A 57,671-nucleotide genomic window follows, 5' to 3' on the forward strand; every position below is an offset into this window, starting at 1 on the left:
GTGCCGGGGAGGGGGGCGGTGAGTCTCGGGCGACCGCCTCCCGATGCGCCAAAGCCCGCGTACAGCGGGCCTTGGCGCGTTGTTACCTTAGGGGGCGGGGCGTTTCAGCGCAGCCGGGTCAGGTCGTGGCGGCGTTCGGTGGATTCCGGCGCCAGCGACAGGCCGTGCAGCTTGGCGAGCAGCCTGGCCAGGTTGGCCCCCAGTTCTTCCACGGCGTGTTGTTGCTTGGGGTTGGCCATGGCGCCGTCGGCGCCGAACGCCTCGTGCGCGACCCCGACCGCCAGTTGCTCCGGCATCACGATCACCCCGATGTTGCCCAGGATGGCGCGCACGTGCACCAGGCCGCGCAGGCCGCCGAAGCCGCCCGGCGAGGCGGCGAGCAGCGCCGCCACCTTGCCGGTGTAGGGGGCGAGGCCGGGGCTGCCGTCGACCTGGCGCGTGGTCCAGTCGATGGCGTTCTTCAGCAGCGGGGAAATCGAGCCGTTGTATTCCGGTGAGGCGAGCAGCAGGCCCTGGTGGCTCAGCATCAGTTCGCGCAGCCGCAGGGCGTTGTCCGGTATGCCGTTCTCGCTCTCCTCGTCGCCATCGTAGAGCGGCATGGGAAAGTCGCGCAGGTCGATCAGGGTGACGTCGGCGCCGGCGGCGCGGGCGCCGTGTGAGGCGATGTGCACCAGCTTCTTGTTCCAGGAATCTTTGCGGGCGCTGCCGGCAAACGCCAGGATTTTGGGTGCATCGTTCACGCTGTTCTCCTCGGGGGGGTCTTCACGGCGACGTGCCGGAAACGACCGTTCCAGTGTAGGCAAGGATGGAGGCTGGCTCGCGACAATTTGTTCCTCTGTCCATAAGAGCCGGAGCCCTGAGAACCGGTTCACGATCTGTCGCGAGCAGCCCTCAGCGGGGTGAAGAGCCGCACAGAAACCGGAATGTACTGGAGTACATGAGGATCATGGCTGAGCGAATCTCCACAGGAGATTCGCACGCACAGAGCAGCACATGAGCCCCGATCAGGGATGCGCAGCAAGATCGTGAACTGGTTCTGAGCCGCAAGGCTCAGAGCATGCCCTGGTAGCGCTTGCGGTCGGTGATCGGGGAGATTTCGAACTGCGCCTTGTACTTGGTGGCGAAGTGGGTGGTGGAGACGAAGCCGGTGTTGGCGCACACCTCCTCGAGCGGCTTGGCGGTGCGGTAGAGCAGCTGGCGCGCGCGCAGCAGGCGGATTTCCATGTAGGCCTGGGCCGGGGTCTTGTTGAGCCGTTCGTGGAACCAGCGTTCCAGCTGGCGCACCGAGACCGTGAGGTAGGCGGCGATCTCGGCGATCGACAGCGTCTCTTCGATATTGCTCTCCATCAGTTGCAGCGCCTCTTCCAGCTTGGGCAGCTCCGTGCCCTGGTATTGCCGCAGCGAGGCGCGCTGGCGCTGTTCGTGGCTGCGCTTTTCCGCCACCAGCAGTTCCAGCACGCGCGCGCCCAGGTTGCGGGTGCCGGGCGGCTGGCTGATCAGCTGCACCATCATGTCGAGCGGGGCGACGCCGCCGCTGCAGGTGTAGCGCTTGTTGTCCACCTCGTAGAGGCGGTTGGAGACGATCAGCTTGGGGAAGCGTTCCACCAGCAGGTCCTGGTCTTCCCAGTGGATGGTGCAGCGGTAGCCGTCGAGCAGGCCGGCGCGCGCCAGGTAGTAGCTGCCGGTATCGATGCCGCCGAGCGCCGCGCCCTTGCCGTCCTGGTAGCGCAGCCAGCGCGTGATGCCGAGGTTGCGCGGCTGCGGGATGGGGTTGGGGCCGACCACGAACACGGTGTCGAATACCTCGTTGTCGGCGATGGTGCCTTCGGTGAACACCCGGATGCCGTCGCTGGAGGTGACCGAGTCGCCGTCCACCGAGAGCAGCTTGAAGGTGTAGACCTTGCGGCCCACCACCATGTTGGCGATGCGCAGCGGGTCCACCGCGGTGCTGAGCGCGATCAGGGAAAAGTCCTTGATCAGCAGGAAGCCGAAGGTGCTGACCCGCAGGTCGTGGATGCCGTCCGGCATCGGGGTGGCGGCGTGGTTCATGATGTTATCGAGGCGGTGGCCGAGTGGTGTTCGGGTGTGAGGGAACAGGCGATGGTGCCCGATTCGCGGCGCCGCGGCCAGACGTTCGTCACGCCTGCTTGAAGGTGACCGAGGGGCGGCGGCGCGACGGGCCGTGGCGGTCTGCTTTTAACGTATACGGAAAGTATTTTGTCGTAAACAGGAATTTCAATTTGTTCCAGAACCCTACTATCTACCTCACCAGCCGTGACAACACATCACAAGAGGAGAGAGTAAATGGAACTGGAAAGTCTGATCAAAATCGAGAACGGTGAGAAAGCCAAGCACACCTTCTCCGACGCCGAGTACGCCAACCGCCAGCGCAAGCTGCGCGAGCTGATGGCCAGCCAGAACATCGACAGCGTGCTGTTCACCTCGTACCACAACATCAACTACTACGCCGATTTCCTGTACTGCTCGTTCGGCCGCAAGTACGGCCTGGTGGTGACCGGCGATAAGGTGGTGTCGATTTCGGCCAACATCGACGGCGGCCAGCCGTGGCGCCGTACCGTCGGCGACTACAACGTGGTCTACACCGACTGGCAGCGCGACAACTTCTACCGCGCCGTGCAGCAGGAAATCCCCAACAAGGGCCGCGTCGGCCTCGAGTACGACCAGCTGCCGGTCGAGGCGCTGAACAAGCTGCGCGCCGCGCTGCCGTCGGTGGAGTTCGTCGACATCAGCGCCGCCACCATGCGCATGCGCATGATCAAGTCGGACGAGGAAATCGCCCTGATCAAGCACGGCGCGCAGGTGTGCGACGTGGGTGGCGCGGCACTGGCCGCCGCGGTGCACGAAGGCGTGCCGGAACACGAGGTGGCGCTGGCCTCGACCCAGGCGATGGTGCGCGAGATCGCCCGCCGCTTCCCGGATTCCGAGCTGATGGACACCTGGACCTGGTTCCAGTCCGGCATCAACACCGACGGCGCCCACAACCCGGTCACCACGCGCAAGGTACAGAAGGGCGACATCCTCAGCCTCAACTGCTTCTCGATGATTTCCGGCTACTACACCGCGCTGGAACGCACCATGTTCTTCGACCACTGCCCGGACGCGCATCTGCGCCTGTGGCAGATCAACGTCGAGGTGCACGAGGCCGGTCTCGAGCTGATCAAGCCGGGCGCGCGCTGCGGTGACATCGCCAAGGAACTCAACAAGATCTACGAGAAGTACGACCTGCTCAAGTACCGCACCTTCGGCTACGGCCACTCCTTCGGCGTGCTGAGCCACTACTACGGCCGTGAAGCCGGGCTGGAACTGCGCGAGGACATCGACACCGTGCTCGAACCGAACATGGTGGTGTCGATGGAGCCGATGATCATGCTGCCGGAAGGCCTGCCGGGTGCCGGCGGCTACCGCGAGCACGACATCCTGGTGGTGCACGAGAACGGCGCCGAGAACATCACCGGCTTCAAGTACGGCCCTGAGCACAACATCATCAAGGCCTGATTCAGGAACCTGTTCACGCTCTGTCGCGAGCGGCCCTCAGCGGGGTGAAGAGCAGCGCAGAAACCGGAATGTACTGGAGTACATGAGGATTTCGAGCCGCACATGAGCCCCGATCAGGGACGCGCAGCAAGAGCGTGGCAGGTTCCCGGCAGTAACTCCGGCGGCACTCGCTTGCCGCCGGAGACAAAGACAAGAAATACGAAGGAGATAGCAGGATGTTCTCGCAAGATCAGATCATTGCGGGGTTCGACGACGCCCTGTGGAACGCGCTGGAGGCGGAACGCCAGCGCCAGGAAGACCACATCGAGCTCATCGCCTCCGAAAACTACACCAGTCCGCGCGTGATGCAGGCACAGGGCTCGGTGCTCACCAACAAGTACGCCGAAGGCTACCCCGGCAAGCGCTACTACGGCGGCTGCGAACACGTCGACGTGGTCGAGCAGCTCGCTATCGACCGCGCCAAGGAACTGTTCGGCGCCGACTACGCCAACGTGCAGCCGCACTCCGGCTCGCAGGCCAACGCCGCGGTCTACATGGCGCTGCTGCAGCCGCACGACACCGTGCTCGGCATGAGCCTGGCGCACGGCGGCCATCTCACCCACGGCGCCAAGGTCAACTTCTCCGGCAAGCTCTACAACGCCGTGCAGTACGGCCTCAACCCGGACACCGGGCTGATCGACTACGACGAAGTGCAAAGGTTGGCCGAAGAACACCGCCCGAAAATGATCGTGGCCGGCTTCTCCGCCTACGCTCGCGTGCTGGATTTCGCCCGTTTCCGTGAAATCGCCGACTCGGTGGGAGCGTACCTGTTCGTCGATATGGCGCACGTCGCCGGTCTGGTCGCCGCCGGGCTCTACCCGAACCCGGTGCCGTTCGCCGACGTCGTCACCACCACCACCCACAAGACCCTGCGCGGCCCGCGCGGCGGCCTGATCCTGGCGAAGAGCAACCCGGAGCTGGAGAAGAAGTTCAGCTCGCTGGTGTTCCCCGGCATCCAGGGCGGCCCGCTGATGCACGTCATCGCCGCCAAGGCCGTGGCCTTCCTCGAGGCGCAGCAGCCGGAATTCAAGGCCTACCAGCAGCAGGTCATCGCCAACGCCCGCGCCATGGTCACGGTATTCCAGGAGCGCGGCTACGAAGTGGTGTCCGGCGGCACCGATGACCACCTGTTCCTGCTCAGCCTGATCAACAAGGGCATCACCGGCAAGGACGCCGACGCCGCACTGGGCCGGGCGCACATCACGGTGAATAAGAACGCCGTGCCGAACGACCCGCAAAGCCCGTTCGTCACCAGCGGCATCCGCATCGGCTCGCCGGCGATCACCACGCGCGGCTTCACCGAATACGAGTCGGCGCGCACCGCGACGCTGATCTGCGACGTGCTCGACCACCTCGGCAACGAGGAGGTCGTCGCCTCGGTGCGCGCCCAGGTGGGTGCGCTGTGCCGCGACTTCCCCGTCTACCAGCGACGCTGAGAGGCCGCCATGAACGTCAGCACATTCGACCTGTTCAAGATCGGTATCGGACCCTCCAGTTCGCACACCGTCGGCCCGATGATCGCCGCCCAGCACTTTGCCGAGCGCCTGCAGCAGTGCGGCGTGCTCCCCCAGGTGGCGGCGGTCGATGTCAGGCTGCACGGCGCGCTGGCCGCCACCGGCAAGGGGCATGGTACCGACAAGGCGGTACTGCTGGGCCTCGAGGGCAATGTGCCCGACAAGATCGACCCGGACTACGCCGAGGCCCGCCTGGCCGAAATCCGCGCCACGCAATGCCTCAAGGTGATGGGGACGCACCCGATCGTCTTCGCCGAAAAGGCGCGTCTGGTGTTCCTGCCGCGCGAGAACCTGCCGGCGCACACCAACGGTCTGCGCCTGATCGCCAGCGACGCCGCCGGCACCCCGCTCCTGGAGGAGGTGTACTACTCGATCGGCGGCGGTTTCGTCATCGACGCGGCCGGGCGCCGTCTCAACGGCCTGATGCCGTCGCGCCCGGTGCCGCACCCGTTCACGTCCGGGCTCGACCTGCTGCGCCTCACTGGCGAGAGCGGCCTGAGCATCGCCCAGCTGATGTTCGAGAACGAGCAGGCCTGGCGCGAGCCGGACGAGATCCGCGCCGGCCTGATGGCGATCGCCGACACGATGGCCGGCGCGGTGCGGCGCGGCTGCAAGACCGACGGCGTGCTGCCGGGGCCGTTGAAGGTCAAGCGGCGCGCGCCCGAGCTCTACCAGACGCTCAAGGCGCAGTCGGAGGCCAGCCTGCGCGATCCACTGTCGATGATCGACTGGATCAACCTCTACGCCATGGCGGTGAACGAGGAGAACGCCGCCGGCGGCTGCATTGTCACGGCGCCGACCAACGGCGCGGCCGGCATCATCCCGGCGGTGCTGCACTACTACACCAAATTCGTGCCCGGCTCGACCCAGCAGGGGGTGATGGACTTCCTGCTCACCGCGGCGGCGATCGGCATCCTCTACAAGGAAAACGCCTCGATCTCCGGCGCCGAGGTGGGCTGCCAGGGCGAAGTCGGGGTGGCCTGCTCGATGGCGGCGGCGGCATTGACCGCCGTGCTGGGCGGCACCCCGGAACAGATCGAGAACGCCGCGGAAATCGGCATGGAACACAACCTCGGCATGACCTGCGACCCGGTCGGCGGCCAAGTGCAGATTCCCTGCATCGAGCGCAACGCCATGGGCGCGATCAAGGCGGTCAACGCCGCGCGCATGGCGCTCAAGGGCAACGGCAAGCATTACGTCTCGCTCGACAAGGTCATTAAGACCATGCGCGAGACCGGCGCCGACATGAAGGTCAAGTACAAGGAGACCTCCCGCGGGGGGTTGGCCGTCAACGTCATCGAGTGTTGAGGTGAGATTATGAAACGTTATTCCATTTTCAGCCTGGTGCGTAACGGGCTCTCGTACCACGAGAACTGGCAACGCGCCTGGCGCAGTCCCGAGCCCAAGCGCGAGTACGACGTGGTGATCATCGGCGGCGGCGGCCACGGCCTCGCCACCGCCTACTACCTGGCTAAGGTGCACGGCATCACCAACGTGGCGGTGATCGAGAAGGGCTACCTGGGCGGCGGCAACACCGCGCGCAATACCACCATCGTGCGCTCCAACTACCTGTGGGACGAAGCGGCGCAGCTCTACGAGCACGCGCTGAAGCTGTGGGAAGGGCTGGCGCAGGACCTCAACTACAACGTGATGTTCAGCCAGCGCGGCGTGATGAACCTCGGCCACTCCCTGCAGGACATGCGCGACATCGAGCGCCGCGTCGGGGCCAACCGCCTCAACGGCGTCGACGCCGAGGTGCTGACGCCGGAGCAGATCAAGGCGATCGTGCCCTGCATCAACCTCAACAGCCGCTACCCGGTGCTGGGCGCGTCGTTCCAGCCACGCGCCGGGGTGGCGCGTCACGACGCGGTGGCCTGGGGCTACGCCCGTGGCGCCGACCAGCGCGGCGTCGACATCATCCAGAACTGCGAGGTCACCGCCATCCGCCGCGAGAACGGCGCGGTGGTCGGGGTGGAAACCACGCGCGGCTTCATCAAGGCCAAGAAGGTGGGGGTGGTGGCGGCCGGCAACTCGAGCGTGCTGGCATCCATGGCCGACATCCGCCTGCCGCTGGAGAGCCATCCCTTGCAGGCGCTGGTATCCGAGCCGATCAAGCCCGTCATCAACACGGTGATCATGTCAAACGCGGTGCACGCCTACATCAGCCAGTCCGACAAGGGCGACCTGGTGATCGGCGCCGGCATCGACCAGTACACCGGCTACGGCCAGCGCGGCAGCTTCCACACCATCGAGGGCACGCTGCAGGCGATCGTCGAGATGTTCCCGGTGTTCAGCCGCGTGCGCATGAACCGCCAGTGGGGCGGCATCGTCGACGTCTCGCCGGACGCCTGCCCGATCATCAGCAAGACCCCGGTCAAGGGGCTCTACTTCAACTGCGGCTGGGGCACCGGCGGCTTCAAGGCCACGCCGGGCTCGGGGCACGTGTTCGCCCACACCATCGCCACCGACAACCCGCACCCGCTCAACGCCGCGTTCGCGCTGGACCGCTTCTATTCCGGCCATCTCATCGACGAGCACGGTGCGGCGGCGGTCGCCCACTGATCAGGAGAACCACCATGTTGCAGATTACTTGTCCCTGGTGCGGGCCGCGCGCCGAGAGCGAATTCAGCTGCGGCGGCGAAGCCGACATCGTGCGCCCGCTGGAGAGCGAGAAGCTGTCCGACGAAGCGTGGGGCGACTACGTGTTCATGCGCAAGAACACCAAGGGTGTTCACAAGGAGCAGTGGTTTCACGCCTCCGGCTGCCGCCGCTGGTTCAACGCCGAGCGCGACACCGTGACCTACCAATTCATCCGCACCTACCCCATCGGGGCCGGCGCGTCGGGAGACACTCATGGCGCAGACTAACCGCATTCCGCAAGGCGGCCGCATCAACCGCGCCGTCCCGCTGACGTTCCACTTCAACGGCAAGACCTACCAGGGCGTCGAAGGTGACACCCTTGCCTCGGCGCTGCTCGCCAACGACGTGCACTTCGTGGCGCGCAGCTGGAAATACCACCGCCCGCGCGGCATCATCACCGCCGGCGTCGAGGAGCCGAACGCGCTGGTGCAGCTCGAATCCGGCGCCTACGAGGTGCCCAACGCCCGCGCCACCGAGCTCGAACTGTACGACGGGCTGAGCGCGAAGAGCGTCAACGCCAAGCCGAGCCTGGAGAACGACCGCCTCGCGGTGAACCAGAAGATCGCCCGTTTCATCCCGGCCGGCTTCTACTACAAGACCTTCATGTGGCCGCAGAAGATGTGGCCGAAGTACGAGGAGTTCATCCGCGAGGCCGCCGGTCTGGGCGAAGCGCCGACCGTGCTCGACACCGACCGCTACGACAAGCGCTACGCCCACTGCGACGTGCTGGTGGTGGGCGGTGGCCCGGCCGGGCTCGCCGCCGCCTGGGTCGCCGGCCGCGCCGGTGCCCGCGTCATTCTCGCCGACAACCAGCCGGAGCTGGGCGGCAGCCTGCTGTCGAGCTCGGCCACGGTCGACGGCCAGCCGGCGCTCGCCTGGGTCGCGAAGATCGAGTCGGAACTGGCGGCGATGCCCGAGGTGCAGGTGTTGCGGCGCAGTACCGTGTTCGGCTACCAGGACCACAACCTGCTCACCATTTGCGAGCGCAAGACCGACCACCTGCCGCTGGCGCGGCGCCAGGGCGTGCGCGAACGGGTGTGGAAGGTGCGCGCCCAGCGCGTGATCCTCGCCACCGGCGCCCACGAGCGTCCGCTGGTGTTCGCCAACAACGACCGGCCGGGGGTGATGACCGCCTCCGCGGTGTCGACCTACCTGCGTCGTTTCGGCGTGCTGCCGGGCAAGCGCGCGGTGGTGTTCACCAACAACGACCAGGCCTACCAGACCGCGCTCGACCTGTACGAGGCCGGCGCCCGCGTCACCGTGGTCGATCCGCGCACCGCCAGTTACGGCGACCTGCCGCAGCAGGCGCGCCGGCGCGGCATCGAGGTGAGGTACGGCTCCGTGGTGAGCCATGCCAGCGGCGATCTGCGCGTCAGCCGCGTCACGCTCAGCCGCTACCAGGGCGGCCGCCTCGCCGGCGACGCCGGCAGCCTCGATTGCGACCTCTTGGCGATGTCGGGCGGCTTCAACCCGGTGCTGCACCTGTTCGCCCAGTCGGGCGGCAAGGCGCGCTGGGACGAGCAGAAAGCCTGCTTCGTGCCGGGCCAGTCGGTACAGGCCGAAATCAGCGCCGGCGCCTGCAACGGCGACTTCAGCCTGGCCCGGGTACTGAGCGGGGCGGTGCAGGCCGCCCGCCGCTCGCTCGAACTGGAGGGGTTCGCGCTGCCCAGGCTGCCGGCCTGGTCGGTGGAGGAGCAGGGCGAGGCGCCGCTGCTGCCGCTGTGGCTGGTCGGCGACCGCGACAAGGTTGGCCGAAGCGACAAGCAGTTCGTCGATTTCCAGAACGACGTCTCCGCTGCCGACATCTACCTGGCGGCGCGCGAAGGCTACCACTCGATCGAGCACGTCAAGCGCTATACCGCGATGGGCTTCGGCACCGACCAGGGCAAGCTCGGCAACATCAACGGCATGGCGATCCTGGCCGAGGTGCTGGGGCAGAGCATTCCCGAAACCGGCACCACCACGTTCCGCCCGAACTTCACGCCGGTCAGCTTCGGCGCCATCGCCGGGCGCGAACTGGGCGACTACCTCGACCCGATCCGCAAGACCTGCCTGCACGAATGGCACGTCGAACACGGCGCGCTGTTCGAGGACGTCGGGCAGTGGAAGCGCCCGTGGTATTTCCCGAGGAACGGGGAGGACCTGCATGCCGCCGTGGCGCGCGAATGCCTGGCGGTGCGCAACAGCGTCGGCATGCTCGATGCCTCCACGCTCGGCAAGATCGACATCCAGGGTCCGGACGCCGCCACCTTGCTCAACTGGCTCTACACCAACCCGTGGAGCAAGCTCGAAGTCGGCAAGTGCCGCTACGGCCTGATGCTGGACGAGAACGGCATGGTGTTCGACGACGGCGTCACCACGCGCCTCGCCGAGCACCACTTCCTGATGACCACCACCACCGGCGGCGCGGCGCGCGTGCTCAACTGGATGGAGCGCTGGCTGCAGACCGAGTGGCCGCACCTCAAGGTGCACCTGACCACCGTCACCGACCACTGGGCGACCTTCGCCGTGGCCGGCCCGAACAGCCGCCGCGTGCTGCAGAAGGTGTGCAGCGACATCGACTTCGCGCCGCAGGCCTTCCCGTTCATGAGCTACCGCAACGGCACCGTGGCCGGGGTGGCGGCGCGCGTGATGCGCATCAGCTTCTCGGGCGAGCTCGCCTACGAAGTCAACGTGCCGGCCAACCTCGGCCGCAAGGTGTGGGAGGCGCTGATGGCGGCCGGTGCCGAGTTCGGCATCACCCCCTACGGCACCGAGACCATGCACGTGCTGCGCGCCGAGAAGGGTTACATCATCGTGGGCCAGGATACCGACGGTTCGGTCAGCCCGATCGACCTCGGCATGGAGGGCATGGTGTCCAAAGCCAAGGACTTCCTCGGCAAGCGCTCGCTGTTCCGCTCCGACACGCGCCGTCACGACCGCAAGCAGCTGGTCGGCCTCAAGCCGCTCGACCCGACGTTCGTACTGCCGGAAGGCGGGCAGATCGTCGCCGCGCCGACCAGCGGCGGCATGACGCCGATGCTGGGGCACGTCACCTCCAGCTACTTCAGCCCGATCCTGGCGCGTTCCATCGCCATGGCGGTGATGAAGGGCGGGCAGTCGCGCCACGGCGAGCGAGTCTACGTGGCCTTGCGGGACGGGCGCAGCATCGAAGTCGAAGTGTGCAGCCCGGTGTTCTACGACGTCGAAGGAGGACGCCAACATGTCTGATCAGCTGATTCAGGAAGCCCCGCTGGTGGGCATCAAGTCGAAACTGGCCGCGGCCTTCGTCAAGGGGCCGAAAGACTTCGGCCTGGTCGAGCGCGCCTTCATGACCCACGTCACGCTGCGCGGCGACCCGGACTCGCCGTCCTTCCGCGGCGCAGTGGAGCGGGTGCTGCAGCTGGCCCTGCCCAGCGGGCAGGCCATGGCGGCCTCGGCCGGCGGTTGCAGCGCGGTATGGATGGGGCCGGACGAGTGGCTGATCCAGTCGGTCGAGGAGACCGGCCCCGAGCTGGAGCGGGCGCTGCGCCAGGCGATGGCCGGCGAGCACCACGCCGTGGTCGACGTCAGCAGCGGCTACACCGTGTTCGAACTCTCCGGCCGGCGCGTGCGCGAGGTGCTGGCCAAGGGCTGCCCGCTCGACCTGCACCCCAAGGTGTTCCCGGTCGGCTGCAGCACCCAGAGCCACTTCTTCAAGGCCGGCATCACCGTGCTGCACATCGCTGAGGACCTGTACCAGCTGGTGGTGCGGCGCAGCTTCGCCGAGTACGCCTGCCTGATGCTGCTCGACGCCGCCGACGAGTTCATCCGCTAGCCGGTCGAGGCAGGCCCGCGGCGCGGGCCTACCTCCCGATCAACCGTTTTTGTAGAAGGTTCCGACATGCAGCCTCAGAGCCACGCCGCCTCCCGCACCTGGGAGATCGTCATCGACGGGTTGGCGACCCAGACCGTGGTCGGCATCTACGACTACGAGCGCGCGCCGCAGCCGGTGGTGATCGACGCCGTGCTGCGCTACCGCCACCCCGGTCAGCCGGAGGATATCGCCGAGTGCCTGGATTACCACCGCTACTGCCAGGTGCTGTGCGCCTATCTGGAAAGCCAGCCCGGCACCGGCCTGGTGGAGCAGCTGGCGATCAACCTGCTGCAGTTGTCGTTCCGCCGCTTCCCGACCCTGGAACAGGTGGACCTGACGCTGTTCAAGCCGAACGCGGTGGAGGTGGCGCGCCGGGTGGGGGTGAAGGTGTCGTGGTCGCGCCAGGACTACCAGCACTGGCACGACACGCGCCGCGCCGACCAGGGGCAGCCCCGGGCAGTGGCCGAGCAGGCCTGACGGACCACGGAGAGAAACATGAAATCCAGCCATCCTTCCCACCCATTCAGCCTGACCCTGGATTGTCCCAGCGAAGCCGGCGAGGTGGCGTCCGCGGTCGAGTTCCTTGACCGGCGCGGCTGCTACATCGACGAGCTCGCGGTGTTCGACGACGAATGCCAGCAGCGCTTCTTCCTGCGCTGCATCTTCCACCATCGCGCCGGACAGGCGCTGGCGCTGGACGAACTGCGCCGCGATTTCGCCCCGGTGGCCGCGCGCTTCGGCATGCGCTGGGCGCTCCACGACCAGGCGGTGCGCCCCAAGGTGCTGATCATGGTGTCGAAGCTCGACCACTGCCTGGCCGACCTCTTGTTCCGCTGGCGCATGGACGAATTGAAGATGGACGTGGTCGCCATCGTCTCCAACCATGACACGCTGGCCCCGTTGGCCGAAGCCAACGGCATTCCCTTCCACCACCTGCCGCTTACCCCGGACAGCAAGCCCGAACAGGAGGCGCGCCTGCGCGCGCTGATCGCCGAGAGCGGCGCCGAACTGGTGGTGCTGGCGCGCTACATGCAGGTGCTGTCGGCGGCCTTCAGCGCCGACTTCGCCGGACGCGTGATCAACATCCACCACTCGTTTCTGCCCGGCTTCAAGGGCGCCAAGCCCTACCACCAGGCCTACGAGCGCGGCGTCAAGCTGATCGGCGCCACCGCCCACTTCGTCACCGACGAGCTGGATGAAGGGCCGATTATCGAACAAGTGGTCGAAAGAGTGGATCACAGTTATGATCCAGAGCGCCTGCTCGCCACCGGGCGTGACGTCGAATGCCTGGCACTGGCGCGCGCAGTCAAGGCCTTTATCGAGAGGAGGGTGTTCATCAACGGAAAACGGACGGTGGTGCTTTAAACCGCCAGTAAACCTGGGCAATGTTGTTATTGCCTTATCGCTGTAATTTGGACGTTAAGGAGAAAGTCACCCGACAAGATAATTAACGGTAATTGCAAAATGCTCGGAGTCGCCACAATTTCCACTAGCCATGGGTTGGCGGGCAGTTCAGTCTCATTGCAGTCGTGCCTTATTAAGGAGAAAGGCAGGGCAAAAATAATACTGAATTGATTTGTGGAGGATGACGAATGGTATGAAAGCTTTAGTGGTAAGTTAATCCCAACCTTAAACAAAATTAGAGGGATTAGCAGGGTAATACTGCACTACTACTATCAGTTTGGAGGAGAAACCAATGAGCAATCAGCATAATCAAGCCGCTGTGGCGGCAGACAAGGCATGGAGCATTGAGCAACATGCCCTTGAGCCCATCCCCGTGAAGGATAGGCATGGCTCCCCGAAAGATCTTTTCAAGATGTGGCTGGGGGCAAACATCAACTATGTGGTGGTGGTAACCGGAGCGATGGCCTACTCTCAGGGGCTCTCATTCTGGCAGGCCATTGCTGCAATATTGGCAGGAAACTTGCTCGGCTGTTTGGTCGTTGGATTTTCTACCATTATGGGACCAAAGACCGGGACGGCCGGGATTGTGGTTTCCCGCAGTTCTTTCGGGCAATTGGGTTCGTTTTTCCCCAAGGCGGTCAGCCTGATTTCCGCGCTCAGCTGGTTTTCGATCAACTCGGTGGTGGCGACCGAGGCCTTGGAAACCATCATGAAAATGGGCGGCTTCACCAGTTCGCTCGTGGTCTGGATCTCGCTGGCCATCATCCTGGCGGCCGAGATCATCCTGGCGATTTTCGGCCATGCGACCATCATCGCCGCCGAAAAGTGGATTGCCATGATTCTGGCGACACTGTTTGCCGGTCTGGTGTATTTCGTCTATCCGCATGCCGATCTGGCCCAGCACTTGCTGACCGACAGCCGTTCCGCCTCCATGAGCACCTGGCTGGTGGCGATGGGTGTGGTGTGCGCGTTCCCCATCGGTTGGGCAAACTTTGCCTCGGACTACAGCCGCTATTTCCCGTCTGAAACCAGCTGGAAGAAAATCGCGCTCTTCGCGGGTGGCGGTCAGTTTGTTGCCTTGACCGTTTGCGAAATTATCGGCGTGCTGTTTGCCATGGCGGTAGGGGGCAATCTCGGCTACGACCCGGTTGGCCAGCTCGACAAGTTCCTGCCGGCATGGTTCATGGTTCCGCTGTTGCTGGCCATCATTGTCGGCGGCATTGCGGCCAACGTCCCCAATGGCTATACCGCTGGCCTCGGTCTGTTGGCCCTGCGGATTCCCATCAGCCGAGTGGCCTCCCTCGGCATCATTGCCCTGTTCACGCTGGGCTTCCGGGTCATGACGGTTTTCTACGGATCCTTCTACAGCGTGTATGAAACCTTTCTCGGTTACATGGTTTTCTGGACCGGACCGTGGGCCGCGATCATTACCGTCGACTATTTCATGCGCAAGGGCCGGTACAACTCGGCCGACATGATGAAGTGGGGGCAGGGGGATTACTGGTATAACAAAGGCATTTTCTGGCCGGGCCTGATTGCTTGGCTGGCCGGTATCTCGGTTTCGGTACTTTTCTCCAACTCCCCGGTTTTTGCCAGCCCTCTGATGACTAAAGTCCTGGGCTGGGGCGATGTGGGCTTCGAATTCGGGCTGCTGGTGCCTGGTCTGCTGTACTACTTCCTGGCCAAGAATCAATACTCGTTTAAGGCTGGGTGCAGAGTTGAGGCGGCTGTGGCCGGGAGGTCGATCTAATCGATCCAACCTCGGTCGAGACCATAATCGCTGATCCTTGATCTTTTTCCTGGCTCCTACCCGAGCGGTAGGGGCCAGGGAATCGACTGTTTGATGTTTTTCTTTCCCAATATCCGGTGCAGGCTTTTCTCCTGCATATTATTTATCGCCGCTGCGAGGCTGAGATTCGGCTGGTCCGAAAAAAAGCAGCACGGACTGGCAAGAACAGAGTTTATCTTTTGCCAGCCTCTGGTGAGGAATTAACACCGTTTCAGATGTTGAACGGGTGCGTATACGCCGAGCCGCATCCCGGATTATTAACAAACCCTCAAAAGGAGCGTATTCACCGTAGCGATATGTAGAGGTCTGTAGAAAAGAGACGTTAGATCCAGTAAGACCCCCATGGATAGTCACTTTGCCACGAGAGAATGGCAGATCGGAACGGTGACTAACATGGCTTATCATGACAAAGGAGTGGAGAGATGGAGTATGGAACACAGCAAATCCCGCGTGATAAGCGGGAGTACGGCTTTTTAGATACCTTGTTCACGTGGTTCGGCTCGGGCGTCAATACGGGCTCGTGGTATTTCGGTGGCATGGCGGCAGCGCTGGGCATGACTTTCGTGTGGCAATACAGTTTCATCTATCTGCCCCTGATGATGATTCCTTGGGCGATGGTGGCTTGGATCGGCTACAAGCACGGAGCCTCAACCGTCGCCTCGACCATTCCCTCTCTTGGCGTGAAGGGCGCAAGGCTGATGGGGATTGGTGAGTTTGTTGGCCTGATCGGTTGGCCAAGCATCAATACCTATATTGCTGCCATTTCGCTTTCTTATGTGTTCAACGCGATGTTTGGCTGGCCGGTGCATAGTGCACCCGGCGGCACCTGGACGCTGCTGGCCGGCATTGTGACCACGGCGGTGCTGCAGGGGGTCACGGTCGTCTATGGCCAGGCGGCGATCAAGTACCTGGAGTGGATCGCCGTCGCGCTGCTGCTGGTGCTGGGGATCTGGGAAACCGTGGTGGTGCTCCAGCATTGGGATTACGCGAAGATCGCCAACTTCACCCTGCCACAGAGTCAGCAGAAGAACCCGCAGTTCTTCATCGACCTCGCCTTCGGCTTCTGCTGGGGTTGGGCGATGATCTGCGACTTCTCGCGCTTGGCGAAGAACGGTACCTCGGCCACGCTGGGTAGCTGGCTGGGCGTCAATATCGGCCAGGGTTGGTTCATGACGGTCGGCGCGATCGGCGTAATCGGTGTGGTGCTGGATACCGGCGTGTTCGACCCGAACAACTCCGATCCGAGCTCGATCATCGCTTCGCTGGGCATGGGGATCGTGGCCTTCCTCGTGGTGTTCTTCGCCACCATCAGTACCAACATCACGGTGCTGTACGGCTCGGCCATGGGTCTGGTCGGGGCCACTCGCAGCACCAATCCGCGCAAATTCCTGATCTTCATCGCTCTACTGCAGCTGGCGATGTGCTTCCTGCCGCTGATGTTCAAGCACTTTGTCGAGTATTTCGAGTTCGTGCTCGGCATCGTGGGGGGGATTTTCATCCCGTTGTGGACCTTGGTGGTGGTGGACTACTTCCTGATCCGCAAATGCCGTGTGCGTGACGAAGACATCTTCGCCAAGGAAGACAGCCGCGGGCGTACGCTCAGTGCATTCGGCGATTGGAACGCGAATGGCTGGATCGCCATGATGGTGGGCCTGGCGGTGTATTTCATCCTCGCCTACGGCATGAAGGATGTTGCCGCGCAGTACACGGCCTCGTTACCGTCGGCAGCGATAACGGCGGTGCTTTACATCGTCCTGTCGTGGGTGCGCGGTTTGGCCGGCCAGCGTACAGCGACGGAAAGCGCCTGAGATCGTTTGCCCCTTGCTCTGCTGATCCTCTCCCGGGCTTCGGGTGCTCAATAGGCCGGGAGAGGGTCGATGTGATGTTTTGGCTGCGTCGAAGTGATGTTTTGGCTGCGTCGAAGTGATGTTTTGGCTGCGTCGAAGTGATGGCAGCATTCTGGAGAAGTGAAATGAAGCATAGCCCGCATATTTCCGAACTGACCTGGCCGGTTTACGACGCCAAGGTCAAAGATGGTCAAACCGTCGTCATGATTCCCGTTGGCGCACTCGAGCAGCACGGCCATCATATGTCGCTCAATACCGACGTCTTGTTGCCGACGGCAATTGCCGAACGGGTGGCCCGAAACATTGACGCGCTCGTCGCACCGCCGATCTCCTACGGCTACAAGTCACAGCAGAAATGTGGCGGCGGGAATCATATGCCGGGGACGACGAGTCTCGACGGCCACACGCTGACTTGCACGATCCGTGATGTTTTGAAAGAACTGGCTCGTCATGGGGTTCGCAAGACGGTGCTGGTCAACGGCCATTACGAGAATTCGATGTTTATCGTCGAAGGCGTTGACCTCGCACAGCGTGAACTGCGCTGGGATGGGATTCGCGACTTCTCTACGGTGGTGCTTTCGTATTGGGATTTCGTCACCCCTGAGGCAATCGAGACAATCTATCAGGATGAATTCCCAGGCTGGGCGGTAGAGCATGGTGGTGTACTCGAAACCTCGCTGATGCTGCATCTCTATCCGAATCTGGTGGATATCGACAAAGTGGTCGACCATCCGCCGGCCACGTTCCCTCCTTACGATTTCTTCCCCGTCAAGCCGGAATGGACGCCGGCATCGGGCTGCCTTTCCTCGGCAAAGAAGGCCAGTGCCGAACACGGCGAATTATTGCTGAAAGTGTGTGTCGACGGGATCAGTACCGCCCTGTCGACGGCCTTCGACAACTAACTCCGGCTTTACACCAATCCAAATAGGCGCAACACCTCGTGCGAGGTGTTGCGCCAGACAAAACATTCCATCGTGGAGCGTATCCGAATGGAGTGGGCTTTCGTGCGTCTGGATATAGCCAAGACTTTGGTTTTTCATGCTCTCTGCGATTGGAGAGCTGTCGCCAAGCGCCGCTTGGGATGAAGTGTCTTGGCGAAAAAGGGGAGAAGTCTGTTATGAAAATACGCACGAAGCTGGTGTTTTGCTTCCTGCTTACCACGTTGTTGCCGGTATCGGTTATCGCCACGCTGTCGATACTGCAAGCCCGTTCGGAGGCGATGCAGCATTTCATCGAGGCCAGTGGCCGTGAGATCCGGCAAATCGATAAAGCGCTGAGCAGCACCTTCAAGGGGGTATTTGAAAATGCCGCTTTTTTCGCCTCCTTGCCGCAAATGGAGCAACTGGGTCCGCAGGTCAGCAATTTCACTTCTTTATCTGGCGAGCAGACCATTGCTTCGGGTCATAAGGGCGGTGTCGAAGAGGAGTTGTTCCGGCTGTTCCATCAGTTTGGCAGCACTCACCCTGAACTGGCTTATATCTATGTCGGCACGGAACAGGGGGGGCTAGTGCAGTGGCCGGAGGGGAAGGTGAATGCACCGTATGATCCCCGCAATCGCCCCTGGTACACCCTGGCCATGGCCAATCCCGGGCGCAGCGTGCTGACCGACGCCTATTACTGGGCGGGCGACGACACCACCCTGATCAGTTCTGCGCACTCGATCAAGCGTAATGGCCGCAAGCTGGGGGTGATGGTCATGGACATGTCGCTCAAGGGGTTGACCGATATGGTGCGGAAGATCCGCATCGGTGAGAGCGGCTTCCTGATGCTGGTGCAGGGCAACGGCACGGTGTTGGTCGACCCGCTCAAGCCCGAGCACAACTTCAAGAAGCTGGCCGAGATCGACGGCGGCGCCTACGCCGCGCTCGGCGCGCTCGACGCCGGCCAGGTCGCCGTGACGCTGGGCGGCGAGGCGTACCAGGCCAACGTGATCAAGTCGCCGCTGTTGGGCTGGAAGTTCATCGGCCTGGTCAAGCGCGCCGAGATCTACGCCCACGCCGAGCGCATGGCCTGGACCATCGCGGCGATCAGCCTCGGCCTGGTGCTGGTGCTGTCGCTGCTGGGGGGCTGGCTCGCCGGCTTGATCGCGCGCCCGGTGCAGCAGGTGGCAGAGGGGCTGCACGCCATCGCCGCCGGCGACGGCGAGCTGACGCGCCGGCTCACGGTGACGTCGCGCGACGAGACCGCGACGCTGGCGCAACGCTTCAACGGCATTCTCGACACTATCCTGCACCTGGTGCGGCAGACCAGCCTCAAGGCCGGCGAGGTGGGCGAATCCGCCGGACGCGTGGATCACGTCGCGCGCACCATGAGCCAGACGGCACAGGCCCAGCTCGCGGTGCTGGAGAACGCCGCGAGCGCGGTCAGCCGCATGGCGGACAGCGCGGAAACGGTGGCGCGCAATTGCGAGCAGGCCGCCACCGCGGCGCAGGACGGTCAGCAGTCGGTGCTGCAGGGCGAGCAGGTGGTGGACGAGACCGTGGCCAGCGTCGAAGCCCTGAGCGCCACGCTGCGCCAGGCCTCGGCGTCGCTGCAGGAGCTGGAGGCCGCCGGGCAGGACATCACCGCCATCCTCGAGGTGATCCGCGGCATCGCCGACCAGACCAACCTCTTGGCGCTCAACGCCGCGATCGAGGCGGCGCGCGCCGGCGAGCAGGGGCGCGGTTTTGCCGTGGTGGCGGACGAGGTGCGTTCGCTGGCGCAAAGCACGCAGCAGTCGACGCGCCAGATCCAGGCCTTGCTCGACAAGCTCGGCCAGGGCACGCGGCTGGTGGCCCGCGAAATGGCGAGCAGCCTGGCGCAGTCCGACGACACGGTGCTCAAGAGCGGCGCGGCACGCGAGGCGTTTGGCCGCATCTCGCAGTCGGTGCGGGTGATCCACGAGATGAACGCGCAGATCGCGCGCGCCAGCACCGATCAGCACCAGGCCACGGCGCGGCTCTCCAGCGACATCGAGCATGTCTGCGGCGCGGCGCACCAGGTGTCGCACCACGCCGACGAGGCGGCGAGCCACAGCGTGCAGCTGGTGGAGCTGGCGGGCGGGCTGGGCCAACTGGTGAGCCGCTTCAAGACCTGAGAACCGGTTTACGGTCTGCTGCGCTTTGGCGATACGGCGTTAAAAACGGCTTTGGAATGCTTGTTTACTGCTTGTAAACGCCGCTTCCTCAGCCGTTTTTGCCTTGTCCCGCGCTAGCTCGCGAGATCGTAAACAGGTTCTGAGCCTGGAGCCGGTGACCGCTGCTGGGGTCAGGGAGGAACAGGTTCAGCGAGCGGCTCGGTGTTTCCCCCGATCTGTCGGTGGTGCACGCGGCCGATCGGGTTCGTTTCCCTGCCGGCTAAGGTTGGCCGAAGACGGCGTGGGGCCGGCCATTGCCGCCACCTTGGATGTGGCGCGTCAGGCCGGCCGCTGCTGTTAGCCGCGGGCCGCGCTGCCGATCCTCACCGGTTCGCCCGAGCGGGCGCTGGCGTAGATTGCGTCGAGGATTTCCATCACGATCAGCCCTTCCTCGCCCGGTGCCGGGTGAGGATGCTCGTTCAGGATCGCCTCGGCGTAATCGTGCATCGCCGAGTGCGCCGGTGTCGCCGCTGGATTGAGCCGCATGTCGAACTGCGCGCCGTCCTGCTCCAGGAAGATGTGCGCGTCGAAGGTGTAGCCCTCTCCGACGTTGTGCTGCAGCAGGCCGGCCCGGGTGCCAAGGAGGCGCGTCTCCATCAGCTCGGCTTCGCGGATGTTGGCGGCCCAGGACGCTTCCAGCGCCAGCGTGGCGCCGTTGTCGAAACGGATCAGCGCGCAGGCCAGGTCCTCGACGTCGAAGTCCTTGCCGGATTGCGCCGCCAGCGGCCGCGCGATGTGGTCGTAGCTGCCACCCATCACCCAGGTCGGCTTGGGGTAGCCCATCAGCCACAGGGCCAGGTCGAGGCGGTGCACGCCGAGGTCGATCAAGGGGCCGCCGCCGGCCAGCGCCTTGGTGCCGAACCAGCCGCCGAAACCCGGCATGCCTCGCCGGCGGTGCCACACCGAGCGCCCGAAGTAGAAGTCGCCGAAGCGCCCGGCGTCCACCTGCGCCTTCAGCGCGCGCGACTGCGCCGAGAAGCGGTAGGAGAAGTTGATCATCAGGCGCTTGCCGGCACGGCGCGACGCTTCCAGCATCTCGCGCCCCTCGTCCGCGTTGAGCGCCATCGGCTTCTCGCACAACACGTGGCAGCCGGCCTCGAACGCCGCCAGCGTCAGCTCCTTGTGGTACTTGTTCGGGGTGCACACGCTCACCACGTCGAGCCGCTCCGCCGCCAGCATCGCGTCAGCGCTGTCGTAGCGCGCCGCGATGCCGAACTGCTCGCCGACCTTGGCCAGCCGCTCGAGGTCGGGGTCGCAAATCGCCGCCACCTCCACCTGCGGGTGCTGCAGCCAGCCCTCGATATGCAACCGGCCGATGCCGAGGCCGATCACGCCGACGCGCAGGCGGCGGCCGTCTTCGGCGCGCGGCGCGTCTTTCACTTCCACCTTGTAGTCGTCGTTCATTGGATATCTCCCTTGCCTTGCAGGATGCCGACTTTGCCGAAGCTCACGGTCTTTTCGCTCAGCTTTTCCAGCGGCGGCGACATCGGGCAGCGATCGACGATGTTGACGCGCGGGGTGGCCCACTGCACCGCGTTGGCCAGGACGCGCTGCACGTTGGCGTCGTGGTAGGTCGGGTAGGCCTCGTGACCGGGGCGGAAGTAGAAGATACGACCGTGGCCACGCTCCCAGCAGCAGCCGGAGCGGAACACCTCGCCGCCCTCGAACCACGAGATGAACACGGTGCTGTCCGGCTGCGGAATGTCGAAGCGCTCGCCGTACATCTCTTCGTTCGGCAGCTCGAAGTACTCGCCGAGACCGGCGGCGATCGGGTGCGACGGCTCGACCACCCACACGCGTTCCTTCTCGTCCGCCTCGCGCCACTTCAGCGAGCAGTTCGTCCCCAGCAGGCGGCGGAAGATCTTCGCGAAGTGGCCGGAGTGCAGCACGATCAGCCCCATGCCTTCCAGCACGCGGCGCTGCACGCGCTCCACCACGGCGTCGGACACTTGGTCGTGCGCCTTGTGGCCCCACCACAGCAGCACGTCGCAGCCGGCCAGGCGTTCTTCGGACAGGCCGTGCTCGGGCTCGTCGAGCGTGGCGGTGGCAATCTCCAGCGGCAGCGCGCCGGGGTTGAGCGCCGGCGTCTCGGCGAGCGCGGCGGCAATGGTGGTGTGCAGCCCGTCCGGGTAGATGGCGCGCACCGCCTCGCTCTCCCGCTCGTGGCGGAATTCGTTCCAGACAATGACAGAAATCTTGGTTTTTAGCACAATGCTTCTCCAGGGTGGTTTCAACGCTAGGCAATGACCGAGTTCCAGCCTGCTTGGTTGTGGGGCCGAATGGTGTGGTCCGACGTGAAAAAGAGTAGCCGTCCTCCGGGCCTTCCCTCAATCTGAAAGAGCGCGAAAAAACTGCGAAGAATGTCAAAAAACCTGGATTCATTGCCGCCGTCGCTCGAAGCGATCGTCCGGCAGCCGAGCCCGCGCCAGGCCGCGCCCGAACAGGCCCCCCGGATGCGCCGCGAGCTGGCGGCGTTTGTGCACGGCTTGGCGGACGGAACCCGGCCCTTGCGGCTGCCCGGCGCGGCGGGTGAGTGGGCGGCCGGCGGCGACGGGCACTTCCATCTGGCGCCCGAGCTGTTCCTGCAGGTGGCGGGGTGGACGCGCTTCCGCTTTCCGCACGGCGAGCTGCGGTTGGGGCCGGGCGAGGCGCTGGTGCTCCCTCCCAAGCTGCTGCACGCCGAGCGCGTCGGTGCGGCGGAGGACGGCACGCCGTTCTGCAATATCGTGGTGTACGCCGAGGGGGCGACGCTGATCTGCCACATCGCCCACGAGGAAGCGCCGGGGCAGCCGGGCATCCTGCACCTGGAGGCGCGCCAGCATGCCCAGGCGCACGGCATTCACGACTGGCTGGCCGATGCCGCGCGCCTGGGGCGCAGCTCCGGTGCGGCGACGGACACGGAGCCGGCCTGGGCCGCAGCCCAGGCGCGAGCGCTGGTGGTGGCGGCCACCGCCGGGGTGCTGCGCGCGCTCGACGACGCCAGCGCCGACACCCGGCAGGAGCCGCCGCTGGTGGCGCGGGTGCGCGTTCTGGTGCAGAACCAGCTGGGCGATCATCAGCTCAGCGTGCGGCGTCTCGCCGCGCAGTCGGGCTGCACCGCGGATTACCTGTCGCACCTGTTCAGCCAGACGACCGGCGAACACCTCGCCGCCTTCATCAACCGCCAGCGCATGGAGCGCGCCGCCCGTCTGCTGGGCGAGAGCGCGCGGGCCGGCAAGGAGGTGGCGTGGGCTTGCGGTTTTGCCACCCAGAGCTACTTCATCCGCACCTTCCGGGCGCATTTCGGCCTGACCCCCAAGGCCTGGCGGGCGGCTCGGGAGCAAGGGGCTGCGGAGCGCTGATAGCGATCGCTCGGGTGGGGGCGGGTCGCCGTGCGCCGTCACGGTGCGGCCATCACCGCGTGCCCGGCTCCAGGTCCTGGATCATCGCCCGGCACGCAGCGCCATGGGCTACAGTGAAGGGACGATACACCGGCTGATCGGCGTGCCGGCGGCGAGGGGGCAAGATGCAAAGCGGCAAGCGTGAAGTGGCCATTCCGGTGCAGGAGGCCTGGCTCGAGGGGCACCTGGAGATTCCCCTGGGGGCGGTCGGCGTCGTGCTGTTTGCCCACGGCAGCGGCAGCGGCCGCTTCAGTCCGCGCAACAACTACGTGGCCGAGGTGCTGCAGGAGGCCGGTATTGCCACGCTGTTGTTCGATTTGCTGACGCGCGAGGAAGACCAGGTCTACCAGACGCGCTTCGACATCGCCCTGCTCACCGAGCGGCTGGAGGCCGCCACCGCCTGGCTCAAGCGCCAGCCCGACACCGCCGCGCTGCCGGTGGGCTATTTCGGCGCCAGCACCGGTGCGGCCGCGGCGCTACGCGCGGCAGCGCATCAGGGCGCGGACATCGCCGCCGTGGTGTCGCGTGGCGGCCGCCCCGACCTGGCCGGCGCGGCGTCGCTGGCGCAGGTGCACAGCCCGACCCTGCTGCTGGTGGGCGAGCTCGACGTCGAGGTGATCCGCCTCAATCAGGAAGCGCAGGCCCACATGCACTGCCCGACCTCGCTCGTCATCATTCCCGGTGCCACCCATCTGTTCGAGGAACCGGGCACGCTCACCGAGGTCGCCAACCACGCCGCGCAGTGGCTGCGCACCCACCTGTCCCTTTAGAGCCTGTTTACGATCTCGTGAGCTAGAGCGAGACAAGGCAAAAACGGCTGAGGAAGCGGAGTTTACTCGTGGTAAATGAGCATTCCGAAGACGTTTTTAACGCCGTATCGCCGACGCGCAGCAGATCGTAAACAGGTTCTTAGCGCCGGCTCAGGGTCTTTCTTGCACCGGCAGTGCCCGGCCGCAGTCGAAATAAAAGACCTTGAACAGGCCCTTATGGCGCACCACCGGCGTCCCGACGCGCTGCCGGCATCTCTTTTTTCTCACCCTGATCCTGGCCCCGTCCGGTCGGCTGCAAATGGCCGGCGCAGGCCTTGTCGTTCCTGCCGCAGCCAGACAGCGGGTCTACAATAAAGTGAGAAATTGCTGCTTCGGGATGATTGCCATGTCCCCATCTGTCATCACACTGTCGCACGGTGACGCCCTTCTCGTGGTCGACGTGCAGAACGACTTCCTGCCCGGCGGGCGGTTGGCGGTAGGTAGCGGCGACGAGGTGGTGCCGGTGCTCAACCGTTATATCGATGTTTTCGTGGCTCAGCGCTTGCCGGTATATGCCACCCGGGATTGGCATCCTCCCGATCACTGTTCGTTCACCCCGCAGGGCGGGGCCTGGCCGGCGCATTGCATTGCCGGCAGCGAAGGGGCCCAGTTCGCGCCGAGGCTGCACCTGCCGCGCTCGACCGTCGTCGTCTCGAAGGCCATGCATACCAAGCGGGACGCCTATTCCGGCTTCGACGGCACACGGCTGGAACATGCCCTGCAGCGTAACGGGGTGGGGCGTCTGTTCGTCGGCGGGCTCGCCACCGACTACTGCGTGCTCAACACCGTGCGTGACGCCCTCAAGCAGGGCTTCACGGTGTGCCTGCTGGTGGATGCGATCCGTGCCGTCAACGTCGATCCCGACGACGGCATGCGTGCCGAGGGCGAGATGTGCCGGCTCGGCGCGCATCCGGTGGTGTTTCGGGATCTGGCGGCATGAGCGGCTCGTCCGGCAGCGTGCTCCTCACCGACTGGTACCAGCTCACCATGCTGCAGGCCTATTTCGACGAAGGCATGGCGGAGACCGCGGTATTCGAATGCTTCGTGCGCAGCCTGCCGCCGGGGCGCGATTTCCTGATCGCGGCGGGCCTGGAACAGCTCTTGCAGTATGTCGAGACGCTGCGCTTTGCCCCGCAGGAACTGGACTGGCTCGCCGGCCAGCACCGGTTCAAGCCGGCGTTTCTCGATTACCTGCGCGACTTCCGCTTCTGCGGCGACATCGACGCCATGCCCGAGGGCACGCTGTTCTACCCCAACGAGCCGATCCTGCGCGTCACGGCGCCGATCGCGCAGGCCCAGCTGATCGAGAGCCGACTCATCAACCTGGTGCATTTCCAGACCGTGGTGGCGTCGAAGGCGGTGCGCTGCGCGCTGGCCGCGCCGGGCAAGCGCCTGGTCGACTTCGGCTTTCGCCGCACCCACGGCGGCGAGGCCGGCCTGATGGCGGCGCGTGCCTGCTACCTGGCCGGGTACGACGGCACGGCGACGGTGCAGGCCGGGATGCGGTTCGGCATCCCGGTGTTCGGCACCATGGCGCATTCTTACGTCGAGGCGCACGCCACCGAGGTCGAGGCCTTCGAGCACTTTGCCCGGTCGCAGCCGGACAACGTGGTGCTCCTGATCGATACCTACGACACCGAGGCGGCGGCGCGCAAGGTGGCGGCGCTGGCGCCCCGGCTGGCGCAGCAGGGCATCCGCATCGGCTCGGTGCGGCTCGATAGCGGCGACCTCGCCGCGCACGCGCGCGCGGTGCGGGCCATCCTCGACGCGGCCGGCCAGCAAGGCATCGGCATCTTCTGCAGCGGCAACCTCGACGAGGACGAGCTGCGCTGCCTGCTCGCCGCGGGGGCGCCGATCGACGGCTTCGGCGTCGGCACGCGCGTCGACACCGCCTGCGACAGCCCCTACCTCGACTGCGTCTACAAGCTGCAGGAATACGCCGGCACGGCGCGGCGCAAGCGCTCCACGGGCAAGGCGACCTGGCCCGGCCGCAAGCAGGTGTATCGCTGCTACGCCGCGGACGGCCGCTTCGACCACGACGTGGTGGCCTTGCTGGACGAGCCGCCGCCGGCCGGCGAGCCCTTGCTGCAAGGCTGCATGCGCCAGGGGCAGCGCGTGGGCGAGGCGGTGACCCTGGCGCAAAGCCGCGATCACGTTGCCGCGCAGTTGCGCCGCTTGCCGGCCACGCGGCCATACCGCATCGAGATCAGCCCGGCGCTGCAGGACCTGGCGCAGCAGCTCGATCGGGAAGAGCACTAGTTTTCTTCATGTACGGGCGGTGGCGAGCCTAGGCCCCCGCATCTCCGCCATCCCCCGCCTCCCAGCGCAGCCGTTCGCCGGCTTCGAGCAAGTCGGTGCCGAATTCGGCCGAGAGCGCCTGCATGCGGCGGCACAGCGCGGAGCGCTCGGGCTCGGGCGCGCGCTGGACCCGCGCCAGCGTGAGCAGCGCCGGCACCAGCTCCAACCGCGTCAGTCGGCCGTGCTCGAACGTCACCAGAAACAGGAAGCTCCAGTCGTTGCGCCACCACGGGTCGACCGCGTAGTCGTCGAGGAAGTCGCCGGTGTCATACAGGATGGGCTTGCCGTGGTGAATCTCGACACCCTGGCACAGGTGGGCACTGTGGCCGTGGAACAGATCCACGCCGAGATCGACGGCGGCGCGGGCGAAAGCGCGGAAGTGCGCCGGCGGGCGCTCGACCATGTTCGGCCCCCAGTGGCAGGACAGCACCACCAGCGCCGCACCGGCTCCGCGCGCCGCCTGCACCTGCTGTTGCAGCGCCGGCAGGCTGGCCGGGTCGATCGGCAGGTAGCGCGTGCCGGGGCGTTCGCTGGTGGCGGCGAACGGCGATTCGTTGTCGGTGATGGCGATCAGCGCCACGCGGCAGCCGCCGGCCTCGATCAGCGCCGGCCGGCAGGCTTCGGCCAGGTCGTGGCCGGCGCCGGCGTGGGCGATGCCGGCGCGGTCGAGATGCTGCAGGGTGTCGAGCAGGCCGGCCTCGTTGTAATCGAGCACGTGGTTGTTGGCGAGCGCGACGGCGTCGATGCGCGCCGCGCGCAGCACCTCGACCACCCGTGGGTCGGCGCGGAAGTGGAACACCTTGTCGGTGCGCGTCCAACGCTGGCGGTGCCGGGTGATGGCGCATTCCAGGTTGACGAGGCGGGCGTCGGCGCCGTCCATGATCGGCAGCAGATCGCCCCAGGGCTGGGCCGGCGGGTTCTTGATCACGATATCGCTCACCAGCCGTCCCAGCATCACGTCGCCCGCCAGCGCCAGGGTGGTCATCGCGCTCTCCTTGCCGTTCGCTCCCACTTCATAGGCTAGCCCGCCGTGGCGCTGGCGGGGCGGAAAGCGACGGTTTTTCGACCGTGGCGGCCGGTGCGGGGGCGAGGCCGTCGCCCGGACGGCTTCATATAATGAAGGATTCACGATGCCCGCTCCCGGACGGGAGCGGGGCGGGAGGCGATGCCATGGCCCCACCCGATGTGCCGGCGACGATGACAACGCCGCGCTACGGCTATTTCGACCACGACGCCGATCTCGGCATCGAGGCCTGCGGGGCGACCCCCGAGGCGGCGATGGAGGCGGCGGCCGAGGCGATGTTCGCGGTGATGACCGATCTCGCCGCGCTGCGCCCGGAGCAGCAGCTGGAGCTGGATTTCGACGAGGCCGACCCGGAGCTGGCGCTGGTGACCTGGCTCAACCTGCTGCTGGCGGAGGCGCAGAGCCGGCGCCTGGTGTGGTGCCGCTTCCGGCTCCAGCGCGACGGCAGCCGCTGGCACGGCGTGGCGGCGGGGCAGCCGTGGACGGCGGCACTGGAGCGCGGCGTCGAGGTCAAGGGCGCCACCCTGACGCAGCTCTCGCTGACGCCGCAGGACAGCGGGTGGAGGGCGCGCTGTGTGGTGGACGTGTAAAAACCTGTCCATGATCCTGCTGCGCTGCCCTGATCGGGGCTCATGCACTGCTCGAAATCCTCATGGACTCCTTGTCCATTCCGGTTTCTGCGCTGTTCTTCACCTCGCTGAGGGCCGCTCGCGACGGCTCCTGAACAGGTTTTAGCGATGGTGGCCAGGAGGTGTAATGATGGATATCGCGCGCTTGCGGCAGGCTGGGCCGTACGAGTGGACGCTGGCGCCGTCCCGCGCCGAGGCGGGCGGCGAGGTGCGGCTGTTCGCCGACGCCGAGCTGTTGCGCGGCATGGACGACAAGGTGCTGGAGCAGATCCGCAACGTGGCGCGGCTGCCGGGGCTGGTGGGCGCGGCGATGACCATGCCCGACGCGCACTGGGGCTACGGCTTTCCGATCGGCGGCGTGGCCGCCTTCGACGCCGACGCCGGCGGGGTGGTGTCGGCGGGCGGCGTGGGCTTCGACATCTCGTGCGGCATCCGCTGCCTGCGCACCGACCTGAACTGGGAGCAGCTGGCGCCGCAACGGCACCACCTGGCCGACAGCCTGTTCCGCGAGATACCGGCCGGGGTCGGTGAAGAGGGGCGGTTGCGGCTGTCCGTCAGGGAACTCGAACAGGTGATGCGGCAGGGCGCGCACTGGGCGGTGGCGCAGGGTTTCGGCCCGGCCGACGATCTGCCCTACATCGAGGAGCAGGGCTGTGTCGGCGGCGCCGAGCCGGGCTGGGTGTCGGACCTGGCCAAGAAGCGCCAGCTGGGCGAGATGGGCACGCTGGGTTCCGGCAACCATTACCTGGAAGTGCAGGTGGTGGACCGCATCCACGACGAGGCCGCGGCGACGGCCTTCGGCCTCCGGGTGGGGCAGGTGCTGGTGTCGATCCACTGCGGCTCGCGCGGACTCGGGCACCAGATCGGCACCGATTACCTGTTGCTGCTGGCCAAGTCGGCGGCCAGCCTCGGCCTGACGCTGCCGGACCGCGAACTCGCCTGCGCGCCGATCCGCTCCGAGGCCGGACAGCACTACCTGGGCGCGATGAACAGCGCCATCAACTGCGCGCTGGCCAACCGCCAGATACTGGCCGCGCTGACGCGGGGCGTGCTGGCGCGCTATTGGCCAAGCGCCCGTCTCGACACGCTGTTCGACGTGTCACACAACACCTGCAAGGTGGAACGGCACCGCGTGGAGGGACGCGAACGCACGCTGTACGTGCACCGCAAGGGCGCGACGCGCGCCTTCGGTGCGGGCCACGCCGGCCTGCCCGACGCCTACCGCGCGGTCGGCCAGCCGGTGATCATCGGCGGCAGCATGGGCACCGGCTCCTACATCCTGGCCGGCAACCCGCCCGGGCAGAACCACGCCTTCGCCTCGGCCAGCCACGGCGCCGGGCGCGCCATGAGCCGCCACCAGGCGCTGAAGTTCTGGCATGGCCGGCAGCTGCTGGACGATCTGGCGGCGCAGGGCATCCTGATCCGCACCGGCTCGCTGCGCGGCGCGGCGGAAGAGGCGCCGGGGGCGTACAAGGACGTCGACCGCGTGGCGGACGTGACCGAGGCGGCCGGGCTGGCGCGGCGCGTGGCGTTTCTGAGACCGAAGATCTGCATCAAGGGATGAGCGCTTGTGAATAAATCTGCTGCGCATCCCTGATCGGGGCTCATGTGCTCTGCGTGCGAATCTTGCATTCGCTCTGCGATGTGGAATCCTCATGGACTCCAGTCCATTCCGGTTCCTGTGCTGCTCTTCACCCCGCTGAGGGACGCTCGCGACGATTTCTTTCACAAGCTTTGGGGCGGGGCTTCGGCCAACCTTCGAATAGCCCGAACCCCCCTCACGCCGCCTTCGCCGGCGGCAGCACCAGGTCGGGGTGTTCTTCCCGGATCAGCTCGAGAAAGATTTCCACCACCTCGGGGTCGAAGTGTTCGCCGGCGTGGTCGCGGATGTAGGCGACCGAATCCGGCAAGGGCCACGGTTCCTTGTAGGGGCGGCGGTAGAGCAGGGCGTCGAACACGTCCACCACCGCGACGATGCGCGCCGACAGCGGAATCGCGCTGCCGGCCACGCCGTTGGGATAGCCCTTGCCGTTGTAGTACTCGTGGTGGCCGGCGGCGATTTGCGCGCCGATTGACAGGTAGCTCTCGCCCTCCACCATGCTGGCGGACTTCTCCAGGATCTTGGCGCCGATGCTGGCGTGCTGCTTCATCACCTCCCATTCTTCCGGGTTGTGCTTGCTCGGGTTGTGCAGGATCAGGTCGGGGGTGCCGACCTTGCCGACGTCGTGCAGGATGCTCGCCATGCCCACCATTTCGAGAAAACTCGGTGTCAGGATGTCGGGGTGCAGTCCCTTGGCCGCCATGCGGTGGGCGATGGCGTCGGTCAGCCGCTGCACCCGCAGCACGTGGTCGCCGGTGGTGCTGTCGCGGTATTCAGCGAGGTCGGCCAGCGCCACCACGGTGGCCTCCTGGGCGTTCTTCATCTGGGTGTGGTAGTAGAGGTTGTCGAAGGCGGCGGCGATGCGGTTGCAGTACACCTTGAGCAGCTCCTGGTCCACCTCGGACAGGGGGCGCGGCGGGGTGAAGTAGATCACGAAGGTGCGCCGCGAGTGGGTATCGAAATACAGCACCGAGCCGGGGTGGTTGAAAATGCAGCTGTGCTTCTCGGCGGCCTGCTGCATGGCCTGGAAGATGGCGCTGCTGCTGTCGAGCTGCCCGCTCTGCTGCAGCTCGGCAAACAGGCCGGTGGCCGCGATCACCTGCAGCGTGCCGCCGGCGATGGTGGCGTCCTCGCAGACGCACAGCACGCCGTCGGTGCCGACGTCGAGGATGGCGCTGATCTGGCGCAGCACGCCCGAGGCGAACTCGCGCAGCGACTGGATCTGGTACAGGTTGGAGGTGGCGGCCAGGATGGCATCCAGTCCCTGGCGGCTGCGTTCGATGATGAACAGGCTCTCGTAGGCGCGCAGCGAGGCGATCACGGTGGTGAACAGCTTCTGCGCGGTGAGTTCGGTCTTGGCCTTGTAGTCGTTGATGTCGTAGGAGACGATCACCTCCTGTTCCGGCGCCTGGCCCGGCTGGCCGGTGCGCAGCACGATGCGCACCAGGCGGTTACCCAGTCCCTCGCGCACTTCGCGCACCATCTCCAGCCCGGCGTGGTCGCTCTCCATCACCACGTCGAGCAGCACCAGCGCGATGTCCGTTTCCGTGCGCAGGATATCCATGCCTTCCTTGGCGCTGTAGGCGCTCAGAAGCTCGACGGCGCGGTCCTTGTAGCTGACGCCCTGCAGCGTCAGGCGGGTCACCGCGTGCACGTCCGGCTCGTCGTCCACCACCAGCACGCGCCAGGGGCGCAACAGGGGAGGTGGCGGCGTGGTGCCCGCTTCGTCCTCGATCAGCCAGTCTTCCTGGCTCGTTACCGTTTCGGCGCTGTTCATCCCTTGCCCTCGCTGACCGCCGGCGCCACCGCCGGAAACTGCAGGGTGAAGCGCGTGCCCGCGTTGGGCCGGCTCTCCACCTGCAACCGTCCACCTAATTTACCGGTGACGATGTTATAGACAATGTGCAGCCCCAATCCGCTCCCGCCGGCGCTGCGCCGCGTGGTGAAAAACGGCGTGAACACGCGCGGCAGGTTCTCCGGCGCGATGCCCTTGCCGTTGTCGGCGAATTCCAGCGCGATCTCGCCGCCCAACTGTTGTGCCCGGATCGTGACCTCGCCCGGCTGCCCCTCGTCGAAGGCGTGGGTGAGCGAGTTGACCAGCAGATTGGTGATGATCTGGGCCAGCGCGCCGGGGTAGCTGTCGAGGCGGATGCCCTCGGCGCAGTCGATGCTGACGCGGATGGCGCTGTGCTTGAACTTGGGGCGCAGGCTGGCGATGACTTCGTGCAGGTAGCCGGCGAGATCGAACTCGCGGCGCTCCTCGCTCATCTGGTCCACCGCCACTTGCTTGAAGCTCTGCACCAGGTGCGCCGCGCGCTCGGCGTTGACCTGGATCAGCCCGACGCTTTCGCTCGCCGTCTGCACGTAGCCCTGCACGTCGGATTTTTTCAGCTGCCCCGCCTCGAGCTGGCCGGCGAGCTGGCGCGTCTTGTCGCCGAGCAGGCTGGCGCAGGTGAGGGTGATGCCGACCGGGGTGTTGATCTCGTGGGCGATGCCGGCGACCAGCCCGCCCAGCGCCGCCAGCTTCTCGCTCTGCATCAGCGTGGCCTGGGCCTGCTTGAGGTTGTCGTAGGCCAAGCGGATTTCGGCTTCGGCCTGGCGTCCCTTTTCCACGTCCTCGGCCAGGCGCTGGGCGATGCGGTTGAAGCTGCGCACCACGTCGCCGAATTCGTCCTGGCGCTCGGTGAGCAGGGTGAGGCTGTCCTCGCCGCCCTGGTGCTCGGCCGCCAGCGCCAGGGCGTCCTTCAGCGTCTCCAGCGGGTTCAGCACCATGAGACGCAACGCGATCGACAGCGCGATCAGCAGCACCGCGTCCAGCGCCAGGATTTCGGCCACGCGGTTCAACACCTGGCTGCTCAACTGCGCCTCGATGCTGGCGCGCGACAGCCACACGCGGGCGTGGCCGAGGGCGTGGGTCTGGTTGAACTGCTTGAGGGCGAGCGGCACGTCGAGCCGCTCGGCGGCCGCCGCCTCGACCGGCTCCACGCCGCGCGCCAGCAGCAGCTTGCCGTTTTCCTCGTACACCGCGATGCGCTCGACCGGGCTGGTCAGCTCCGCCGTCAGGTTCTGCTGCAGCAACGCCGTGTCGAGGTTCCAGATCGGCAAGGGCAGGTTGGTGCGCAGACGCTGCTGCACGGCGCGGCGCGCTTCGCTGTACTGCTGCTCTAGCTGCTGACGGGTGTTGAGGTAGGTCAGCCAGCCGGACACGCTCAGCACCGCCGTGACCAGCAGCACGAACAACAGGTTGAGGCGAAAGCCGATGCTGTGTTTCATCGAGAAGAAGGGTCTCGGTGGATGGAGGGCGTGGCCGGCGCAGGCTCACAGTTTCAAGATAGAACAAGGACGCGGCCGCCAAGAGCCTGTTCGCACCCGGGCGGCGCGTTCCGGGGCGAGGTGACGGCCGGGTGGCCGACGTGGGAAGGAAACGGGGTTGATGCCGAGCTGTTGCCTGCAAAATCAGGGCGCTAGACTGAAAGGAGCGGCCACCGGCCCCGTTTTGGCCGGCACGGGAGCGCCGCGGGAAAAACGCCATGCCAAACGATGCGGTGAGCGGATGGATCGTGCGTGCCGGTCGCAAGGGGCTGGCGGCGCTGCTGCTGGGCACGCTCGCTGCGCTGTGCCCGGGCGCGCCCCTGACCCTGCTGTCCACCGAATACCCGCCCTATACCAGTCCCTCGCTGCCGCGGCAGGGCATCGCCACCGCCATCGCCGTGGAGGCGTTTCGCCGCGCCGGGCTTCAGGTGGTGATCCAGTACCGCCCCTGGGCGCGTGCCCTGTACGAGGCCAAGGAGGGCAGCAGCGACGGTGTCGTCGGCCTGTGGCACTCCAGAGAGCGCGAGGCGTTCCTGGCGTACAGTCAGCCGCTGGTGGACAACGTGGTCGGCTTCTACGCGCGTGCCGATCGGCGCCACGACGTGCGCCGCCTGCCGCGGCTTCGCTCGCTCACCATCGGCGTGGTGCGCGGCTACCTCAAGCCACCCAATGTCGAGGCCGCGCGGCTGCGGACCGAGGAGGCCATCGACGACGAAGCCAACCTGCGCAAGCTGGCGGCGGGGCGCGTCGACCTGGCGCTGATCGACAAGGGGGTGGCCCGCTACCTGCTGCGCTACCGCCTGCCGGAGCAGCGTGGGCGGCTGGTGTGGCTGGAGCCGCCGGTCTACTCGCTGCCGCTATATGTCGGGTTCTCGCGGCGCGTGCCCGGCTGGGAACAGCGCCTGGCCGAGTTCAACGCCGGGCTGGCGGTGATGCGCCAGGACGGTTCGCTGGAACGGCTGCGCCATGAACTGGCCATGGAGCCTCCGTCGTCCGGCGAGTAAGGCAGCACCCGGTCTTCGGCCAACCTTGCTTTGCCCCTGAACGCTCTTCAGCGGTACTCCGGCAGCTTGGCCAGCCCCTCGCGCAGGTGGTCGACCATTAGCCGCAGCTTGGCCGAGAGGTGGCGCTGCTGCGGGTAGACCGCCCACACCGCGGTGTTGGGCGGGGTGTGCGCCGGCAGCAGTTCCACCAGCCGCCCCTGGCGCAGCGGCTCGCGCACGTAGTAGTCCGGCAGCTGGCACAGGCCGAAGCCGCGCAGCGCAGCGTCCAGCACCGCCTGGCCGCTGTTGCAGCGCCAGCGTCCCTGCGGCTTGAAGTGCCAGGGGCGGCCGTCGAGGCGGAAGCTCCACACCGACGAGGTGCCGATCAGGCACTGGTGGCGTGAGAGCTCGCCCAGCGTGTGCGGCGTGCCGTGGTGCGCGAGATAGGCGGGAGCGGCGCACAGGTGCATGGTGCGGGGTGCTAAGCGCGTGGCGACCAGGCTGGAGTCGGCCAGCTGGCCCAGGCGGATGGCGAGGTCGAAGCCCTCGTGCAGCAGGTCGGCGGTGCGGTTGGTGAGCTCGATCTCCACCGAGAGCTGCGGGTGCCCGGCCATGAAATCGTTCACCAGCGGCACCACGAAGCGCTCGCCGTAGGTGACGGCGCAGGTCATGCGCAGCAGGCCCTTGGGGCTGCTGTGCAGTGCGTTGACGGCGAGAAACGCCTCGTCGCGCGCCTCCTGCAGCTGCTGGCAGTGGTTGAAGAAGGTCTGCCCGGCCTCGGTCAGGCTGACCTTGCGCGTGCTGCGGTAGAACAGCCTTGCCTGCAGCCGCTCTTCCAGCCGCATCACCTGGCGGCTGACGTGCGACGACGACACCCTGAGCCGCTCGGCCGCGCGCGAGAAGCTGCCGCTCTCGGCCACCGCGACGAATTCCGCTATGCCTTCCCAGCCGTCCATGCGCATCCTTTCCTCGAGTCGCCCATTATCCCTCAGTGGCAATAATGTTTCCCGAAAATCGCCTTTTAAACCCGGAGAGGGCAACCGATACTGTCGAGATAACTTCTTACCGTGGAGAACATCATGATCAAATCGCGTGCCGCCGTGGCCTGGGGCGCCAAGCGCCCGCTGGAAATCGAGCTGGTGGATGTGGAAGGCCCGAAAGAGGGCGAGGTGCTGTTGCGCATGGTGGCGACCGGCGTCTGCCACACCGACGCCTACACCCTGTCCGGCGCCGATCCGGAAGGCATCTTCCCGGCCATTCTCGGCCACGAGGGCGGCGCCATCGTCGAGGAAGTCGGCCCGGGCGTGACCTCGGTGAAGCCGGGCGACCACGTCATCCCGCTCTACACCCCGGAATGCGGCAAGTGCAAGTTCTGCCTGTCGGGCAAGACCAACCTGTGCCAGGCGATCCGCGCCACGCAGGGCAAGGGCCTGATGCCGGACGGCACCAGCCGCTTCTCGAAGGACGGCAAGCCGATCTACCACTACATGGGCACCTCGACCTTCTCCGAGTACACCGTGCTGCCGGAGATCGCCGTCGCCAAGATCAGCAAGGAAGCCCCGCTGGAGAAGGTGTGCCTGCTGGGCTGCGGCGTCACCACCGGCATGGGCGCGGTGATGAACACCGCCAAGGTCGAGCCGGGCTCCACCGTGGCCATCTTCGGCCTGGGTGGCATCGGCCTGTCGGCGATCATCGGCGCGGTGATGGCCAAGGCCAGCCGCATCATCGGCATCGACATCAACCCGGACAAGTTCGAGATCGCCAAGCAGCTGGGCGCCACCGAGGTGATCAACCCGCTCGACTACGACCGTCCGATCCAGGAAGTAATCGTCGATCTGACCGACGGCGGCGTGGACTACTCGTTCGAGTGCATCGGCAACGTCAAGGTGATGCGCTCGGCGCTGGAGTGCTGCCACAAGGGCTGGGGCGAGTCGGTGATCATCGGCGTGGCCGGCGCCGGGGAAGAGATCAGCACCCGTCCGTTCCAGCTGGTGACCGGGCGCGTGTGGCGCGGTTCGGCCTTCGGCGGCGTGCGCGGCCGCTCCGAGCTGCCGAGCTACGTCGACCGCTACATGAAGGGCGAGTTCGAGCTCGACACCTTCATCACCCACACCATGGGGCTGGACGACATCAACACCGCCTTCGACCTGATGCACGAAGGGAAGAGCATCCGTTCCGTGATCCTGTTCGATCGTTGAAAACCAGCTCACGATCCTGCTGCGCGCCCCTGATCGGGGCTCATATGCTCTGCGTGCGAATCTATCGCTGAGCCAATCGGAGATTGGCACGCAGGGATTGGCCCAGCGATCGGGAAGCCTCATGTACCCCAGTACATTCCGGTTTCTGCGCTGCTCTTCGCTCCGCTGAGGGGCGCTCGCGACAGATCGTGAACAGGTTTTGCCTGCCTGCTCCAGCGGGCGGTGGTCCCTGTGCCAAGTGCATATCTGGGGATGGGTGGAGGGACAAGGTCCCGAAACCCATCGATGATGATGGGTCTCGCGGTGCGTCACCCATCCTTCGACACTCACTCGCCAGCTGAAACAGGCATTCCTTTCCCCGCAACAGACAAGGCCAAGACGATGACCGATACCCTGAAACTGGTGTCGTGCAACAAGAGCTTCGGCGGCTGGCACAAGCGCTACGCGCACCACTCCAGCACGCTCAACTGCACCATGCACTTCTCCATCTACCTGCCGCCTTCGGCCAACCCCGAGGCGCGGGTGCCGGTGCTGTACTGGCTGTCCGGGCTGACCTGCACCGACGAGAACTTCATGCAGAAGGCCGGCGCGCAGCGCGTGGCGGCCGAGCTGGGCATCGCGCTGGTGGCGCCCGATACCAGCCCGCGCGGCGAGGGCGTGCCGGGCGACCCGGCCGGCGGCTGGGACTTCGGCCTCGGCGCCGGCTTCTACCTCAACGCCACCCAGGCGCCGTGGTCGGCCCACTACCGCATGCACGACTACGTGGTGCACGAGCTGCCGGCGCTGATCGAGGCGGTGTTCCCGGTGGACGGCCGGCGCGCGGTCTCCGGCCACTCCATGGGCGGCCACGGCGCGCTGGTGTGCGCGCTGCGCAACCCGGGGCGCTACCGTTCGGTGTCGGCGTTCGCACCGATCGCCAACCCGGTCAACTGCCCGTGGGGCGAAAAGGCGTTCAGCGGCTACCTCGGCCCCGAGCGCAGCCGCTGGCGCGAGTGGGACGCCTCGCTGCTGCTGGCGAGCGCCGAGGAGCGCCTGCCGCTGCTGGTCGACCAGGGCGACGCCGACGACTTCCTCGCCACCCAGCTGCACCCCGAGGCGCTGCGCCAGGCCGCCGACAAGGCCGGCTACCCGCTCACGCTGCGCCTGCAGCCGGGCTACGACCACAGCTACTACTTCATCGCCAGCTTCATCGAAGAGCACCTGCGCTTCCACGCCGCGGCATTGCAAGGCTGAAGACGCGGGAGAGGGCAAACGTTGGCCGAAGCCGGGCAAGACACAGCCGGCGCACCGATCACTCGGCGCGCGGCTTTTTTTGTGGCGCAGGACATAGGCTCGGCGGTGCGCAGCGCGACCCATAGGCCGAGGTCGACGCCCCGCAGCCAGGGTTGGCCGAAGCCCGCACAAAAAAACCGGCGCATCGTGTCAGCGATGCGCCGGTTGCGTGCGGTGTGCCGTGCCTCAGCCCCGCGCCGCCACCTTGGGCGGGTAGAGCAGCAGCCCGCCGCCGTCTTTCTTCTTGCCGCCCGCCTGGCCCAACTTGGGCGGGGCGCCGTCGGCGACGAAGTAGGGGGCCTGCGAGCGCGCCAGCGGCGTGCGGCCGCGGATCTTGTCGGCGATCTTCTCGGCCATCATGATGGTCGGCGCGTTCAGGTTGCCGGTGACCACGCGCGGCATGATCGAGGCGTCCACCACGCGTAAGCCCGAGAGACCGTGCACCAGGCCCTCGTTGTTCACCACCGCCATCGGGTCGCTGGCGTCGCCCATCTTGCAGGTGCAGGACGGGTGCAGCGCGGTCTCGGCATGGCTCTTCACGAAGGCGTCGATTTCGGCGTCGCTCTTGGCGCCGATGCCGGGCTGGATCTCCTTGCCGCGGAACGGGTCCATCGCCTTCTGGTTGATGATCTCGCGCGTCAGGCGCACCCCGGCGCGGAATTCCTTCCAGTCCACCGGGTCGGCCATGTAGTTGAACAGCAGGCGCGGCTTGTCGCGCGGGTCGCGGCTCTTGAGCTTGACGTAGCCGGTGCTGGTCGAGCGCATCGAGCCGACGTGGCACTGGAAACCGTGCGCCTTCACCGCATTGCTGCCGTCGTAGTTGGCCGCCAGCGGCAGGAAGTGGTACTGCAGGTTGGGCCAGGCGAACGAGGCGTCGCTGCGGATGAAACCGCCCGCCTCGAAGTGGTTGCTGGCGCCGGGCCCGGTGCCCTTCAGGTACCACTCGAGGCCGATGCCGGGCTTGTTCCACCATTGCAGCGCCGGGTAGAGCGACACCGGCTGCTTGCACTCGAACTGGACGTACATCTCGAGGTGGTCCTGCAGGTTCTCGCCGACGCCGGGCAGGTGGACGACTGCCTGGATGCCCATCGCCTTCAGCTCGTCGGCGTTGCCGACGCCGGAGCGCAGCAAGAGCTGTGGGCTGGCGATGGCGCCGTTGCTGACGATCACCTCGCGCCGCGCGCGCGCTTCCCTGGGCTGGTCGCCCTGGATGTAGCGCACGCCGACGGCGCGCGAGCCCTCGAACAGGATGCGGTCGGCCAGGGCGCGGGTCTGCACCGTCAGGTTGGCGCGCTCCTTGGCCTCGTCGAGGTAGGCGCGCGAGGTGGAGCAGCGCTTGCCGTCCGCCGTGGTGGTGCGGTCCATCGGGCCGAAACCTTCCTGGCGGTAGCCGTTCAGGTCGTCGGTGCGCGGGTAGCCGGCCTGCTCGCCAGCCTGGATGAAGGCCTCGAACAGCGGGCTGACGTCGGCCTTCGGTGTGGTGACGTGCAGCGGGCCGCTGCCGCCGTGGTAGTCGTTGGCGCCCTTGTCGTAGGTCTCCGCCTTGCGGAAATAGGGCAGGCAGTCCAGATAGCTCCAGTCTTCCAGCCCCTGGTTCTCGGCCCAGCCGTCGTAGTCCAGCGCGTTGCCGCGGATGTAGACCATGCCGTTGATCAGCGACGAGCCGCCCAGGCCCTTGCCGCGGCCCTGGGTCATGATACGGTTGTTCATGAACGGCTCGGGCTCGGTGGTGTAGGCCCAGTTGTAGGTCGTGCCCTGCAGCGGGTAGGCCAGCGCGGCCGGCATCTGGGTGCGCCAGTCGAGCCGCCAGTCCGGGCCGCCGGCTTCCAGCAGCAGCACGCTGACGTCGGCGTCCTCGGTCAGGCGCGCGGCCAGCACGCAGCCGGCCGAACCGGCGCCGACGATGATGTAGTCGAATTCCGTTTTCATCACTCTTCTCTTCGTAGCGAGTCGCTAACACACCCTGGCGTGGCGGACCTGGCTAAGCGGCGCCGCAGACACGAGGCATGGCCGATGTGTCTGCACCGCGACATGTCGCTCGTCCGCCCCAAGCGTGGGGCGAATCCCGGCGCGGGATTCGCTCGCCAGCGCCACAACGCCAGGACGGTTGTTGTCAGTGGCTCATTCGTACGGGCAGGCCACGCCGGACAGCTCCACGTACACGCTCTTCAGTTGGGTGTAGTGGTCCAGCGTCACCAGGCTGTTCTCGCTGCCGATGCCGGACTCCTTCAGGCCGCCGAACGGCATCTCGATCGGGGTGATGTTGTAGTTGTTGATCCAGCACACGCCGGCCTGCAGTTTGCCGACCACGCGGTGTGCGCGCGAGATGTCCTTGGTGAACACCCCGGCGGCGAGCCCCAGGCGGGTGTCGTTGGCGCGGCGGATCACCTCGTCTTCATCGCTGAAGCGCAGCACCGACATCACCGGCCCGAAAATCTCCTCGCGCACGATGCTCATGTCGTCGGTGCAGTCGGCGAAGATGGTCGGCGCGATGAAGTTGCCGCCCTCGCAGCCCGGCACCGTCACGCGGTTGCCGCCGGCCAGCAGCCTGGCGCCTTCGGCCTTGCCCAGCTCGACGTACTGCATCACGCTGTCCGCATGGCTCTTGGACACCTGCGCGCCCACCTGGGTTGCCGGGTCCATCGGGTCGCCGATCTTGAGCTTGCGCGTGCGGCTCACCAGCTTTTCCAGGAAGGCGTCGTAGATCGAGTCGTGCACGAACACGCGCGTGCCGTTGGTGCAGATTTCGCCCTGGGTGTAGAAGTTGGCCAGCATCGCCGCCGAAACCGCCTGGTCGAGATCGGCGTCGTCGAAGATCACCAGTGGCGACTTGCCGCCCAGCTCCATGGTGATGCGCTTCAGCGTCTTGGCGGCGTCGGCCATGATCGCCTTGCCGGTGTCCACCGAGCCGGTGATCGACACCTTGGCTACTTCCGGATGGGCGATCAGCTGGCGCGCAGCGGCCGAGGTACCCTGGATCACGTTGAACACGCCGTCCGGCACGCCGGCCTCGGTGTAGATTTCGGCCAACTTGGCCGCCGTCATCGGGGTGAGCGACGCCGGCTTGTAGATCATCGCGTTGCCGCAGGCCAGCGCCGGGCCGGACTTCCAACAGGCGATCTGCAGCGGGTAGTTCCAGGCGCCGATGCCGAAGCAGATGCCGAGCGGTTCGCGCCGGGTGTAGGCGAAGGCGCCCTTGAGCGGGAACTGCTGGCCGTGGATGCTGGCGGCCAGCCCGGCGAAGTATTCGATGCAATCGGCGCCGGACAACACGTCCACCACCTCGGCCTCCTGGATCGGCTTGCCGTTGTCGCGCACTTCCAGTTCGGCCAGTTCGCGGTTGCGCTCGCGCAGGATCTGTACCGCACGGTTGAGGATACGGCCGCGCTCGGCACCGGTCATGGCCGACCACACTTCGAAGCCTTGGCGCGCAGTCTCGATCGCCAGCTGTACCTCGGCCTCGCCGGCCTGTTGCACACGGCAGATCACCTCACCGGTGGCCGGGTTGATGTTGTCCACCAGCGGCAGGGACGGGTTGTCGATATATCGTCCACCGATATAGCTGCGCAGAATGTTGTCGCTCACTGTAGCTCCTTTGTCGTTGACCCTTGCGTGGCTGTCTTTGGCTCATGCCGCAACGCGCCTTTATACGACCTAGATTGAGCCACGTCACCCCCTCCGGCCACCTGTCTGTTTCCGACGTCAACCCCTTCTGCGGCGACACTCGCCAAGGTGCGGGCGTGGCGCCGGCGCGGCGCGGCACAGTCGTCATGCCGATCGCTTTTGTCGAAAATTTCCATATGACGATCGCAATTCACCAATCGCCCCGACGAAAGCTGGCCGAGTCTAGTCGCAATTGTCACCGTCGTGTTCCGCTCGTTTCCACACCCGTTCGCATCGTCACAGGAGAACCACCATGAAGCACCCCCCTGCCTCCCCGCGAGGCGCCCACAGCGTCGCTGCCCGCCTCGAGCGGCTGCCGATGAGCGGCTACCACCGCCTGATCCTCTCCATCATCGCCCTGGCGTTCTTCTTCGATTCCGTCGACCTCGGTCTGATGACCTTCGTGCTGGGCTCGATCAAAACCGAATTCCAGCTCAGCAGCGCCCAGGCCGGTTTCATCGGCAGCGCCAGCTTTCTCGGCATGGTGGCAGGCGCCGTGCTCTCCGGCCTGCTCGCCGACCGTTTCGGCCGCACCCCGGTGCTGCAGAGCAGTATGGTGTTGTGGGGCGTGGCGAGTTATCTGTGCTCGACCGCCGCCACGCCGGAACAGCTGTTTGGCTACCGCCTGCTGCTCGGTGTCGGCATGGGCATGGAGTTTCCGGTGGCGCAGACGCTGTTGGCCGAGCTGATTCCGGCGCGCCAGCGCGGGCGCTACATCGCCCTGATGGACGGCTTCTGGCCGCTGGGCTTCATTACCGCGGGTTTGCTGTCGTATTGGATTCTGCAGGAGCACGGCTGGCGCACGGTGTTCCTGATCAGCGCGGTGCCGGCGTTGTTCCTGCTGGTGGTGCGGCAGTGGGTTCCCGAATCGCCGCGCTGGCTGGAGAGCGCCGGGCAGCACGCCCGCGCCGAGAGCGTGATCGCGCAGATCGAGCGCAAGGTCATCGCCAGCCTGGGGCTGATCTCGCTGCCGGCGCCGCAGGCGCTGCAGTCGACCGGGGCCGCCGCCGGCAAGGGCTCGTTCGCCGCCTTGTGGACGCCGCGCCAGCGCAGTCGCACCGTGATGGTGTGGTTGCTGTGGTTCCTCGCGCTGTTGGGTTTCTACAGCCTGACCACCTGGCTTAGCGCGCTGATGCAGCAATCCGGCTACCAGGTCACCAAATCGGTGCTGTACACGGTGTGGATCTCGCTGGGCGGCATTCCCGGTTTTCTCACCGCCGCCTGGCTGGTGGAACGTTGGGGGCGCAAGCCCACCTGCATCGCCGCCTTGTTGGGGGGCGCCACCATGATCTACGTCTATGGTCAGATGGCGCAGGGCAGCGGCAATGAAACCGCGCTGATCGCCTCCGGCCTGGTCATGCAGTTCTTCCTGTTCGGGATGTGGGCGGTGCTCTACACCTACACGCCGGAGTTGTACGGCACCCACGCGCGCGCCACCGGCTCCGGCTGCGCCTCGGCGGTGGGCCGTGTCGGCGCCTTGCTCGGGCCGACCCTGGTCGGGCTGATCCTGCCGCTGTGGGGTCAGGGCGGGGTGTTCCTGCTCGGCACCGCCTGCTTTGCGCTGGCGGCGGCCGCGGTCTATCTGCTCGGGGTGGAAACACGCGGGATGACGCTGGAAGGGGTGTCGGAGGCACGCTGAGATCCAACCGGCGCCCGCTCTTCCTGCCGCCGCTGCCTCGAGCCGGGTGAAGGCGGCAGGCGGCTTCCCTCACGCGCACCCGGCTGGGGATGGGCTGCGCCGGACCGTGCCGCTACGGCATGGCTTCCACCGGGGTTTTCCTGGTGCCGCCACGGGGAGTGTGGCAAGGTATCCGGGCCTGCCGGCCTGCCCGTTCTTCCGACCGTGATGATCGGCATTGCCGGTGGGCCTGCTGCGTCATCGGTTAGGCGAGTGAGCCATCATGAACAAACCACACTATTCGATCACCGATCACTGGATCGACACCGACCAAGGTCGTCTTTTCGCGCGCTGCTGGTGTCCGGGGAGCGGCGACGTCATGCGTGCGCCCATCGTCCTGTTGCACGATTCGCTCGGCTGTATCGCCCTGTGGCGATCCTTTCCGGGCATGCTCGCGCAAAAATCAGGGCGGGTGGTGATCGCCTACGACCGGCTCGGGTACGGTCAATCCGATACACGCCGTGGCGAACCGGGCCGGAATTTCATCGCCGCCGAGGCGCGGGATGTCTTCCCCGCGGTGCAGCGGCATTTCGGCTTCGAGCGCTTCGTCGCCATCGGGCATAGCGTCGGCGGCTGCATGGCCGTGCATTGCGCGGCCAGCCATGCCGCGGCCTGTGATGCCCTGGTCACGCTGTCCGCCCAGGCGTTCGTCGAAGAACGCACGCGGGCCGGTATCCGCGAGGCCCGGGAGATGTTCCGGCAGGCCGAGCACTTCATGCGGCTGCAGCGCTATCACGGCGACAAGGCGGACTGGGTGCTGAACGCCTGGATCGATACCTGGCTGGCGCCGGATTTCGCCGATTGGTCGCTGCACGACGTCTTGCCGGGGGTGAGATGCCCGAGCCTGGTGATGCACGGCAGCGAAGACGAGTACGGATCGACCGACCAGCCCGAACGCATCGCGGCCAGAGTGAGCGGCCCGGTGCAGCTCGACATCCTGCCGGGCCTCGGCCACATGCCGCACCGCGAGCAGGAGGACCGGGTGGTGGCGCGGATCGCCGGCTTCCTGAGCGCCGTCTGACCTCTGCCGAACCGGTCCCGGCACGGGCGTCCCGCTGGCCTCATGCCTCTTCCCGGGCCGCATCGAGCGCGGGGCGGGGTGCGAGAGCACGGCTTGCCGCCGCGATGGCGAGCGCGACGACGATCAGCAGCGTCGCGGCGGCGAAGGTGAAGCGCATGCCGCTGGCCACGGCGCCGGGGTGTGCCGAGGCGATGTCGCTCGTCCCTGTGGCGAGCACGAACACGGCGCCCATGACGGATGCCCCGCTGACGAGCCCGAGATTGCGCGACAGGCTGAGCAGGCCGGCAATGACGCCGCGCTGGTCCGGCGCGACATCCCTCATCACGGCCGTGTTGTTGGCCGCCTGGAAGAGCTGGTAGCCGGGAGTCAGGAGGGCGATGGCGGCAAGGTAGCCCACCACGCCGAATACCCCGGGGAGCAGCGCGAGTGCCGACAACCCCGCCGCCATGACGACTAGCCCAGCGGTGGTCATGGCGGCCGCACCCCAGCGGTCGACGCCGCGCCCCGCCGGGACACCGCTAAATACCGAAATGATCGGGCCCATCGCCAGGACGATTCCGACCGCCGCCTCGCCCAGGCCGAGCGCGCGTGACAGGTAGAACGGCCCGACCACCAGCGTCGCCATCATCACCGTCGAGACGAGCCCGTTCGTGGCGAGACTCGCGCTCAGCTCGGCGTTGCGGAACGCCGCCAGGCGGATCAATGGCGACGCCACGCGCGCCTCCACCAACACGAAAAGGCCCCCAGCCAGAACCGCTGCCAGCAACAGAGCCAGGTTCAGTTCAGTGAAGCGGCCTCTCCCCAGCGTCACGGCGAGCGCATAAGCCGCGAGCGAAGCCCCAAGCAGCAGCGTGCCCACTGTGTCGAAGCCGGCCCGATCCGTCTGCGATGCCCGGCGATCGACGGGCAGGGCGCGATAGGCGAGCAAGAAAGTCAGGAGGCCCAGCGGCACGTTGACGAGGAAGATGGCGCGCCAGCCGAAGCCGGCGATGAGCGTGCCGCCGAGCGCTGGCCCCAGCGCGGTGCCCATCGCGGACATGGTGCCGAGCAGGCCCATGGCGCTGCCGGTCTTGTTCTTCGGAACCGTGTCCCCGACAAACGCCATGGTGAGGGCCATCATGATGGCCGCGCCCAAGCCCTGCGCTGTGCGTGCGGCAATCAGCAGCCACAGCGAGGGCGCCACGCCGCACAGCACCGAGGCCAGCGTGAATAGAAAGAGGCCGAACAATAACAGCCGGCGTCGCCCGGCCAGGTCGCCGAGCCGCCCGACGCTGACGATCAGGGTGGTGATGGCAAGCAGATAAGCCAGGATGATCCACTGGACCTCCTGGAAGGAAGCGGCGAACACCCTGGCCAGCGTCGGCAGGGCGACATTGGCGATGCTGGTGCCGAGCGAGGACAGCAGCATGGAGAGCGACAGGCAGGCCAGCACCCATGTCGTCGACGGTGGGGCTTTCCCCTCGGCGGCGACGGCCTCGTCGCCTGCTTGAGTGAGTGGTTTCAACATGAACTCCTTCTTCCGGGTGCCCCGAAGCGGGGCTTTCAGAGAGGAGTCTAGGTGGCAGCCGAATAGGGCGGAAGGCGCAGCATTTGCACTTAATTCGTGCATTAAACGCCATGTCACGATCAAGCGTGCCAGGGCTGGAACACGTTTTGTTCCTGCCCTATTGAAGTCGAAAACTGAACCGCCCCGGGTGTCGTGGCTGGCCTCTACGCATCGGCGGCGCGACAGGGGGTGAGGCCAGCGGCCCGGTTACCTCGCCTGCCCGTGCCGCGCGTATTTCGAGGGCTACGTCATGGGTCCGGGATGCCGGATTGACCGGCCGGTCCTGCCTGCTGTCTCCGGTCCCGACCTGCCAGGGCGCTACTTCAACCAGGCCGTTGGCATGACTTATCGAATCCGCACGCTGAGTGTGTCAGCTATTGGCTCTCAGAAAGAAACAGGATGCGGATGATGGCCTAGGCCTTGATGCGATAGCCGGTCTTGAAAATCCACGCCACGATCGCCGTGAACAGCGCCAAAAAGCCGATCGTCATGGTGAGACTGATACCGACGCTGACGTCGGCAATACCATAGAAGCTCCAGCGAAAGCCGCTGATCAGGTAGACCACCGGGTTGAACAGCGCGGCGGTCTGCCAGAACGGCGGCAGGATATCGATGGAGTAAAAGCTGCCGCCGAGAAATGTCAACGGCGTGATGATCAGCAGCGGGATGATCTGCAGCTTTTCGAAGCCATCCGCCCAGATGCCGATGATGAAGCCGAACAGGCTGAACGTTACCGAGGTCAGCACCAGGAACAGCAGCATCCACAGAGGATGGGCCACCTGCAGCGGCACGAACAGGCCCGCCGTCGCCAGGATGATCAGGCCGAGAATCACCGACTTGGTCGCCGCCGCCCCGACATAGCTCACCACCAGCTCGAGGTAGGAAACCGGCGCCGACAGCAACTCATAGATCGTCCCCGTGAACTTGGGGAAATAGATGCCGAACGAGGCGTTGGCGATGCTCTGCGTCAGCAGCGACAGCATGATCAGCCCCGGCACCAGGAACGCACCGTAGCTGATGCCGTGGGTTTCGGGGATGCGCGAGCCGATGGCGGCGCCGAACACGACAAAATAGAGCGAGGTGGAGATCACAGGGGAGATGATGCTCTGCATCAGCGTGCGCCCGGCGCGGGCCATCTCGAAGCGGTAAATCGCACAGACTGCATACAGGTTCATTTTCTCTCCCTCACCAGGCTGACGAAGATGTCCTCCAGCGAGCTTTGCGTCGTTTGCAGGTCCTTGAAGCGTATCCCCGCCGCGTTGAGAGCCTGCAACAGCGCGAGGATGCCGGAGCGTTCGCCCTGCGCGTCGTAGGTATAGACCAGCTCGCTGCGGCCATTCGCCAGATCCAGCTCGTAGCCGCCAAGCTCGGAAGGAATGCTCTCGAGCGGGGCCTCCAGTTGCAGCGTCAGCTGTTTCTTGCCGAGCTTGCGCATCAATTCGGCCTTCTCGTCCACCAGGATGATCTCGCCCTTGCGGATCACCCCGATGCGGTCGGCCATCTCCTCGGCTTCGTCGATGTAGTGGGTGGTCAGGATGATGGTCACCCCCCGCTCTTGCAGCGAGCGCACCAGCTGCCACATGTCCTGGCGCAGTTCGACATCAACCCCCGCCGTTGGCTCGTCGAGAAACAGGATCGACGGCTCGTGCGACAGCGCCTTGGCAATCAGCACGCGCCGCTTCATGCCGCCCGACAGCGTCATGATGCGGTTGTCCTTCTTGTCCCACAACGACAGCGCCTTGAGCACTTCTTCGATGTAGGCCGGGTTCTTGCGTTTGCCGAACAGGCCGCGGCTGAACGACACCGTGGCCCACACCGATTCGAAGGCATCGGTGGTCAGCTCCTGCGGCACCAGGCCGATCATGGCGCGGGCCGCGCGGTAGTCGGTCACGATGTCGTGGCCATCAACCAGAATCCGGCCTTCGCTCGGATTGACGATGCCGCAGATCGTGCTGATCAGCGTGGTCTTGCCGGCCCCGTTCGGGCCCAGCAAGGCGAAGATTTCTCCGCGCCGGATCTCCAGATTGACGCCCTTCAAGGCCTGGAAGCCTGAAGCGTAGGATTTGGAGAGATTCGATATGGTGATGATGGGTTGCATAGATAGGACGATAGCAGATGGCGGGCTTTTGGTGGCGTCGGCGGCGGCGCATTTTATCCAAACGGTATTGATCGTATGGCCCGGCATGCTATCAATGGTGCATTCACCTCCAGCCTGCTGGCGTGCTCCTTAACAGGGCCTCTGGACGCCTTGCGGGAGCTGGAGCTTGCTTTCGAATTCAATAGGCCAGAATACATGTCGACACCCGATTTCAATTTGCTTGTCACCCTTGACGTGCTGCTCGCCGAAGGCAGCGTGGCGCGCGCTGCCCGGCGCTTGCGGCTGAGCCCCTCGGCGATGAGCCGGGCGCTGGCGCGCTTGCGCGAGACGACGGGCGACCCCTTGCTGGTCAGGGCGGGGCGCGGGCTGGTGCCCACCCCGCGTGCGCTTGAACTGCGCGAGCAGGTCAGCCAGCTCGTTCAGGACGCCGCAGCGGTGCTGCGCCCGGCAGAGAAGCTCGATCTAACCCGGCTCGTCCGCACCTTCACGCTGCGCGTCGGCGATGGTTTCGTGGAAAATTTCGGGCCGAGCCTGATCGCTCGCGTCAGCGAGGCTGCTCCCGGGGTCAGGCTGCGTTTCATGCCGAAATCGAACAAAGACACCGCGCCGCTGCGCGACGGCAGCGTCGATCTGGATACCGGCGTGGTGGGTGAGGGAACAGGCCCGGAGGTGCGTGTGCGCGCTTTGTTCCAAGACCGTTTCATCGGTGTCGTGCGCCAGGGGCACCCGCTCTGCCGGGGGGAGATCACCCCCGTCCGTTATGCGGCGGGCCGGCATGTCCTGGTCTCCCGGCGGGGGAGCGACAAGGGGCCGGTTGATGAAACCTTGAGGACGATCGGGCTGGAACGGGAGATCATGACCATCGTCGGCGGTTTTGCCCCGGCGCTGGCGTTGGCGCGGGCCACGGATCTGGTCGCCACGGTTCCCGAGCGCCATACCGGCACCCTGCGTGACGGGATGCACAGCTTTGCCCTTCCGTTTCCCGCTCCTGAGATCACGGTTTCCCTGCTCTGGCATCCGCGAATGGATGCCGATCTGGCGCATCGCTGGCTGCGCGGTTGCGTGCGGGAGGTTTGTACAGCAACGCTCGCCAATTCAGTGACAGTGGCAAGCGCAGCCGCTGAGGGCGTGTCATCCCTGCTATCCGACTCTGCGCCGGAGAAACACTAGACGACACGCCCTGGGGGCGAGCATCACGCCAGGTCGAAGCGGTCGAGGTTCATCACCTTGTTCCAGGCGGCGACAAAGTCATGGACGAACTTTTCCTGGGCGTCCGCGCTGCCATAGACTTCCGCCAAGGCCCGCAGTTGGGAGTTCGAGCCGAAGACCAGATCGACACGGGTGCCGGTCCATTTGAGTTGCCCCGTGGCGCGATCGCGCCCTTCGAACACGTCCTTGGCGTCTGACGTGGCCTTCCACGCCGTGCCCATGTCGAGCAGGTTCAGGAAGAAATCGTTGCTCAATACCTCTGGTCTTTGAGTGAAGACCCCGTGCCGGCTCTGCCCGACATTGGTGCCCAGAACCCGCAGGCCGCCCACCAGCACCGTCATCTCCGGCGCCGTCAGCGTCAGCAATTGCGCCTTGTCGACCAGCAGGGCCTCGGCCGAGACGGCGTATCTGCCCTTGAGGTAGTTGCGGAAGCCGTCCGCGATGGGCTCGAGCACCGCCATGGAGACCGCGTCGGTTTGCTCTTGGGAAGCGTCCATGCGGCCCGGTGCAAACGGCACCGTCACGGTGTGACCAGCTTTCTTCGCCGCCTGTTCGACGCCGGTACAACCGCCCAGCACGATCAGGTCGGCGAGCGAGACCTTCTTGCCGCCGGACTGGGCGTTGTTGAACTCGTGCTGAATGCCTTGCAGGGTCTCGAGTACTTTCGCCAGTTGCTCGGGCTGGTTGACTTCCCAATCTTTCTGCGGCACGAGGCGAATACGGGCGCCGTTGGCTCCGCCGCGCTTGTCGGAGCCGCGGAAGGTGGACGCCGACGCCCAGGCGGTGGAGACCAGTTGCGAGACGGACAGGCCCGACGCCAGAATCTTGCCCTTGAGGGCGGCAATGTCCTGTTCGTCGATCAACTTGTGATCGAGCGCGGGGATAGGGTCTTGCCAGAGGAGTTCTTCTGCCGGCACTTCCTGGCCGAGATAGCGTGCGCGCGGCCCCATGTCGCGGTGCGTGAGCTTGAACCACGCCCGGGCAAACGCGTCGGCGAACTGGTCCGGGTTCTCGTAGAAACGTCGCGAGATCTTTTCATAGGCCGGGTCGAAGCGCAGCGAAAGATCGGTGGTCAGCATCGTCGGAGCGTGATGCTTCGACGGATCGTGCGCGTCCGGAATGGCCCCCGCACCCGCGCCGTCCTTGGCGACCCACTGGTGCGCGCCGGCCGGGCTCTTGCTCAGCTCCCATTCGTAGCCGAACAGGTTCTCGAAGAAGTTGTTGCTCCACCGGGTCGGCGTGGTGGTCCAGGTCACTTCCAGGCCGCTGGTGATGGTGTCGCCGCCTTTGCCGGTGCCGAAGCGGCTCCTCCAGCCGAGCCCCTGCTCTTCAAGGCCGGCGGCTTCCGGCTCGGCCCCTACATGGGATGCCGGGCCGGCGCCGTGGGTCTTGCCGAAGGTGTGGCCGCCTGCAATGAGCGCCACCGTCTCTTCATCGTTCATCGCCATGCGGGCAAAGGTCTCGCGGATATCCTTGGCCGCCGCGAGCGGGTCCGGGTTGCCGTCCGGGCCTTCCGGGTTCACGTAGATCAGGCCCATCTGCACGGCGCCGAGCGGATTTTCCAGATCCCGCTCGCCGGAATAGCGTTTGTTTTCCAGCCAGGTGGTTTCGGCGCCCCAGTAGACGTCTTCTTCCGGCTCCCAGACGTCTTTCCGCCCGCCGGCGAAGCCGAAGGTCTTGAACCCCATCGACTCCAGCGCGACGTTGCCGGCGAGAATCATCAGGTCGGCCCAGGAGATCTTCCGGCCGTACTTCTGCTTGATCGGCCACAGCAGCCGGTGCGCCTTGTCGAGGTTGGCGTTGTCGGGCCAGCTGTTGAGCGGGGCGAAGCGTTGCTGGCCGGCTCCGGCGCCGCCACGGCCGTCGCCGATGCGGTAGGTGCCGGCGCTGTGCCAGGCCATGCGGATGAACAAGGGTCCGTAGTGACCAAAATCCGCCGGCCACCAGTCCTGCGAGTTAGTCATCAGCGCCAGGAGGTCCTTCTTCACGGCCGCCAGATCGAGATTCTTGAATGCTTTGGCGTAGTCGAAGTCCTCGCCCATGGGGTCGGACAGCGACGAGTGTTGGTGCAGGATTTTCAGGTTCAGCTGATTGGGCCACCAGTCCTGGTTCGACGTGCCACCGCCTGCGGTATGTTTGAAAGGGCATTTCGATTCAGTCGACATGGGTTCTCTCCTGGGGACATTGGCACTCACACCCGGCTCCATGTGGAATACATGAGCCTCTCCTAAAGAGTAAGTAGTCTCAATTTAGTCGGGAAATTGATTTATTCGATGACCAGGAAATAAAAAAACTAAGACCCGTGTTTAGCTGTCTTCGAGGCCCTATTCAACGATCGCGAACAGGTTCTAACGTCACCTTCACGGCATGGCTTCCTGTTGCGGAGCTGGGCATGAGGCTAACCGCGGTAGGCGCCGAGGGGGCGAGACGGGGGCGAGACGGGGTGGCAAGAGGCCCCGTTCCCGGAAGCCAAGCAGGCCACATCCCCGCCTGGGCTTCCGGTCTCGGTATCCGGGCTCAGCGCCGCCCGGGCTTGAACTGTCTGGGCTTGCCGCTGCCGGGCTGGCGGCGTTGGTCTTGCGGCGCGCGGCGGCCGTGGCGGCGGGTGTTCTGGGCCTGCAACAAGGCGTCGATCTTGTCGGAGGTGGACTGCATCAGCGTCTGCGCCATCTCGCCGTGCGGGAAGGTGTCGGCCATGCGGTAGCCCAGCCAGGCGTAGGCGGCGTAGAGCTTGCAGGTGTCTTCGAGGTATTGCAGTTCGTTGCGTCCGCCCATGCCTTCCATGCGCAACAGCGGCGCCTCGCGGCCGTCGGCGCGGTACTGCGCCCAGTCCTGCAGCGCGCGTTCCAGCATCGGGATCTTGGTCGATACCGGGCACAGGCTGAAGGTGAAGCGGTCGGCCAGCGTCAGCGGCAGGGCGTCGAGCCAGCGCGCCTTCTCGATCTGGTCTGCGAGGTTGGCAGGCAGGAAGAATTCGTCGTGCACGTTGATGTGCTTGGTGAACAGCTCCAGCAGCGCCTGCAGCTTGCTCTGGCCGGTGGCGGCGGCGATTTGCTGCAGGTAGTCGAGGCTGGGCGCGACGTAGAAGCCGGAGGCCGGCAGCGGCTCGGTCGTTTCCTTGAGCAGGTTGGCGATGATCTGGTGGGTATGGCTGTCGAGCCCGGCGACGTAGCCCGCCTCGTGCGCGCCGAAGCGGCCGGCACGCCCGGCGATCTGCTTGGCCAGCGCGGCCGGGATTTCGCCTTCGCTGTAGCCGTCCCACTTGCTGGCGGTGGTGAAGATGACGCGCCGCGCCGGGGTGTTGAGGCCCATGCCGATGGCGTCGGTGCCGACCACGATCTTGGTTTCGCCGTCGATGAAGCGTTCCGCCTGCGCCTGGCGCACTTCCGGCGACAGGTTGCCGTAGATCGCCGACACCGCGAAGCCCTGTTCGATGGCCTGGTCGCGCCAGTTGAGCACTTCGCGGCGCGAGAAGGCGATCAGCACGTCGCCCGCCTGCAGGTTCTTGAGCGAGCCCAGCGGTTTCTTTTCCATCACCAGCGGCGATTTGCGCTGCAGCTTCTTCACTTCCAGCGTGCCGCCGACGCGCTTGACCAGCGCCTCGATCGCCGGCTCGGCTTCCAGCGCGCCCAACAGGTACACGGTGCTGGCCGGCACGCCGCACACCGCGGCGGTCCAGGCGGCGCCGCGGTCGGGGTCGTCGAGCAGCTGGATTTCGTCGATCACCGCCACGTCGAGCGGACGGTTCGGGTTGAGCATCTCCACCGTGCTCGCCACGTGGGTGGCGTCCGGGTGCAGCTTGCGCTGTTCGCCGGTGATCAGGCTGACCGCCACGCCGGCGTCGAGCAGGCGCTGGTAGTTTTCCAGTGCCAACAGCCGCAGCGGGGCGAGATAGGCGCCGGTGCCGGCCTGGGCCAGGTGTTCCATCGCGGCGTGGGTCTTGCCGGAGTTGGTGGGGCCCAACACGGCGATGAAGTGGCGGCGCATGCTTTGCGCCAGCGTGAACGATTCCGGGTAGAGCGACAGGTTGACCGCGTTGCGGGTCTTTTCGGCCTGACGCGTGGCGGCGTGGCTGTCGCGCAGCGCGGCGATGCGATCGAGCGCCAGCGAGCAGCGCCGCTTCGCCAGTTCGTACTTGGCGAGAAAGGCCTGCAGCGCGCCGGTGGGGTCGAGCTCGTATTGTTCGGCCAACGTCAGCACGCGCTCGGCGCACTCGCGCACGTGCGCTTCCAGCCGGGCGCGCGTCGCGCTGTTCCAGCGTTCCTGCACCAACGCCAGGCGCGCTGCATCGTCGAGCTTGCGCCACTTGGCGGTCTTGCCGAGGAAGCCTTCGTCCGGCACCAGGTGATAAGGCACGCGGCGCGCGCCGACGAGGATGTCGCCGTGCACCGACAGGGCGTAGCTGCCGTCGGTGGTGACCAGTTTGGCCTGGTGGGTGTCGAGGTAGGCGTCGAGGGCGGTGATATCGGCGATATCGGTGGACGTGTCGGTCATGGAGCGGGGGAGGAAATGAGGCAAATGACCGGCATGATAGGGCAGGATGCCGTGCGCGAACAGTGCGTTGCAGCAAAAGCGTTGCAGGGCCCCGCGGACGACGTGCCAGCGCCGCCGCGGGGCAGGGTGGGTCAGCGCAGTACCACGGTACGGTTGCCGTTGAGGAACACGCGCCGTTCGAGGTGGAAGCGCACCGCGCGCGCCAGCGCCAGGCACTCCATGTCGCGCCCGGCGGCCAGCAGCTGCTCCGGGCGGTAGGCGTGGTCGACGCGCTCCACCACCTGCTCGATGATCGGGCCTTCGTCCAGATCGTCGGTGATGTAGTGGGCGGTGGCGCCGATCAGCTTGACGCCGCGTTCGTGCGCCTGGTGGTAGGGCTTGGCGCCCTTGAAACCGGGCAGGAAGGAATGGTGGATGTTGATGGCGCGTCCCGAGAGCTTCTTCGACATCTCCGGCGACAGCACCTGCATGTAGCGTGCCAGGATCACCAGCTCGGATTGGGTTTCTCGCACCAGTTCCAGCAGTGCCGCTTCCTGCTGCGGCTTGGTGTCGTGGGTGACCGGCAGGTGGTGGTAGGTCAGGCCGTGCGCGGCGGCGATCGGCGCCAGGTCGGCATGGTTGGAGACGATCGCGGTCACTTCCATGTCGAGGTCGCCCATCTTGCAGCGGTAGAGCAGGTCGTTCAGGCAGTGGTCGAGTTTCGACACCATGATCAGCACGCGCGGACGGGTGTGCGTGTCATGCAGCGTCCATTGCATGTCGTAGTGGCCAGCCATGTCGGCGAGGCCGGCTTCCAGTGCGGCGCGGTCGAAGCCGTCGCCGAGCGAGTGGAAGGTGCAGCGCACGAAGAAGCGCTGGGTGTCCTCGTCGTCGAACACCGCCAGCTCGTCGATATAGCAGTGGTGCGCGTCGAGCAGTTGCGTGGCGCGGGCGATCTGGCCCGGGGCGCTTTTACAGGTGAAGGCCAGGATGTATCTGAGTTGGGACTGGGACATGGTGGGTTTCTCGGTCACCGGCTGGCGGTGTGCCGCTCCTTTGGCTATCCGTTGATCGACGCGGTCGTTGGTCGGTTTGTTACCGACGACGCTGCTTCACCTTAGCGCGCGCGAAAAGGGGGCTCTGGCCGTCAGCCGCCAGGTTTTGTCGTTTTTTGGACATGGATTTTGGCGGGGCATGGCGAGGGTTTCGGCCAACCTTGGGTGCCTTGCCGAGGCTTTCAAGGGGGCGAGGGGATAAATATCGGGTAAATGATCTGGGTCAAGGGCGCTTTGTCGTAAATCGGCAAGTGATCGTCCTTTCCAGTCAATCGGAACGGGGCCGGCTCGCCAAGAATGAACTCACCTTGGCACCTCAAATACGGACCCGTCCCATGGCAAACCGTTACTCCCTCTGGAGCCTGTTGAAGAACGGGCTCAAACATAATGAAAGCTGGCAGCCGGCCTGGCGCAGTCCGCAGGCGAAGCCTCGCTACGACGTGATCATCGTCGGCGGCGGCGGCCATGGTCTGGCGACAGCTTATTACTTGGCCAAAAACCACGGCGTGAAGAATGTCGCGGTACTGGAAAAAGGCTATCTCGGCGGCGGCAACACCGCGCGCAATACCACCATCGTGCGTTCCAACTATCTGTGGGACGAGGCGGCGCAGTTGTACGAACACGCCATGAAACTGTGGGAAGGCCTGTCGCTGGATTTGAACTTCAACGTGATGTTCAGCCAGCGCGGGGTGATGAACCTCGGCCACACCTTGCAGGACATGCGCGACATCGAGCGCCGCGTCAACGCCAACAACCTGAACGGTATCGACGGCGTGGTGCTTTCGCCGAAGGAAATTCAGGACATCGTGCCGCTGATGGACATCAGCGCCAAGACGCGCTATCCGGTGATGGGCGCCAGCTACCAGCCGCGCGGCGGCGTGGCACGCCACGACGCGGTGGCCTGGGGCTTCGCCCGCGGCGCCAGCGAGCTGGGCGTCGACATCATCGAGCAGTGCGAAGTCATCGACATGATCATCGAAGACGGCCGCATCAAGGGCGTCAAGACCACCAAGGGCGACATCTTCGCCGACCGTGTCGGTTGTGTGGCCGCCGGCAACTCGACGCCGCTGGCCAAGATGGCCGGCGTGCGCCTGCCGCTGGAAAGCCACCCGCTGCAAGCGTTCGTGTCCGAATCGATGAAGCCGTGCCTGGACACGGTGGTGATGTCGAACGCTGTGCACGGCTACGTCAGCCAGTCCGACAAGGGCGAGCTGGTGATCGGCGCCGGTATCGACAGCTATCTCGGCTACGGCCAGCGCGGCAGCCCGCACGTGATCGAGCATACCGCGGCGGCGATCATCGAGCTGTTCCCCAGCTTCTCGCGCGTGCGCATGAACCGCCAGTGGGGCGGCATCGTGGACGTGGCGCCGGATGCCTGTCCGATCATCAGCAAGACCAAGGTCAAGGGCCTGTACTTCAACTGCGGTTGGGGCACCGGTGGCTTCAAGGCCACCCCGGGTTCGGGCTATGTGTTCGCGCACACCATCGCCAACGATGAGGCGCACCCGCTGAATAAGGCGTTCGCGCTCGACCGCTTCAATACCGGTCATCTGATTGACGAGCACGGCGCCGCCGGCGTTGCGCACTAAGGAGCCGCAGATGTTCCAGATTCATTGTCCGCACTGCGGGGCAACCCGCGAGGAAGAAGAATTCAGTTACGCTGGCGAGGCCTACATCCCCCGTCCGGCCAACCCGGAAGAGGCGACCGAAGCCGAATGGGGTGATTACCTGTTCATGCGCAAGAACACGCGCGGCTGGTTTTGGGAGCAATGGCAGCACACCGCCGGTTGCCGCAAGGTGTTTGCGGTCAAGCGCAACACCGTGAGCTATGAAATCGCCGGCACCTGGACGCTGGCCGCAGGCAAAGAGCTGTATCTGAAGGAGAGCGAAGCATGAGCGCTTACCGTGTCCACCGTAGCAGCCAGCGCATCAACGAAAAGGCGCCGCTGACCTTCCGCTTCGACGGCAAGAAATACCAGGCCTTCGCCGGCGACACGCTGGCCTCGGCCCTGATCGCCAACGGCGTGAAACTGATCGGCCGCAGCTTCAAGTACGGCCGCCCGCGCGGCATCGTCGGCCACGGCGCCGAAGAGCCGAACGCGCTGATCCAGCTCGAGACCGGGGCCCATACCGTACCGGACCTGAAAGCGACCCAGGTGGAGATGTACGAGGGGCTGTCCGCCACCACCACCACCGGCTTCCCGTCGCTCAACTTCGACCTGAAGGGGCTGGCCGGCCAGTTCAGCCGCTTCATGCCGCCCGGCTTCTACTACAAGACCTTCATGGGTCCGGCGAAAGCCTGGCCGTTTTATGAAGAGATCATCCGTAAGGCCGCCGGCTACGGCCGCGCTCCGGTCGATCCGGATCCGGAATTCTACGACCACCTGCACCACCACGTGGATGTGCTGGTGGTGGGCGGCGGCGCCTGCGGCCTGTGGGCCGCTACGCTGGCCGGCCGTGCCGGTCTCAAGACCCTGCTGGTCGACGAGCAGAGCGAAGCCGGCGGCTGGATGCTGTCTGATGCCCGCGCCGTGATCGACGGCAAGCCGGCGATGAAGTGGGTCAGTGAGCGCCTGGCCGAATTGAAGAGCCTGTCCAACGTCACCGTGCTGACCCGCACCACGGCGTTCGCCCACCACGAGCAGAACCTGGTGCAGGCGGTCGAGCTGGTGCAGGACCACCTGCCGATCGCGCAGCGCGTCGCCACCCTGCCGCGTCAGCGCCTGCACAAGATCCGCGCGCACCACGTGGTGCTGGCCACCGGCGCCATCGAGCGTCCGCTGGTCTACGGCAACAACGACCGCCCGGGCGTGCTCACCGCCGCCGCCGGCCAGACCTACCTGAACCGCTACGGCGTGGCGGTCGGGCGCAAGGTGCTGCTGCTCACCCATAACGACGCGTCGTACGACACCGCGCTGGACCTGGCCGAGGCCGGCAGCCGCGTGACCCTGATCGACACCCGTCAGCGCGGCGCCGCCGCCTGGCGCCTGGATGCGGCGAAGAAGGCCGGCGTCGAGCTGCTGCTCGGCTACGGTATCGCCGAGGTGCAGGGCGGCAAGGCCGCCAGCGGCGCCAAGCTGGTCAAGCTCGACCCGCACTGCCTGACCGTGACCGGCAAAGGCCCGACCCTGTCGGCCGACGCCATCCTGTCCTCCGGCGGCCTGACCTCGACCGTGCACCTGTTCTGCCACAACAACGGCCGCCCGTACTGGAACGAAGAACGCCTGTCCTTCGTCACCCCGGACGAAGGCCGCCAGGGTATCAGCGTGGCCGGCGCCATCACCGGCCGCTGGGGCCTGGGTGAGGCGCTGGCGCAGACGCACGCCTCGGTCAGCGCGATGCTGATCGGCTTCGGCCGTACGTCGTCCAGCACCTGCCCGGTCAGCGAAGACAAGGACATCCAGCCGACCCGCCGCGTGTTCCGTGTACCGGACGGCAAGCCGGAAGGGCACGGTGCCAAGGCGCTGGTCGACTTCCAGAACGACGTGGCCGCCGCCGACATCCATCTGGCCGTGCGCGAGAACTACCGCTCGATCGAACACGTCAAGCGCTACACCGCGCTGGGCTTCGGTACCGATCAGGGCAAGCTGTCCAACGTCAACGGCTTCGCCATCGCCGCCGAGGCGCTCGGCATGCCGATCTCGCAAGTGGGCACCACCACCTACCGTCCGGCCTACACCCCGGTGACCTTCGGTGCGCTGGCGGGCAGCCACGTCGGCGATAC

At 65.9% G+C, this 57,671-nt stretch carries 44 protein-coding genes (1 of these 44 running past the window's edge); 28 read left to right on the forward strand and 16 right to left on the reverse strand.

Annotated features, from left to right (window positions below; genetic code table 11):
• Window positions 1-104: 104 nt before the first annotated feature.
• Together AC3WG5_RS13850 and AC3WG5_RS13855 are read right to left on the reverse strand one after the other, a co-directional pair.
• Entirely contained in the window at window positions 105-740 is a 636-nt protein-coding gene (locus AC3WG5_RS13850) for an NADPH-dependent FMN reductase (protein WP_492569082.1), read from the reverse strand.
• A gap of 310 nt (window positions 741-1,050) precedes the next feature.
• The gene (locus AC3WG5_RS13855; protein ID WP_008955541.1) at window positions 1,051-2,049 is read right to left on the reverse strand and encodes a GlxA family transcriptional regulator; all 999 of its coding nucleotides are present in this window, start codon (window positions 2,047-2,049) and stop codon (window positions 1,051-1,053) included.
• A 255-nt stretch (window positions 2,050-2,304) separates the two neighbouring features.
• On the opposite strand from AC3WG5_RS13855, the gene AC3WG5_RS13860 reads away from it, so the two are divergent.
• The 13 genes from AC3WG5_RS13860 to AC3WG5_RS13920 all read left to right on the forward strand — a co-directional run bounded on the left by AC3WG5_RS13860 (window position 2,305) and on the right by AC3WG5_RS13920 (window position 19,660).
• Window positions 2,305-3,516: a M24 family metallopeptidase gene (locus tag AC3WG5_RS13860; protein ID WP_492569083.1), complete on the forward strand. Its 1,212-nt coding sequence runs from the start codon at window positions 2,305-2,307 to the stop codon at window positions 3,514-3,516.
• Window positions 3,517-3,731: 215 nt separating this feature from the next.
• Complete coding sequence (glyA, locus tag AC3WG5_RS13865; RefSeq protein ID WP_492569084.1) at window positions 3,732-4,991, forward strand: serine hydroxymethyltransferase; 1,260 nt, start codon at window positions 3,732-3,734, stop codon at window positions 4,989-4,991.
• A gap of 9 nt (window positions 4,992-5,000) precedes the next feature.
• Window positions 5,001-6,377, forward strand: coding sequence for an L-serine ammonia-lyase (locus AC3WG5_RS13870; RefSeq protein ID WP_492569085.1), 1,377 nt, complete (start codon window positions 5,001-5,003; stop codon window positions 6,375-6,377).
• Window positions 6,378-6,386: 9 nt separating this feature from the next.
• Complete coding sequence (locus AC3WG5_RS13875) at window positions 6,387-7,631, forward strand: sarcosine oxidase subunit beta family protein (protein ID WP_492569086.1); 1,245 nt, start codon at window positions 6,387-6,389, stop codon at window positions 7,629-7,631.
• Between the two features lie 14 nt (window positions 7,632-7,645).
• Entirely contained in the window at window positions 7,646-7,936 is a 291-nt protein-coding gene (locus AC3WG5_RS13880; RefSeq protein ID WP_492569087.1) for a sarcosine oxidase subunit delta, read from the forward strand.
• Window positions 7,923-10,919, forward strand: a complete 2,997-nt coding sequence (locus AC3WG5_RS13885) for a sarcosine oxidase subunit alpha family protein (protein WP_492569088.1) — start codon at window positions 7,923-7,925, stop codon at window positions 10,917-10,919. The genes AC3WG5_RS13880 and AC3WG5_RS13885 overlap by 14 nt, the downstream gene beginning before the upstream one ends.
• Window positions 10,912-11,505 carry a sarcosine oxidase subunit gamma gene (locus AC3WG5_RS13890; RefSeq protein WP_492569089.1) on the forward strand — a complete coding sequence of 198 codons (594 nt, stop codon included), beginning with the start codon at window positions 10,912-10,914 and terminating at the stop codon, window positions 11,503-11,505. The genes AC3WG5_RS13885 and AC3WG5_RS13890 overlap by 8 nt, the downstream gene beginning before the upstream one ends.
• 66 nt (window positions 11,506-11,571) lie before the next feature.
• Entirely contained in the window at window positions 11,572-12,021 is a 450-nt protein-coding gene (locus tag AC3WG5_RS13895) for a dihydroneopterin aldolase (RefSeq protein WP_492569090.1), read from the forward strand.
• Window positions 12,022-12,039: 18 nt separating this feature from the next.
• Window positions 12,040-12,909 carry a formyltetrahydrofolate deformylase gene (purU, locus tag AC3WG5_RS13900; protein ID WP_492569091.1) on the forward strand — a complete coding sequence of 290 codons (870 nt, stop codon included), beginning with the start codon at window positions 12,040-12,042 and terminating at the stop codon, window positions 12,907-12,909.
• A gap of 331 nt (window positions 12,910-13,240) precedes the next feature.
• Complete coding sequence (locus AC3WG5_RS13905; RefSeq protein WP_041702866.1) at window positions 13,241-14,698, forward strand: purine-cytosine permease family protein; 1,458 nt, start codon at window positions 13,241-13,243, stop codon at window positions 14,696-14,698.
• Between the two features lie 461 nt (window positions 14,699-15,159).
• Window positions 15,160-16,545, forward strand: coding sequence for a purine-cytosine permease family protein (locus tag AC3WG5_RS13910; protein WP_492569092.1), 1,386 nt, complete (start codon window positions 15,160-15,162; stop codon window positions 16,543-16,545).
• 164 nt (window positions 16,546-16,709) lie between these two features.
• On the forward strand, window positions 16,710-17,486 hold the full coding sequence (locus AC3WG5_RS13915; RefSeq protein ID WP_492569093.1) for a creatininase: 777 nt from the start codon (window positions 16,710-16,712) through the stop codon (window positions 17,484-17,486).
• Window positions 17,487-17,701: 215 nt separating this feature from the next.
• Complete coding sequence (locus AC3WG5_RS13920) at window positions 17,702-19,660, forward strand: methyl-accepting chemotaxis protein (protein ID WP_492569094.1); 1,959 nt, start codon at window positions 17,702-17,704, stop codon at window positions 19,658-19,660.
• A 336-nt stretch (window positions 19,661-19,996) separates the two neighbouring features.
• Here the strand turns inward: AC3WG5_RS13920 and AC3WG5_RS13925 are convergent, their stop codons facing one another.
• Both AC3WG5_RS13925 and AC3WG5_RS13930 read right to left on the reverse strand, forming a co-directional pair.
• A complete protein-coding gene (locus AC3WG5_RS13925) occupies window positions 19,997-21,103 on the reverse strand; it encodes a Gfo/Idh/MocA family protein (protein WP_492569095.1) in 1,107 nt (368 codons plus the stop codon).
• Window positions 21,100-21,909 (reverse strand): ThuA domain-containing protein, encoded by an 810-nt coding sequence (locus AC3WG5_RS13930; protein ID WP_492569096.1) that lies wholly within the window; start codon window positions 21,907-21,909, stop codon window positions 21,100-21,102. Before AC3WG5_RS13930 ends, AC3WG5_RS13925 begins: the two co-directional genes overlap by 4 nt.
• Window positions 21,910-22,059: 150 nt before the next feature.
• Between AC3WG5_RS13930 and AC3WG5_RS13935 the strand changes: the two genes are divergently transcribed.
• From AC3WG5_RS13935 to AC3WG5_RS13950, 4 genes are all read left to right on the forward strand, one after another.
• Window positions 22,060-23,040: a helix-turn-helix transcriptional regulator gene (locus tag AC3WG5_RS13935; protein ID WP_492569097.1), complete on the forward strand. Its 981-nt coding sequence runs from the start codon at window positions 22,060-22,062 to the stop codon at window positions 23,038-23,040.
• A gap of 164 nt (window positions 23,041-23,204) precedes the next feature.
• Window positions 23,205-23,849 (forward strand): dienelactone hydrolase family protein, encoded by a 645-nt coding sequence (locus AC3WG5_RS13940; protein ID WP_492569098.1) that lies wholly within the window; start codon window positions 23,205-23,207, stop codon window positions 23,847-23,849.
• 385 nt (window positions 23,850-24,234) lie between these two features.
• Complete coding sequence (locus AC3WG5_RS13945) at window positions 24,235-24,828, forward strand: isochorismatase family protein (protein ID WP_294867258.1); 594 nt, start codon at window positions 24,235-24,237, stop codon at window positions 24,826-24,828.
• Window positions 24,825-26,147 (forward strand): nicotinate phosphoribosyltransferase, encoded by a 1,323-nt coding sequence (locus AC3WG5_RS13950; protein WP_492569099.1) that lies wholly within the window; start codon window positions 24,825-24,827, stop codon window positions 26,145-26,147. The genes AC3WG5_RS13945 and AC3WG5_RS13950 overlap by 4 nt, the downstream gene beginning before the upstream one ends.
• A gap of 28 nt (window positions 26,148-26,175) precedes the next feature.
• On the opposite strand, the gene AC3WG5_RS13955 is transcribed toward AC3WG5_RS13950, so the two are convergent.
• Entirely contained in the window at window positions 26,176-27,171 is a 996-nt protein-coding gene (locus AC3WG5_RS13955) for a CapA family protein (protein ID WP_492569100.1), read from the reverse strand.
• 185 nt (window positions 27,172-27,356) lie between these two features.
• On the opposite strand from AC3WG5_RS13955, the gene AC3WG5_RS13960 reads away from it, so the two are divergent.
• Window positions 27,357-27,800 carry an archease gene (locus tag AC3WG5_RS13960; RefSeq protein ID WP_492569101.1) on the forward strand — a complete coding sequence of 148 codons (444 nt, stop codon included), beginning with the start codon at window positions 27,357-27,359 and terminating at the stop codon, window positions 27,798-27,800.
• Window positions 27,801-27,966: 166 nt separating this feature from the next.
• Window positions 27,967-29,403, forward strand: a complete 1,437-nt coding sequence (locus AC3WG5_RS13965; RefSeq protein ID WP_492569102.1) for an RtcB family protein — start codon at window positions 27,967-27,969, stop codon at window positions 29,401-29,403.
• A gap of 214 nt (window positions 29,404-29,617) precedes the next feature.
• Here AC3WG5_RS13965 and AC3WG5_RS13970 read toward each other — a convergent pair whose 3' ends face one another.
• On the reverse strand, window positions 29,618-31,216 hold the full coding sequence (locus tag AC3WG5_RS13970; protein ID WP_492569103.1) for a DUF3369 domain-containing protein: 1,599 nt from the start codon (window positions 31,214-31,216) through the stop codon (window positions 29,618-29,620).
• The gene (locus AC3WG5_RS13975; RefSeq protein WP_492569104.1) at window positions 31,213-32,712 is read right to left on the reverse strand and encodes a sensor histidine kinase; all 1,500 of its coding nucleotides are present in this window, start codon (window positions 32,710-32,712) and stop codon (window positions 31,213-31,215) included. The genes AC3WG5_RS13970 and AC3WG5_RS13975 overlap by 4 nt, the downstream gene beginning before the upstream one ends.
• A 257-nt stretch (window positions 32,713-32,969) precedes the next feature.
• Between AC3WG5_RS13975 and AC3WG5_RS13980 the strand changes: the two genes are divergently transcribed.
• On the forward strand, window positions 32,970-33,755 hold the full coding sequence (locus tag AC3WG5_RS13980) for a substrate-binding periplasmic protein (RefSeq protein WP_492569105.1): 786 nt from the start codon (window positions 32,970-32,972) through the stop codon (window positions 33,753-33,755).
• Window positions 33,756-33,802: 47 nt separating this feature from the next.
• Here the strand turns inward: AC3WG5_RS13980 and AC3WG5_RS13985 are convergent, their stop codons facing one another.
• Window positions 33,803-34,690, reverse strand: a complete 888-nt coding sequence (locus tag AC3WG5_RS13985; RefSeq protein WP_492569106.1) for a LysR substrate-binding domain-containing protein — start codon at window positions 34,688-34,690, stop codon at window positions 33,803-33,805.
• A gap of 123 nt (window positions 34,691-34,813) precedes the next feature.
• Between AC3WG5_RS13985 and AC3WG5_RS13990 the strand changes: the two genes are divergently transcribed.
• Both AC3WG5_RS13990 and fghA read left to right on the forward strand, forming a co-directional pair.
• Window positions 34,814-35,932 (forward strand): S-(hydroxymethyl)glutathione dehydrogenase/class III alcohol dehydrogenase, encoded by a 1,119-nt coding sequence (locus AC3WG5_RS13990; protein WP_008955516.1) that lies wholly within the window; start codon window positions 34,814-34,816, stop codon window positions 35,930-35,932.
• Window positions 35,933-36,325: 393 nt separating this feature from the next.
• Window positions 36,326-37,165, forward strand: a complete 840-nt coding sequence (gene fghA / locus AC3WG5_RS13995; RefSeq protein WP_492569117.1) for an S-formylglutathione hydrolase — start codon at window positions 36,326-36,328, stop codon at window positions 37,163-37,165.
• A 225-nt stretch (window positions 37,166-37,390) separates the two neighbouring features.
• Here the strand turns inward: fghA and betA are convergent, their stop codons facing one another.
• The gene (gene betA / locus AC3WG5_RS14000) at window positions 37,391-39,133 is read right to left on the reverse strand and encodes a choline dehydrogenase (RefSeq protein ID WP_492569107.1); all 1,743 of its coding nucleotides are present in this window, start codon (window positions 39,131-39,133) and stop codon (window positions 37,391-37,393) included.
• Window positions 39,134-39,325: 192 nt separating this feature from the next.
• Window positions 39,326-40,789 carry a betaine-aldehyde dehydrogenase gene (gene betB / locus AC3WG5_RS14005; protein ID WP_492569108.1) on the reverse strand — a complete coding sequence of 488 codons (1,464 nt, stop codon included), beginning with the start codon at window positions 40,787-40,789 and terminating at the stop codon, window positions 39,326-39,328.
• A 331-nt stretch (window positions 40,790-41,120) separates the two neighbouring features.
• On the opposite strand from betB, the gene AC3WG5_RS14010 reads away from it, so the two are divergent.
• Entirely contained in the window at window positions 41,121-42,506 is a 1,386-nt protein-coding gene (locus AC3WG5_RS14010) for an MFS transporter (protein WP_492569109.1), read from the forward strand.
• Between the two features lie 262 nt (window positions 42,507-42,768).
• On the forward strand, window positions 42,769-43,566 hold the full coding sequence (locus tag AC3WG5_RS14015; protein ID WP_492569110.1) for an alpha/beta fold hydrolase: 798 nt from the start codon (window positions 42,769-42,771) through the stop codon (window positions 43,564-43,566).
• A gap of 40 nt (window positions 43,567-43,606) precedes the next feature.
• On the opposite strand, the gene AC3WG5_RS14020 is transcribed toward AC3WG5_RS14015, so the two are convergent.
• The 3 genes from AC3WG5_RS14020 to AC3WG5_RS14030 form a co-directional block, all read right to left on the reverse strand.
• Complete coding sequence (locus tag AC3WG5_RS14020; RefSeq protein WP_492569111.1) at window positions 43,607-45,073, reverse strand: MFS transporter; 1,467 nt, start codon at window positions 45,071-45,073, stop codon at window positions 43,607-43,609.
• A 452-nt stretch (window positions 45,074-45,525) separates the two neighbouring features.
• Window positions 45,526-46,287 carry an ABC transporter permease gene (locus tag AC3WG5_RS14025; protein ID WP_492569112.1) on the reverse strand — a complete coding sequence of 254 codons (762 nt, stop codon included), beginning with the start codon at window positions 46,285-46,287 and terminating at the stop codon, window positions 45,526-45,528.
• Window positions 46,284-47,210 carry an ABC transporter ATP-binding protein gene (locus AC3WG5_RS14030; RefSeq protein ID WP_008955499.1) on the reverse strand — a complete coding sequence of 309 codons (927 nt, stop codon included), beginning with the start codon at window positions 47,208-47,210 and terminating at the stop codon, window positions 46,284-46,286. Before AC3WG5_RS14030 ends, AC3WG5_RS14025 begins: the two co-directional genes overlap by 4 nt.
• A gap of 195 nt (window positions 47,211-47,405) precedes the next feature.
• Between AC3WG5_RS14030 and AC3WG5_RS14035 the strand changes: the two genes are divergently transcribed.
• Entirely contained in the window at window positions 47,406-48,380 is a 975-nt protein-coding gene (locus AC3WG5_RS14035; RefSeq protein WP_492569113.1) for a LysR family transcriptional regulator, read from the forward strand.
• Between the two features lie 23 nt (window positions 48,381-48,403).
• Here AC3WG5_RS14035 and katG read toward each other — a convergent pair whose 3' ends face one another.
• From katG to purU (AC3WG5_RS14050), 3 genes are all read right to left on the reverse strand, one after another.
• Window positions 48,404-50,584 (reverse strand): catalase/peroxidase HPI, encoded by a 2,181-nt coding sequence (gene katG, locus AC3WG5_RS14040; RefSeq protein ID WP_492569118.1) that lies wholly within the window; start codon window positions 50,582-50,584, stop codon window positions 48,404-48,406.
• Between the two features lie 352 nt (window positions 50,585-50,936).
• Complete coding sequence (locus AC3WG5_RS14045) at window positions 50,937-52,913, reverse strand: helicase-related protein (RefSeq protein ID WP_014086598.1); 1,977 nt, start codon at window positions 52,911-52,913, stop codon at window positions 50,937-50,939.
• Between the two features lie 131 nt (window positions 52,914-53,044).
• A complete protein-coding gene (purU, locus tag AC3WG5_RS14050) occupies window positions 53,045-53,908 on the reverse strand; it encodes a formyltetrahydrofolate deformylase (RefSeq protein WP_014086599.1) in 864 nt (287 codons plus the stop codon).
• A gap of 374 nt (window positions 53,909-54,282) precedes the next feature.
• On the opposite strand from purU (AC3WG5_RS14050), the gene AC3WG5_RS14055 reads away from it, so the two are divergent.
• The 3 genes in view from AC3WG5_RS14055 to AC3WG5_RS14065 are tightly spaced (at most 10 nt apart) and all read left to right on the forward strand, a layout consistent with a single transcriptional unit that may run on beyond the window.
• A complete protein-coding gene (locus AC3WG5_RS14055) occupies window positions 54,283-55,536 on the forward strand; it encodes a sarcosine oxidase subunit beta family protein (protein WP_008955494.1) in 1,254 nt (417 codons plus the stop codon).
• 10 nt (window positions 55,537-55,546) lie between these two features.
• Window positions 55,547-55,843, forward strand: a complete 297-nt coding sequence (locus AC3WG5_RS14060) for a sarcosine oxidase subunit delta (RefSeq protein ID WP_008955493.1) — start codon at window positions 55,547-55,549, stop codon at window positions 55,841-55,843.
• A protein-coding gene (locus AC3WG5_RS14065) for a sarcosine oxidase subunit alpha family protein (RefSeq protein WP_008955492.1) crosses the window boundary here: on the forward strand, window positions 55,840-57,671 show its 5' portion. The gene runs 1,186 nt beyond the window's last position; only the first 1,832 of its 3,018 coding nucleotides appear in the window; its start codon is at window positions 55,840-55,842; the stop codon falls past the right edge of the window. Before AC3WG5_RS14060 ends, AC3WG5_RS14065 begins: the two co-directional genes overlap by 4 nt.

The sequence above is a fragment of the Pseudogulbenkiania sp. FW507-F1 genome, from assembly GCF_058781125.1.

Coding starts and splice junctions, on each gene's coding strand:
- AC3WG5_RS13855 (WP_008955541.1), bottom strand. CDS start 2,049: ATGAACCACGCCGCCACCCCGATGCCGGACGGCATCCACGACCTGCGG.
- AC3WG5_RS13860 (WP_492569083.1), top strand. CDS start 2,305: ATGGAACTGGAAAGTCTGATCAAAATCGAGAACGGTGAGAAAGCCAAG.
- glyA (WP_492569084.1), top strand. CDS start 3,732: ATGTTCTCGCAAGATCAGATCATTGCGGGGTTCGACGACGCCCTGTGG.
- AC3WG5_RS13870 (WP_492569085.1), top strand. CDS start 5,001: ATGAACGTCAGCACATTCGACCTGTTCAAGATCGGTATCGGACCCTCC.
- AC3WG5_RS13875 (WP_492569086.1), top strand. CDS start 6,387: ATGAAACGTTATTCCATTTTCAGCCTGGTGCGTAACGGGCTCTCGTAC.
- AC3WG5_RS13880 (WP_492569087.1), top strand. CDS start 7,646: ATGTTGCAGATTACTTGTCCCTGGTGCGGGCCGCGCGCCGAGAGCGAA.
- AC3WG5_RS13885 (WP_492569088.1), top strand. CDS start 7,923: ATGGCGCAGACTAACCGCATTCCGCAAGGCGGCCGCATCAACCGCGCC.
- AC3WG5_RS13890 (WP_492569089.1), top strand. CDS start 10,912: ATGTCTGATCAGCTGATTCAGGAAGCCCCGCTGGTGGGCATCAAGTCG.
- AC3WG5_RS13895 (WP_492569090.1), top strand. CDS start 11,572: ATGCAGCCTCAGAGCCACGCCGCCTCCCGCACCTGGGAGATCGTCATC.
- purU (WP_492569091.1), top strand. CDS start 12,040: ATGAAATCCAGCCATCCTTCCCACCCATTCAGCCTGACCCTGGATTGT.
- AC3WG5_RS13905 (WP_041702866.1), top strand. CDS start 13,241: ATGAGCAATCAGCATAATCAAGCCGCTGTGGCGGCAGACAAGGCATGG.
- AC3WG5_RS13910 (WP_492569092.1), top strand. CDS start 15,160: ATGGAGTATGGAACACAGCAAATCCCGCGTGATAAGCGGGAGTACGGC.
- AC3WG5_RS13915 (WP_492569093.1), top strand. CDS start 16,710: ATGAAGCATAGCCCGCATATTTCCGAACTGACCTGGCCGGTTTACGAC.
- AC3WG5_RS13920 (WP_492569094.1), top strand. CDS start 17,702: ATGAAAATACGCACGAAGCTGGTGTTTTGCTTCCTGCTTACCACGTTG.
- AC3WG5_RS13925 (WP_492569095.1), bottom strand. CDS start 21,103: ATGAACGACGACTACAAGGTGGAAGTGAAAGACGCGCCGCGCGCCGAA.
- AC3WG5_RS13935 (WP_492569097.1), top strand. CDS start 22,060: ATGTCAAAAAACCTGGATTCATTGCCGCCGTCGCTCGAAGCGATCGTC.
- AC3WG5_RS13940 (WP_492569098.1), top strand. CDS start 23,205: ATGCAAAGCGGCAAGCGTGAAGTGGCCATTCCGGTGCAGGAGGCCTGG.
- AC3WG5_RS13945 (WP_294867258.1), top strand. CDS start 24,235: ATGTCCCCATCTGTCATCACACTGTCGCACGGTGACGCCCTTCTCGTG.
- AC3WG5_RS13950 (WP_492569099.1), top strand. CDS start 24,825: ATGAGCGGCTCGTCCGGCAGCGTGCTCCTCACCGACTGGTACCAGCTC.
- AC3WG5_RS13955 (WP_492569100.1), bottom strand. CDS start 27,171: ATGACCACCCTGGCGCTGGCGGGCGACGTGATGCTGGGACGGCTGGTG.
- AC3WG5_RS13960 (WP_492569101.1), top strand. CDS start 27,357: ATGGCCCCACCCGATGTGCCGGCGACGATGACAACGCCGCGCTACGGC.
- AC3WG5_RS13965 (WP_492569102.1), top strand. CDS start 27,967: ATGATGGATATCGCGCGCTTGCGGCAGGCTGGGCCGTACGAGTGGACG.
- AC3WG5_RS13970 (WP_492569103.1), bottom strand. CDS start 31,216: ATGAACAGCGCCGAAACGGTAACGAGCCAGGAAGACTGGCTGATCGAG.
- AC3WG5_RS13975 (WP_492569104.1), bottom strand. CDS start 32,712: ATGAAACACAGCATCGGCTTTCGCCTCAACCTGTTGTTCGTGCTGCTG.
- AC3WG5_RS13980 (WP_492569105.1), top strand. CDS start 32,970: ATGCCAAACGATGCGGTGAGCGGATGGATCGTGCGTGCCGGTCGCAAG.
- AC3WG5_RS13985 (WP_492569106.1), bottom strand. CDS start 34,690: ATGGACGGCTGGGAAGGCATAGCGGAATTCGTCGCGGTGGCCGAGAGC.
- AC3WG5_RS13990 (WP_008955516.1), top strand. CDS start 34,814: ATGATCAAATCGCGTGCCGCCGTGGCCTGGGGCGCCAAGCGCCCGCTG.
- betA (WP_492569107.1), bottom strand. CDS start 39,133: ATGAAAACGGAATTCGACTACATCATCGTCGGCGCCGGTTCGGCCGGC.
- AC3WG5_RS14010 (WP_492569109.1), top strand. CDS start 41,121: ATGAAGCACCCCCCTGCCTCCCCGCGAGGCGCCCACAGCGTCGCTGCC.
- AC3WG5_RS14015 (WP_492569110.1), top strand. CDS start 42,769: ATGAACAAACCACACTATTCGATCACCGATCACTGGATCGACACCGAC.
- AC3WG5_RS14020 (WP_492569111.1), bottom strand. CDS start 45,073: ATGTTGAAACCACTCACTCAAGCAGGCGACGAGGCCGTCGCCGCCGAG.
- AC3WG5_RS14025 (WP_492569112.1), bottom strand. CDS start 46,287: ATGAACCTGTATGCAGTCTGTGCGATTTACCGCTTCGAGATGGCCCGC.
- AC3WG5_RS14030 (WP_008955499.1), bottom strand. CDS start 47,210: ATGCAACCCATCATCACCATATCGAATCTCTCCAAATCCTACGCTTCA.
- AC3WG5_RS14035 (WP_492569113.1), top strand. CDS start 47,406: ATGTCGACACCCGATTTCAATTTGCTTGTCACCCTTGACGTGCTGCTC.
- katG (WP_492569118.1), bottom strand. CDS start 50,584: ATGTCGACTGAATCGAAATGCCCTTTCAAACATACCGCAGGCGGTGGC.
- AC3WG5_RS14045 (WP_014086598.1), bottom strand. CDS start 52,913: ATGACCGACACGTCCACCGATATCGCCGATATCACCGCCCTCGACGCC.
- purU (WP_014086599.1), bottom strand. CDS start 53,908: ATGTCCCAGTCCCAACTCAGATACATCCTGGCCTTCACCTGTAAAAGC.
- AC3WG5_RS14055 (WP_008955494.1), top strand. CDS start 54,283: ATGGCAAACCGTTACTCCCTCTGGAGCCTGTTGAAGAACGGGCTCAAA.
- AC3WG5_RS14060 (WP_008955493.1), top strand. CDS start 55,547: ATGTTCCAGATTCATTGTCCGCACTGCGGGGCAACCCGCGAGGAAGAA.